Origin of the sequence: Mycobacterium asiaticum DSM 44297 (assembly GCF_000613245.1) — a bacterium.
Classification (GTDB): Bacteria; Actinomycetota; Actinomycetes; order Mycobacteriales; family Mycobacteriaceae; genus Mycobacterium; species Mycobacterium asiaticum.
This window is the reverse complement of record NZ_HG964937.1, coordinates 1,477,973-1,524,354: the sequence shown is the minus strand read 5'-3', so window position 1 is coordinate 1,524,354 and position 46,382 is coordinate 1,477,973. Positions and strand designations below refer to the sequence as shown.

The 46,382-nt window shown below is 66.2% G+C and carries 51 protein-coding genes and 2 pseudogenes; 23 read left to right on the top strand and 30 right to left on the bottom strand.

All coding sequences use genetic code 11. The annotated features are described in order from the left end of the window. Positions 1-974, top strand: a pseudogene (locus tag BN972_RS17530) (hypothetical protein); the annotation flags it as partial. Positions 975-982: 8 nt separating this feature from the next. Here the strand turns inward: BN972_RS17530 and BN972_RS17525 are convergent. From BN972_RS17525 to BN972_RS17500, 6 genes are all read right to left on the bottom strand, one after another. Further along, complete coding sequence (locus BN972_RS17525) at positions 983-1,708, bottom strand: DUF72 domain-containing protein (RefSeq protein WP_036360215.1); 726 nt, start codon at positions 1,706-1,708, stop codon at positions 983-985. A gap of 7 nt (positions 1,709-1,715) precedes the next feature. Further along, positions 1,716-2,351 (bottom strand): HhH-GDP family DNA glycosylase, encoded by a 636-nt coding sequence (locus BN972_RS17520; RefSeq protein WP_036360213.1) that lies wholly within the window; start codon positions 2,349-2,351, stop codon positions 1,716-1,718. A gap of 39 nt (positions 2,352-2,390) precedes the next feature. Beyond that, positions 2,391-2,717, bottom strand: coding sequence for a TfoX/Sxy family protein (locus tag BN972_RS17515; RefSeq protein WP_036361176.1), 327 nt, complete (start codon positions 2,715-2,717; stop codon positions 2,391-2,393). A gap of 4 nt (positions 2,718-2,721) precedes the next feature. After that, on the bottom strand, positions 2,722-3,210 hold the full coding sequence (locus BN972_RS17510) for a hypothetical protein (RefSeq protein WP_036360211.1): 489 nt from the start codon (positions 3,208-3,210) through the stop codon (positions 2,722-2,724). A gap of 18 nt (positions 3,211-3,228) precedes the next feature. After that, complete coding sequence (lon, locus tag BN972_RS17505; RefSeq protein ID WP_200869737.1) at positions 3,229-5,547, bottom strand: endopeptidase La; 2,319 nt, start codon at positions 5,545-5,547, stop codon at positions 3,229-3,231. 121 nt (positions 5,548-5,668) lie between these two features. Beyond that, positions 5,669-6,910 carry an alpha-hydroxy acid oxidase gene (locus BN972_RS17500; RefSeq protein WP_036360207.1) on the bottom strand — a complete coding sequence of 414 codons (1,242 nt, stop codon included), beginning with the start codon at positions 6,908-6,910 and terminating at the stop codon, positions 5,669-5,671. A gap of 33 nt (positions 6,911-6,943) precedes the next feature. On the opposite strand from BN972_RS17500, the gene BN972_RS17495 reads away from it, so the two are divergent. Further along, entirely contained in the window at positions 6,944-7,369 is a 426-nt protein-coding gene (locus BN972_RS17495; protein WP_036360205.1) for a DUF1810 domain-containing protein, read from the top strand. Here the strand turns inward: BN972_RS17495 and BN972_RS17490 are convergent. The 3 genes from BN972_RS17490 to BN972_RS17480 are packed head-to-tail and all read right to left on the bottom strand — an operon-like array spanning position 7,362 to position 9,805. Continuing rightward, on the bottom strand, positions 7,362-8,642 hold the full coding sequence (locus BN972_RS17490; protein ID WP_036360203.1) for an alpha-amylase family glycosyl hydrolase: 1,281 nt from the start codon (positions 8,640-8,642) through the stop codon (positions 7,362-7,364). The genes BN972_RS17495 and BN972_RS17490 overlap by 8 nt on opposite strands. Positions 8,643-8,652: 10 nt before the next feature. Beyond that, positions 8,653-9,189, bottom strand: a complete 537-nt coding sequence (locus tag BN972_RS17485) for an alkyl hydroperoxide reductase (RefSeq protein WP_036360201.1) — start codon at positions 9,187-9,189, stop codon at positions 8,653-8,655. A 28-nt stretch (positions 9,190-9,217) separates the two neighbouring features. Next, complete coding sequence (locus tag BN972_RS17480; protein ID WP_036360199.1) at positions 9,218-9,805, bottom strand: peroxiredoxin; 588 nt, start codon at positions 9,803-9,805, stop codon at positions 9,218-9,220. Positions 9,806-9,908: 103 nt separating this feature from the next. Between BN972_RS17480 and BN972_RS17475 the strand changes: the two genes are divergently transcribed. The 4 genes from BN972_RS17475 to BN972_RS17460 are packed head-to-tail and all read left to right on the top strand — an operon-like array spanning position 9,909 to position 12,782. After that, the gene (locus BN972_RS17475; RefSeq protein WP_036360197.1) at positions 9,909-10,853 is read left to right on the top strand and encodes a hydrogen peroxide-inducible genes activator; all 945 of its coding nucleotides are present in this window, start codon (positions 9,909-9,911) and stop codon (positions 10,851-10,853) included. Positions 10,854-10,863: 10 nt separating this feature from the next. Beyond that, complete coding sequence (locus tag BN972_RS17470; protein ID WP_036360195.1) at positions 10,864-11,565, top strand: EthD domain-containing protein; 702 nt, start codon at positions 10,864-10,866, stop codon at positions 11,563-11,565. A gap of 8 nt (positions 11,566-11,573) precedes the next feature. Further along, positions 11,574-12,017: a TIGR03618 family F420-dependent PPOX class oxidoreductase gene (locus BN972_RS17465; RefSeq protein WP_036360193.1), complete on the top strand. Its 444-nt coding sequence runs from the start codon at positions 11,574-11,576 to the stop codon at positions 12,015-12,017. A 9-nt stretch (positions 12,018-12,026) separates the two neighbouring features. Then, the gene (locus BN972_RS17460) at positions 12,027-12,782 is read left to right on the top strand and encodes an enoyl-CoA hydratase/isomerase family protein (protein WP_036360191.1); all 756 of its coding nucleotides are present in this window, start codon (positions 12,027-12,029) and stop codon (positions 12,780-12,782) included. 6 nt (positions 12,783-12,788) lie between these two features. Here the strand turns inward: BN972_RS17460 and BN972_RS28370 are convergent, their stop codons facing one another. After that, positions 12,789-12,980: a (2Fe-2S)-binding protein gene (locus BN972_RS28370; protein ID WP_080696887.1), complete on the bottom strand. Its 192-nt coding sequence runs from the start codon at positions 12,978-12,980 to the stop codon at positions 12,789-12,791. A gap of 261 nt (positions 12,981-13,241) precedes the next feature. On the opposite strand from BN972_RS28370, the gene bfr reads away from it, so the two are divergent. Both bfr and BN972_RS17450 read left to right on the top strand, forming a co-directional pair. Continuing rightward, positions 13,242-13,721, top strand: coding sequence for a bacterioferritin (bfr, locus tag BN972_RS17455; protein WP_036361175.1), 480 nt, complete (start codon positions 13,242-13,244; stop codon positions 13,719-13,721). Between the two features lie 94 nt (positions 13,722-13,815). Next, on the top strand, positions 13,816-15,870 hold the full coding sequence (locus BN972_RS17450) for an MDR family MFS transporter (protein WP_036360189.1): 2,055 nt from the start codon (positions 13,816-13,818) through the stop codon (positions 15,868-15,870). Here BN972_RS17450 and BN972_RS17445 read toward each other — a convergent pair. Next, positions 15,854-17,530: a PPE family protein gene (locus BN972_RS17445; RefSeq protein ID WP_036361174.1), complete on the bottom strand. Its 1,677-nt coding sequence runs from the start codon at positions 17,528-17,530 to the stop codon at positions 15,854-15,856. The genes BN972_RS17450 and BN972_RS17445 overlap by 17 nt on opposite strands. 173 nt (positions 17,531-17,703) lie before the next feature. Between BN972_RS17445 and BN972_RS17440 the strand changes: the two genes are divergently transcribed. The 5 genes from BN972_RS17440 to BN972_RS17420 are packed head-to-tail and all read left to right on the top strand — an operon-like array spanning position 17,704 to position 21,969. Continuing rightward, a complete protein-coding gene (locus BN972_RS17440) occupies positions 17,704-18,198 on the top strand; it encodes a carboxymuconolactone decarboxylase family protein (RefSeq protein ID WP_036360187.1) in 495 nt (164 codons plus the stop codon). Next, on the top strand, positions 18,195-19,553 hold the full coding sequence (locus BN972_RS17435; protein ID WP_036361172.1) for a type I glutamate--ammonia ligase: 1,359 nt from the start codon (positions 18,195-18,197) through the stop codon (positions 19,551-19,553). The genes BN972_RS17440 and BN972_RS17435 overlap by 4 nt, the downstream gene beginning before the upstream one ends. Further along, entirely contained in the window at positions 19,550-20,686 is a 1,137-nt protein-coding gene (locus tag BN972_RS17430) for an amidohydrolase family protein (RefSeq protein WP_036360185.1), read from the top strand. The genes BN972_RS17435 and BN972_RS17430 overlap by 4 nt, the downstream gene beginning before the upstream one ends. 15 nt (positions 20,687-20,701) lie before the next feature. Further along, positions 20,702-21,535: a lysophospholipid acyltransferase family protein gene (locus BN972_RS17425; RefSeq protein ID WP_036360183.1), complete on the top strand. Its 834-nt coding sequence runs from the start codon at positions 20,702-20,704 to the stop codon at positions 21,533-21,535. Beyond that, a complete protein-coding gene (locus BN972_RS17420) occupies positions 21,535-21,969 on the top strand; it encodes an SRPBCC family protein (RefSeq protein WP_036360181.1) in 435 nt (144 codons plus the stop codon). Before BN972_RS17425 ends, BN972_RS17420 begins: the two co-directional genes overlap by 1 nt. On the opposite strand, the gene BN972_RS17415 is transcribed toward BN972_RS17420, so the two are convergent. Then, entirely contained in the window at positions 21,966-22,529 is a 564-nt protein-coding gene (locus BN972_RS17415; RefSeq protein ID WP_036360179.1) for a dihydrofolate reductase family protein, read from the bottom strand. The two genes, BN972_RS17420 and BN972_RS17415, sit on opposite strands and share 4 nt — an antisense overlap. A gap of 29 nt (positions 22,530-22,558) precedes the next feature. Further along, complete coding sequence (locus tag BN972_RS17410; protein WP_036360177.1) at positions 22,559-23,017, bottom strand: nuclear transport factor 2 family protein; 459 nt, start codon at positions 23,015-23,017, stop codon at positions 22,559-22,561. Positions 23,018-23,264: 247 nt separating this feature from the next. On the opposite strand from BN972_RS17410, the gene BN972_RS17405 reads away from it, so the two are divergent. Then, entirely contained in the window at positions 23,265-25,163 is a 1,899-nt protein-coding gene (locus BN972_RS17405) for a potassium transporter Kup (protein ID WP_051545553.1), read from the top strand. Here the strand turns inward: BN972_RS17405 and BN972_RS17400 are convergent. The 7 genes from BN972_RS17400 to BN972_RS17370 form a co-directional block, all read right to left on the bottom strand. Then, entirely contained in the window at positions 25,138-26,487 is a 1,350-nt protein-coding gene (locus BN972_RS17400) for a cytochrome P450 (protein WP_036361170.1), read from the bottom strand. The genes BN972_RS17405 and BN972_RS17400 overlap by 26 nt on opposite strands. A 2-nt stretch (positions 26,488-26,489) precedes the next feature. After that, the gene (locus BN972_RS17395; RefSeq protein ID WP_036360175.1) at positions 26,490-26,912 is read right to left on the bottom strand and encodes a lipoprotein LpqH; all 423 of its coding nucleotides are present in this window, start codon (positions 26,910-26,912) and stop codon (positions 26,490-26,492) included. 43 nt (positions 26,913-26,955) lie between these two features. Next, positions 26,956-27,798: an SDR family oxidoreductase gene (locus BN972_RS17390; protein ID WP_036360173.1), complete on the bottom strand. Its 843-nt coding sequence runs from the start codon at positions 27,796-27,798 to the stop codon at positions 26,956-26,958. A gap of 21 nt (positions 27,799-27,819) precedes the next feature. Continuing rightward, positions 27,820-28,284 (bottom strand): SRPBCC family protein, encoded by a 465-nt coding sequence (locus BN972_RS17385; protein WP_036360171.1) that lies wholly within the window; start codon positions 28,282-28,284, stop codon positions 27,820-27,822. Between the two features lie 51 nt (positions 28,285-28,335). Beyond that, positions 28,336-28,752: a transglycosylase family protein gene (locus tag BN972_RS17380; protein WP_036361169.1), complete on the bottom strand. Its 417-nt coding sequence runs from the start codon at positions 28,750-28,752 to the stop codon at positions 28,336-28,338. Between the two features lie 107 nt (positions 28,753-28,859). Continuing rightward, positions 28,860-29,438: a chorismate mutase gene (locus tag BN972_RS17375; RefSeq protein WP_051545551.1), complete on the bottom strand. Its 579-nt coding sequence runs from the start codon at positions 29,436-29,438 to the stop codon at positions 28,860-28,862. Continuing rightward, positions 29,431-30,276, bottom strand: a complete 846-nt coding sequence (locus BN972_RS17370; protein WP_036360169.1) for an alpha/beta fold hydrolase — start codon at positions 30,274-30,276, stop codon at positions 29,431-29,433. Before BN972_RS17370 ends, BN972_RS17375 begins: the two co-directional genes overlap by 8 nt. A gap of 76 nt (positions 30,277-30,352) precedes the next feature. On the opposite strand from BN972_RS17370, the gene BN972_RS17365 reads away from it, so the two are divergent. After that, on the top strand, positions 30,353-30,955 hold the full coding sequence (locus BN972_RS17365; RefSeq protein ID WP_235192483.1) for a hypothetical protein: 603 nt from the start codon (positions 30,353-30,355) through the stop codon (positions 30,953-30,955). Positions 30,956-31,033: 78 nt separating this feature from the next. Here the strand turns inward: BN972_RS17365 and ag85B are convergent, their stop codons facing one another. Further along, the gene (gene ag85B / locus BN972_RS17360) at positions 31,034-32,011 is read right to left on the bottom strand and encodes a diacylglycerol acyltransferase/mycolyltransferase Ag85B (protein WP_036360167.1); all 978 of its coding nucleotides are present in this window, start codon (positions 32,009-32,011) and stop codon (positions 31,034-31,036) included. A 572-nt stretch (positions 32,012-32,583) separates the two neighbouring features. Between ag85B and BN972_RS17355 the strand changes: the two genes are divergently transcribed. Then, positions 32,584-33,735: a DUF7159 family protein gene (locus BN972_RS17355; RefSeq protein WP_036361163.1), complete on the top strand. Its 1,152-nt coding sequence runs from the start codon at positions 32,584-32,586 to the stop codon at positions 33,733-33,735. 3 nt (positions 33,736-33,738) lie between these two features. Here BN972_RS17355 and BN972_RS17350 read toward each other — a convergent pair whose 3' ends face one another. From BN972_RS17350 to BN972_RS17340, 3 genes are read right to left on the bottom strand one after another with little or no spacing between them, the layout of a single operon-like run. Next, a complete protein-coding gene (locus BN972_RS17350; protein WP_036360164.1) occupies positions 33,739-34,287 on the bottom strand; it encodes a YceI family protein in 549 nt (182 codons plus the stop codon). Further along, entirely contained in the window at positions 34,284-35,297 is a 1,014-nt protein-coding gene (locus BN972_RS17345; protein ID WP_036360162.1) for an alcohol dehydrogenase, read from the bottom strand. The genes BN972_RS17350 and BN972_RS17345 overlap by 4 nt, the downstream gene beginning before the upstream one ends. 24 nt (positions 35,298-35,321) lie before the next feature. Beyond that, positions 35,322-36,608, bottom strand: a complete 1,287-nt coding sequence (locus BN972_RS17340; protein WP_036361161.1) for a cytochrome P450 — start codon at positions 36,606-36,608, stop codon at positions 35,322-35,324. Positions 36,609-36,843: 235 nt separating this feature from the next. On the opposite strand from BN972_RS17340, the gene BN972_RS17335 reads away from it, so the two are divergent. The 3 genes from BN972_RS17335 to BN972_RS17325 are packed head-to-tail and all read left to right on the top strand — an operon-like array spanning position 36,844 to position 37,800. Next, complete coding sequence (locus BN972_RS17335; protein ID WP_036360159.1) at positions 36,844-37,251, top strand: hypothetical protein; 408 nt, start codon at positions 36,844-36,846, stop codon at positions 37,249-37,251. Then, positions 37,248-37,523, top strand: a complete 276-nt coding sequence (locus tag BN972_RS17330; RefSeq protein WP_036360157.1) for a hypothetical protein — start codon at positions 37,248-37,250, stop codon at positions 37,521-37,523. The genes BN972_RS17335 and BN972_RS17330 overlap by 4 nt, the downstream gene beginning before the upstream one ends. Before the next feature lie 58 nt (positions 37,524-37,581). Beyond that, entirely contained in the window at positions 37,582-37,800 is a 219-nt protein-coding gene (locus BN972_RS17325) for an Rv1893 family protein (protein WP_036360155.1), read from the top strand. Positions 37,801-37,803: 3 nt separating this feature from the next. Here BN972_RS17325 and BN972_RS17320 read toward each other — a convergent pair whose 3' ends face one another. From BN972_RS17320 to BN972_RS17310, 3 genes are all read right to left on the bottom strand, one after another. Further along, positions 37,804-38,934, bottom strand: coding sequence for a nitronate monooxygenase (locus BN972_RS17320; protein ID WP_036360153.1), 1,131 nt, complete (start codon positions 38,932-38,934; stop codon positions 37,804-37,806). Positions 38,935-39,024: 90 nt separating this feature from the next. Continuing rightward, entirely contained in the window at positions 39,025-39,510 is a 486-nt protein-coding gene (locus BN972_RS17315; protein ID WP_036361159.1) for a hypothetical protein, read from the bottom strand. A gap of 118 nt (positions 39,511-39,628) precedes the next feature. Further along, entirely contained in the window at positions 39,629-40,171 is a 543-nt protein-coding gene (locus tag BN972_RS17310; protein WP_142277139.1) for a hypothetical protein, read from the bottom strand. Positions 40,172-40,245: 74 nt separating this feature from the next. Between BN972_RS17310 and BN972_RS17305 the strand changes: the two genes are divergently transcribed. Genes BN972_RS17305 through BN972_RS17295 form a run of 3 tightly spaced genes read left to right on the top strand, consistent with a single transcriptional unit; the run spans position 40,246 to position 44,148 of the window. Further along, positions 40,246-42,171: a flavin-containing monooxygenase gene (locus tag BN972_RS17305; RefSeq protein ID WP_036360149.1), complete on the top strand. Its 1,926-nt coding sequence runs from the start codon at positions 40,246-40,248 to the stop codon at positions 42,169-42,171. A 5-nt stretch (positions 42,172-42,176) separates the two neighbouring features. Then, a complete protein-coding gene (locus BN972_RS17300) occupies positions 42,177-43,202 on the top strand; it encodes an alcohol dehydrogenase catalytic domain-containing protein (RefSeq protein ID WP_036361158.1) in 1,026 nt (341 codons plus the stop codon). Between the two features lie 25 nt (positions 43,203-43,227). Continuing rightward, on the top strand, positions 43,228-44,148 hold the full coding sequence (locus BN972_RS17295) for a carbon-nitrogen hydrolase family protein (RefSeq protein ID WP_036360147.1): 921 nt from the start codon (positions 43,228-43,230) through the stop codon (positions 44,146-44,148). Here the strand turns inward: BN972_RS17295 and BN972_RS17290 are convergent. Next, entirely contained in the window at positions 44,132-45,034 is a 903-nt protein-coding gene (locus BN972_RS17290) for a class I SAM-dependent methyltransferase (RefSeq protein WP_036360145.1), read from the bottom strand. The genes BN972_RS17295 and BN972_RS17290 overlap by 17 nt on opposite strands. A gap of 17 nt (positions 45,035-45,051) precedes the next feature. Then, positions 45,052-45,483: a D-aminoacyl-tRNA deacylase gene (gene dtd / locus BN972_RS17285; RefSeq protein ID WP_036360142.1), complete on the bottom strand. Its 432-nt coding sequence runs from the start codon at positions 45,481-45,483 to the stop codon at positions 45,052-45,054. 32 nt (positions 45,484-45,515) lie between these two features. Between dtd and BN972_RS17280 the strand changes: the two are divergent. Beyond that, positions 45,516-45,820, top strand: a pseudogene (locus BN972_RS17280) (MTH1187 family thiamine-binding protein). Here the strand turns inward: BN972_RS17280 and BN972_RS17275 are convergent. Next, a complete protein-coding gene (locus BN972_RS17275; RefSeq protein ID WP_036361156.1) occupies positions 45,817-46,311 on the bottom strand; it encodes a macro domain-containing protein in 495 nt (164 codons plus the stop codon). The pseudogene BN972_RS17280 and the gene BN972_RS17275 overlap by 4 nt on opposite strands. Between the last annotated feature and the right edge of the window lie 71 nt (positions 46,312-46,382).

Genomic DNA, 46,382 nt, shown 5'->3' with positions numbered 1-46,382 from the left:
CTGCCGCTCAGCTTCCCGGCTGGGACAAGCATGCCGTCGCCGAGCGGGAACTGGGCACCGAACCGCCGGTGGACGAATTGCTGCCGCTGTGGCGACCACCCGGTGGCCAGCTGGGTTCGGTGGCCAAGGTGGTGGTGACCGCGCGCTCGCTGGCCCTGTTACGGCACCTCAGGACCGACACCCAGGCCTACGTCGAGGCCGCCACCGCCGAGCACCTGGACGCCGGCGCCCTCGCCGCGCTGCCCGATGCCGCCCTGGAAGTTCGGTTGCGATTGCTTCGGGACCGCATCCACCAGGGCTGGATCCTCACCGCGTTGTGGGTGATCGACAGCGGCGTCACCGCCGCGACGCTGAAACACACCAGTGCCGGGGCCAGTGTGTCCGGCGTCGGGGTGATCATGGAAAGCGACCGCATCGCCACCCAGACCGAAGCGCTGACCGGCATGCTGCGCTCCGACTCGACGTTGCGCGCGCTGGCAAGCGAGGGCAACGTCGGCAGCATTCGCGCCCTGTCTCCGGCCGCTGCCGCCGCCCTTGATGCGGCCGTTGCCCAGCTCGGGCACCGCGGCCCCGGCGAGGCCGAGCTGGCCAGCCCGGTCTTCGCCGACGACCCGGCGTTGCTGCTGACGCTGGCCGCCGAGAACGCCCAGGGCCCGACGGCGGTGCCGCCCGGGCCGGGTTCGTTGTCGCACCGGCTGGCCGGAAGTGCGCGCAACTCCCGGGAATTGGCCCACGACACGACCATCCGCTTCACCCACGAGCTGCGGATGACGCTGCGCGAGTTGGGCTCTCGGCGAGTGGCGGCGGATGTGATCGACAGTGTTGACGACGTGTACTACCTGGTCTGTGACGAGCTCGTCACCATGCCTGTCGACGCCCGGCTACGCATCAAACGCCGCCGCGCCGAGCGGGAGCGGCTGCAGGGTCGGCACCCACCAGACATCATCGACCACACATGGAAGCCGGGGGAGTAGCCCAAGCGCTATCCCAGGAGTTCCCGCAGCGACAACGCGTTGCGGACCGCGTGACCGCCGAGATCGTTGTTGAAGTAGACCCACACATCGCGACTCTCGTTCTCCCAGTCCGCGATCCGGTCGGCCCACCAGCGCAGGTCGGCGGCGGTGTAGGAACCGGTGTACATGCTGGCCGGCTCCGGCCCGTGCATCCGCACATAAACCAGATCGGTCGTGGCGCGCGGTACACACGCCAAATTCGCGCCGCTCATCACGACATAGGCGGCACGGTGTTTTTCCAGCAGCGCATAGACATCCGGGGCGTTCCAGGACGGGTGGCGCAACTCCACGGCGATCCGAATATGCGCGGGCATCATGCCCAAGAAGGCATCGAGCCGAGCATCGTCGCGCTGCTGCTCTGGATGCAGTTGCACCAGCAGCACGCCGCGGCGATCGCCGAGCGCCTGCCAGCAGCGTTCGAACCGTTCGATCCATGGTTCCGGCGAGCTCAGCCGACGGTAGTGGGTGAGCCCGCGATGCGCTTTCACCGACATGGTGAAGCCATCCGGCAGCCGGTCACGCCATCCGGCGAACGTCGAATCCTTGGGCCACCGGTAGAAACTCGCATTGAGTTCGACCGTGTCGAATACCTCGACGTAGCGTGCCAAGCGCTGCGCGGCGGGCAGTCCCGGCCGGTACAGCACGTCGGCCCAGTGGTCATACGACCATCCTGAAGTGCCGATTCGCACGGTCATCGGTGGATCAGCCGGCTAGTCGCCGGCGCAGATCGTCGTCAAGCGACGCCCGCACCAGGGCCGCCGCCAACCGGGCACTGGTGCGCGGCGCCAACGCGACGAGCTCGTCTGGATCGGTGGGCAGGTGCAGCGCCTTGGCAGCCGCGGTGGCCCGCTCGTCGAAATGGGGCCGCGCCCACGTCCACACGTCCTGCACCTCACGCAGAAAGATGTCGGCACCGGTGTCGCCGATGCCCTTGAATTGCTTCAGGATTCGCGTCGCCTTCGCCGGGTCCTGGTCACTGCGGCGGGCGATCTCGCGCAGGTCGCCGCCGAACTCATCGCGCACCTTGGTGGCAATGTCGGTGAGCCTGGTGGCCGAGCTTTCGTCATAGCGAACATAATGCGCTCGGCCGAACGCCGCGATCATGGTCTGCCGGTTGGCCCCCAACACCGCTTTCGGTGTCCGCAGGCCCGCCTTGAACAGCTCCCGTGCAGCACTCATGGCGATGGCGGCGTCGATGGGTTTGCTGGCCAGCATGCACAGCACGAGTAACTGAAACAGCGGCATGGGTTTGTCTTTGATCTGGATCCCGGCCTCGGCCGCATAGGTGGTGCCGGCGGCTTCCAGCAGCCGCCGCGCCCGTTGCTTGGACGTATCCATACGCGCGGCGTACCCGCAACCCCGCCGCACAAACCCCCGCTACTTGTGCGGCAGGCTGCCGGCGTAGTCGACGCCACGCTCGACCCAATTTTGCAGCTGGCGTTTGGTTTTCACGCCGTCCGGGGCTACCCGCAGCCAGCCACGGATTTCCCGGCCGGCCATGATCATCGGGCTGACGTGCGCGCGGCCGAGGAACTTCTCGGTGTCCTCTTTCCGGACCCGGACCAGCAGGCCGCCCTGACCGCTGACCGCGACGGCCATGTGCCCGCCGATCAGGAAGGCCAAGCCACCGAACATCCGCTTCTCGTCGAACTTCGGCCCAAGCAACTCGCGAACCCGCTCGGCGAGGTCGGCGTCGTATGCCACGACGCTAAGCGGGCCGTGCGGCGGGGACGCCGACAGCACGCAACACCCATTCCGGCGGCACCGAAAACGCGACCGAACGCCGCGGCAGGGTGGTCAGCACCGGTTCGGGCAGCGTGGTCTTGTAGTTCAGTGACAGCCCGCCCGAGAAGGCGGGGTCGACCTGGCCGATGTCGACTTCGAGCAGCAGACCGTGGGCGGAGAACTCGCCGCGCACCGGTCCGTCGTCGGCCGCATCCCAGCGCAGGTCAATGGCGCGTCCGGCGACCCTGGGCACCGTCGACAGGGTGCCCACGACCCGCTGCGGCGTGATCACCAGGGCACCTACATAACTGCGGACATTGCCCATCGAGGCCTTGCCCGGCACCTTCCCGGCAAACCGGAAGGTGACCGGAACGAACTCCGCGAGGTGCAGGATGCTCTCGGTTTCGACTGCTGCCCGCACGTCGGCGGGCAGCTTGCCGATTCCGAGCAATCTGCGCAACAACACAGCCATCCGTGCACCCTAGCGCCGCTACGCGGCCGCCGTCACCGTCTCGGCGGATTCCAGTGCCTGCGCGACGATCTCGGCCACGTCGGTCATCGGTTTGACGGTCAGCGTCTCGAGCACTTCGGCCGGCACGTCGTCCAGGTCGGGCTCGTTGCGCGCCGGGATGAAAACCGTTGACAGCCCTGCCCGTTGGGCGGCAAGCAGCTTCTGCTTGACGCCGCCGATCGGCAGCACCCGGCCGTTCAGCGTGACCTCACCGGTCATGCCGACATCCGAGCGCACCTGGCGTCCGGTAGCCATCGAGACCAATGCGGTCACCATCGTCACGCCGGCCGACGGGCCGTCTTTGGGCACCGCACCGGCCGGCACGTGCACGTGGATGCGCCGGTCCAGCTTGACCGGGTCGACGCCGAGTTCGGCTGCGTGCGAACGCACATAGGACAGCGCGATCTGTGCCGACTCCTTCATCACCTCACCCAGTTGTCCGGTCAGCTGCAAGCCGGGCTCACCTTCGGTAGAGCCCGCTTCGATGTAGAGGACGTCGCCGCCCAGGCCCGTGACAGCCAGGCCGGTGGCCACACCGGGCACCGCGGTGCGTTCGGCGGACTCAGGCGTAAACCGCGGCCGGCCAAGGTAACTCACCAAGTCGGGCTCGTCGACGGTGACCGGCTGACTGTTCTCGGCGAGCTTGGTGGTCACCTTGCGCAGGGCCTTGGCCAGCAGCCGCTCAAACTGCCGGACGCCCGGTTCGCGGGTGTAGTCGGCGGCGATCTTGCGCAGCGCGGCGTCGGTGACCGTGACCTCGTCCTCGGTCAGTGCCGCCCGTTCCTGCTGCCGGGGCAGCAGGTAATCGCGCGCGATCGCGACCTTGTCGTCCTCGGTGTAGCCGTCGATCTGCACCAGCTCCATCCGGTCCAGCAGCGCCGATGGGATGTTCTCAATCACGTTGGCGGTGGCCAGGAATACCACGTCGGACAGGTCCAGGTCCAGGTCCAGGTAGTGGTCGCGGAAGGTGTGGTTCTGCGCCGGGTCCAGCACCTCCAGCAGCGCCGCGCTTGGGTCGCCGCGGTAGTCGGAGCCCACCTTGTCGATTTCGTCCAGCAGTACAACGGGATTCATCGACTCGGCCTCGCCGATGGCCCGCACGATTCGGCCCGGCAACGCGCCGACGTAGGTACGCCGGTGTCCGCGGATCTCGGCCTCGTCGCGCACGCCGCCCAGGGCGACCCGCACGAACTTGCGGCCCAGCGCCCGGGCCACGCTCTCGCCCAGCGAGGTCTTGCCGACCCCGGGGGGACCGGCCAGCACCATCACCGCACCGGAACCCCGGCCGCCGACCACCTGCATGCCACGCTGAGCACGCCGGGTGCGCACCGCGAGGTATTCCACGATGCGGTCCTTGACGTCATCCAGCCCGTGGTGGTCGGCGTCCAGGATGGCCCGAGCCGCCACCAGGTCGGTCGAGTCCTCGGTCCGCACATTCCACGGCAGGTCCAGCACAGTGTCCAGCCAGGTGCGGATCCAGCCGCTTTCCGGGCTCTGGTCGCTGGCCCGTTCCAGCTTGCCGACCTCGCGCAGCGCCGCCTCGCGCACCTTCTCGGGCAGATTGGCGGCTTCGACCCGCGCCCGATAATCTTCGGAACCCTCGGGCTCGCCCTCGCCCAATTCCTTGCGGATGGCGGCCAGTTGCTGGCGCAGCAGGAATTCCTTCTGCGTCTTCTCCATGCCCTCGCGGACGTCTTCGGCGATCTTGTCGTTCACCTCGACCTCGGCCAGGTGTTCACTGGTCCAGTCGATCAGCAGGCGCAGCCGACGGCCGACGTCGATGGTCTCGAGCATCTCGCGCTTCTGCACGTCGGACAGGTAAGACGCGTAGCCCGAGGTGTCCGCCAGCGCCGACGGGTCGGTGAGGCTGTTGACGTAGTCGATGATCTGCCAGGCATCCCGGCGTTGCAGCACCGCCAGCAGCAGCTTCTTGTATTCGGCGGCCAGCGCCTTGATCTCGTCCGTCGTCTCGGCGTCGGGGACCTCGGTCACCTCGACCCACAACGCCGCACCCGGTCCGCTGGCACCCGCGCCGATGTGTGCACGCCGTTCACCCCGCACGACGGCGGCGGTACCCCCGCCGGCGATCCTGCCGACCTGCAGAATCTTGGCCACCACACCGTGGGTCGGGTAGCGGTCCTCCAACCGGGGCGCGACCAGCAACTCGCGTGAGTCGCTGGCCTGGGCGGCGTCGACCGCCGCGCGGGCGGCGTCGTCGAGCGCAATCGGCACCACCATCCCGGGCAACACGATCGTGTCGGTAGCGAACAGGACCGGCAGTGATTTGGCTTCAGCCATCAGATCCTCCAAAAGTTAAGTCTGACTGGCTCAACCCTGGCGGCGGGCGGTTTGTTCCCTGGACTGTTTCGCTACGAGCGTCACGCCAGCCCAACGTTGGGCGCCGAGCGTCACGCTGGCGTTACGCCGGTGGCACCGGCACCAGCCGCCGGAGCTGGGTCACATGTTTGGGGGAGAGCTCTTCGAGGCAGGTAACACCCAGTAGAGCCATGGTCCGCAGCACGCCGCTTTCCAGGATGTCGATCGCTCGCCGGACGCCCGCCTCGCCACCGGCCATCAGGCCGTAGAGATAAGCCCGTCCCACCAACGTGCACCTGGCGCCCAGCGCGATCGCCGCGACGATATCGGCGCCCGACATAATGCCGGTGTCCAGCAGGATCTCGGTGTCGTTGCCCAGTTCGCGGGCCACCGACGGCAGCAGGTGGAACGGCACCGGGGCGCGATCCAGTTGACGGCCACCGTGATTGGACAACACGATGCCGTCGACGCCGCGGTCGACGACCGCCCGGGCGTCGTCGAGCGTCTGAATCCCTTTGACCACGAGCTTGCCGGGCCAGTGCGATTTGATCCAGGCCAGATCGTCGAACGTGACGCTGGGGTCGAACATGGAATTCAGGTATTCCCCGACAGTGCCCGACCAGCGATCCAGCGACGCAAAGGACAAGGGTTCGGTGGTCAACAGGTCAAACCACCAGTGCGGGTGCGGAACCGCGTCCAGCACGGTCCGCAGCGTCAACGCCGGCGGGATCGACATTCCGTTGCGGACATCACGCAGCCGCGCACCGGCCACGGGGACGTCGACGGTGACCAGCATGGTGTCGAAACCCGCATCGGCGGCCCGCCGTACCAGGGCCATGGACCGTTCGCGGTCCTTCCACATATACAGCTGAAACCATTTGCGCCCCTGCGGCACTGCGGTGGCGATGTCTTCGATGGAGCTGGTGCCCAGGGTGGACAGCGAGAAGGGGATGCCCGCCGCGGCCGCAGCCCGCGCACCGGCGACCTCACCCTCGGTGTGCATCAAGCGGGTGAATCCGGTGGGCGCGATGGCGAACGGCAACACCACGGGTTGACCGAGGACATTCCATCCGGCGGTCACGTTGGTGACATCACGCAGGATCGTCGGGTGAAATTCGATGTCCCGGAACGCTTGTCGGGCCCGTCGGATGGACAGCTCGTCCTCGGCGGCACCGTCGGTGTAGTCGAAGGCGGCCTTGGGCGTCCGGCGCTTGGCGATCCGGCGCAAATCTTCGATGGTGAGCGCCGCGTCCAACCGCCGGTGGACGCGGTTGAACTGCGGCCTTTTGAACTGCATCAGCGGCGCCAGGTCGCGGATTCTCGGGATCTGCCGCTTGACCGCCATCAGTTCATCTAACCAGTGTGCGAGTCTGGAGGTATGGCCCGCGATTCGTTCGATCTGCAGCGCTTCGTCGAGGCGCAAAACCGCGTCTACGACGACGTCGTGCAGGAGTTGCGGGCCGGCCGGAAGCGGAGCCACTGGATGTGGTTCGTCTTCCCGCAGCTGCGCGGACTGGGCAGCAGCCCAACGGCAGACCATTACGGCATCTCCTCCCTCGAGGAGGCCCGCGCCTACCTGGAGCACGACCTGCTGGGGCCGCGGCTGCGGGAGTGTGTGCGGCTGGTCAACGACATTCCGGGGCGCTCGGCCGGGCAGATCTTCGGCTCACCGGACGACCTGAAACTGCGGTCTTCGGTGACGTTGTTCGCCCGGGCCACCGATGACAACCAGGATTTCGTCGCGCTGCTGGACAAGTACTACGGCGGCGAAGAGGACCCGCGCACCGTGGCGCGACTCAGTTAGGACGCAGAATCCGCCAGCCGTGCGGCTCGAGGGTCACGTGGTCGACGACCTCTTCCGGTGGCGCCGCCGAACCGGCCAGCACTTGTGCCCGCGGCGTGCCCAGCTCCGGCAACGACAGCCGCAGCGGTTCATCGTCAATGTTGAGGGCGACCAGCAGCGCGTCATCGCCGCGCTGCGCCCGGTAGACGTAGTGCTTGTTCTCCAACAGCAGGGGCCGGGTCGTCGCCGCGTGCAACCACGGGTGCCGTCGCCGCAAGCCGACCAGGAACTGGTGCAGCGCCCACACGCGCTGGCCTGACACGTCGAGTTGCACTGGGGGAGTAGCGAATTCCGGGCGGACCGCGTCATCGCCGCCGAAGCGTTCTTCCTTCACTCCGCGCCAGCCGAATTCGTCGCCGGCATACACGCTGGGGACGCCGCCCACCGTCAGCAACAGCACCAGCGCGTGCGCCTGGTGATCGGCGCGGTCGAGCCGGCTGGCGATCCGGGTGACGTCGTGATTGCCAATGAATGTCAGCGGTGCGAATTCGTCGAGAAATGCGTTGTGCCGCTGCAATGCCCAGTCCAGCTCGAAGAAGTTCCCGTCGTTGAGGCTGCTCCAGATCGCCTTCCACAGTTCGTATTGGGTGGCCGAATCGAACCGGGCCGCCCGGACCTGCGCCGCGTAGTCGCCGTGAATGAGTTCTCCGACGAACCAGACGTCGGGATGGCGATCGCGCACGCGGGGTAGCACCTCGACCCAGAACTGGTGCGGCACAACATAGGCCGCATCGAGGCGCCAGCCGTCGGCACCACGCTCCAGCCAGTGCGACATGACGTCGACGACATAATCGGCGACCTCGGGATTGTCGTGGTTGAGGCCGATCAGCTCGTCGTGACCTTCGAAATTGCTGCCGCTGAACCAGTCCGCCGATGCGGGGTCACGGTGGCGCGCAAAATCCGCGCCCACATGGTTGAACACGCCGTCGAGCAGAATACGCAGGCCTCGGCGGTGCGCCTCGGCCACCAGATAGTCGAAGTCGTCGTCGTCACCTAACCGGGGATCGATCAGGTAGTGGTCCGTGGTGTCGTATCCGTGGGTACGGGAAGCGAAGATCGGTCCCAGCGCGACCCCGGATGCGCCCAGTGCGATCGCGTGGTCGAACCACTCGACGAGTCGGCGCAGGCGGTGTTCCCCCGGGCCCGGCGGACGTTCAGCGGGGAACGCTCCGACGAAGCCTAGGGGATAGACCTGCCACCAGATCGTGTGTTGCACCCAGGCGGGTCCGGTCATGACGCGCCGATCAGCCTACCGCCGCCAATGTATCGGCGGTGCTGATCGCTTGCGCCACACCGGAAACGATCGCTGCGACCTTCAACGCCTCGAACACGGCCTCGCGCTCGACGCCCGACTCGCGCAGCGTGTGCTCGTGCGCCACCATGCAGTGCGAGCATCCGTTGATCGACGAGACCGCGAAGCTCCACAGCTCGAAATTGGCCTTGTCCACACCGGGATTGCCGATGATGTTCATCCGCAGGCCGGGACGCAGGTCGTCGTACTTACCCTCCAGGAAGCCACGGCCACGGTAGAACACATTGTTCATCCCCATGATCGACGCGGCACCCAGCGCCGCGTTGTAGGCCTCGGCCGACAGGTTGTCGGCCGCCTCGGCGCCGATTTCGCTGAGCACCCGGGCGTTTCGGGTCGCCGCGGCGCTGGCCAGCAGGGTGCCCCACAGCTGCTCCTCGTTCAGCACGGTGGTGCGGGAAATCGAGCCCAGGTTGAGCTTGAGATCCTTTGCGTACTCAGGCAGCGCGTCCTTGAGATTCTCGATACTCATTGTTTCCTCCTGTCCCGCCCTGTACCCGCTATGCCGAAGCCTTGAGCAGCTCGCCGGCGTCGATGGTCGGGTCGCCCTTGCGCCAGTTGCAGGCACATAGCTCGTCGGATTGCAGGGCGTCCAGCACCCTCAGCACCTCATCGACGTTACGCCCAACCGAACCGGCGGTCGCCGAGACGAACTGGATCTCGTTGTTGGGGTCGACGATGAACGTCACCCGGTCGGCCACACCGTCGGCGTTGAGCACGCCGGTTGCCTGGGCGAGCTCGCGCTTGATGTCGGACAGCATCGGGAACGGCAGCTTCTTGAGATCCTCGTGCTGGGCGCGCCACTGGAAGTGGACGAACTCGCTGTCGATCGAAGCGCCGAGGACCTGGGCGTCCCGGTCCTCGAACTCGTCGTTGAGCTTGCCGAATGCCGCGATCTCGGTGGGGCATACGAAGGTGAAGTCCTTGGGCCAGAAGAAGATCACGCGCCACTTGCCGGGGTGGTCGTCGCTGGAGATGGTGGTGAAGTAATCACCGGGCTGCTGGGCATCGACCTTGGACAGGTCGCCGCCGATCAGCGCGGTCAGCCGGTATGCGGGAAACTGGTCGCCAATGGTCAGCAGAGACATGGCACTCCTTTTTCTGTACTGATTCAAATTTGACGGGTATGTCACCATATTGCCGCGGTACCGGTGTGAAGTAAAGGTGATATATAGCACTGTATTATTAGGTATGACCGATAAGAGTTTTCAGCCCACCCTGGCCGGCTTGCGGGCGTTCGTCGCGGTGGCAGAGAAGCGGCATTTCGGAAGTGCGGCAACAACTCTCGGGGTAAGTCAATCGACCCTGTCGCAGGCCCTGGCCGGCCTGGAGGCCGGGTTGGGCGCCCGTCTGGTCGAGCGGTCCACCCGCCAGGTCCGAGTGACCGCTGAAGGAGTGCGGCTGCTGCCGATGGCACGAGCGACGATCGAGGCCGCGGACACGTTCACCAACGCGGCGGCTCGCGTGTCCGATCCGCTGCAGGGCAGCATCCGGCTGGGACTGATCCCGACGGTCGCGCCGTATGTGCTGCCGACCGTCCTGGCGGGGCTGAGCCGCCGGCTACCCGATCTGGCGGTGCGGGTCGTCGAGGACCAGACCGATCGGCTGCTGCAGGTTCTGCGCGAGGGCGCGCTGGACGCCGCCCTGATCGCCTTGCCCGCCGATACCACCGGAGTAAGCGAGATTCCCATCTACGCGGAGGATTTCGTGCTGGCCCTGCCGCCCGGGCACGCGTTGACGGGCAAGCCGCGGGTACCCGCGGCGGCCCTGGCGGAGTTGCCGTTGCTGCTCCTCGACGAAGGCCACTGCCTGCGCGATCAGGCTCTCGATGTCTGCCAGAACGCGGGCGTGCAGGCCGAACTCGCCGACACCCGCGCAGCCTCCCTGACCACCGCGGTGCAGTGTGTGGCGGGCGGGCTCGGCGTGACGCTGATTCCCGAGAGTGCGGTGGCGGTGGAGACGGCGCGCGGCGGTGTCGGGCTTGCCCACTTCGGCGCGCCGCGACCCGGGCGGCGGATCGGGCTGGTCTTTCGCACCTCCAGCGGGCGCGACGAGGCCTATCGGCGCCTTGCCCGGGTCATCGGAGAACTGGTCACCGAGGAACTGCCGGTACGCCTCGCGACCGGACGGACGTAAGGTTCCGCCCATGGAGAAGGTCATCGCCGTGCTCCGGCGCGCCGCAGCCGACGAGGACTGGTGCACCCGCCAACGCGGCCCGGTCGCCGCGCAACTACTGCAGCTGGGCGTCCCGGGGTTGTCGGTCAACGTCCGCGACGACGCCGTGCGCGAGTCGCTGATGACGCTCACGACACTGGACCCGCCGGTGGTCGCAGTGGTGAGCCTGTGGACCCAGCAATGCTATGGCCACCAAGTTGCGGCGGCGCTTGATCTGCTCGCCGCCGAGTGCGAGCAGCTGGCCGCCTACCTGGTCACCGAATCGGTTCCGCTGGCCGCACCAGTCGCCGAACCGGGTTTGCGCACAACGGGTTTGGCCAACATTGCGCTGCTGCGCCGGCCCGCGGAGCTGGACCAGGCGACCTGGCTGAACCGGTGGCAACTCGACCACACCCCGGTGGCCATCGAAACTCAGTCCACCTTCGGCTACACCCAGAACTGGGTGGTGCGAGCGCTCACTCCGGACGCCCCGGGAATCGCCGCCATCGTCGAAGAGTTGTTCCCCATCGAAGCGGTGTCCGATCTGAAAGCGTTCTTCGGAGCCGCCGACGACGCCGACTTGCAGCACCGGGTAGGCCGGATGGTTGCCAGTACGTCCGCCTTCGGCGCGAACGAGAACATCGACACCGTGCCCACCAGCCGGTACGTCATCAAGACGCCCTTCTCGAACTGAGGAACGCCATGACAACACTCGTCGACGCGGTGGCACTGGCATCGTCGGAAAGCGGATTGGCGGTCGTCTCGACCGTCCGCGCCGACGGCACCGTGCAGGCTTCGCTGGTCAATGTGGGCCTGCTGCCGCACCCGGCCGGGGGAGTGCCGGTCCTGGGCTTCACTACCTACGGCAAGGTCAAGCTGGCCAACCTGCGAGCGCGACCCCAGCTGGCCGTCACCTTCCGCAACGGCTGGCGGTGGGCCACCGTCGAGGGTCGCGCGGAGCTGGCCGGGCCCGACGACCAGCAACCCTGGTTGAGCGGGCCGGATCAATTGCGACAGTTGCTGCGCGATGTATTCACCGCAGCGGGCGGCTCCCACGACGACTGGGACGAGTACGACCGGGTGATGGCGCAGGAGCGGCGCGCGGTGGTGCTGATCGAGCCGACCCGCGTCTACAGCAACAGATAGGATCCAGCGGTGACGCTGCTGATCGACGACGACAACCGGGTCCGCACGCTGACGCTGAACCGGCCCGAAGCGCTCAACGCCTTCAACGAAGCCCTCTACGACGCCACCGCCCAAGCCTTACTGGACGCCGCCGAGGATCCGGGGGTTGCCGTCGTCCTGCTGACCGGCGCCGGGCGCGGCTTTAGCGCCGGTACCGATCTGGCCGAGATGCAGGCGCGCATCACCGACCCCGATTTTCAAGAAGGCAAGTACGGCTTCCGCGGGCTGATCGAGGCGCTGACCGCGTTCCCCAAACCGCTGATCTGTGCCGTAAACGGTGTCGGCCTTGGCATCGGCACCACCATCCTTGGCTACGCCGACCTGGCCTTCATGTCCTCGACCGCGCGGTTGAAATGCCCGTTCACCAGTTTGGGCGTGGCGCCCGAGGCGGCGTCGTCCTACCTACTGCCGCGTCTGATGGGGCGGCAGAACGCCGCCTGGCTGTTGCTGTCATCGGAATGGGTCGACGCCACCGAAGCGCTCCGAATGGGTCTGGTCTGGCGGGTCTGCGAACCCGACGAACTGCTGCCCGAAGCCCGGCGGCATGCCGAAACCCTCGCCGGCCGACCGATCGCGAGCCTGATGGCGGTCAAGCACACCATGCTTGAACCGCTTCGGCCGGAAATAGCCGCGGCGACGGCGCGCGAAAACGCCCACTTCGCGGAGTTGATGGGGGGCGTCGCCAACGCCGCCGCACTGGCGGATTTCAGCAACCGCCCGCGTTAAGCGGTGTCAAGCAGAGGGGCTCAGTTCGACCTGCTCCACGCGGGATGCCGCCAGGATTGCCCGCAGGGTCCGGCGGCAACGACCGCAGTCAGCCCCTGCCCCGCACGCCGCAGCAATCTCTTTGGAGGACGACGCACCGCGCGCCACAACGTCGCAGACAGTCTGATTGGTGACTCCGACGCACAGGCAGACGTACATCAGCAAACACCCACCGAGTGGTCACCGAGGACTCCGCGTACTGGCCGCATATTAGTGGAGTCTAACCTAAGTGGGTTAGTAGAGTCTAACCTAACTAACAAACACGCTGCCGGTTCTTGCGGCGATCGGACGCGCCGACGGCGCAATTAACCCTGCGCCGACCACCACGCAAGGCATTACATTTAGATTGCTCCACCCCGCACGGCTCGCTCCAGCCCAGCAGCCGGCGGTACGTCATGACAGCCTTCCCTAGGAGTGATCATGCAAGGTGATCCAGATGTATTGCGCCTGCTCAATGAGCAGCTGACCAGCGAGCTCACGGCCATCAACCAGTATTTTCTGCATTCCAAGATGCAAGAGAACTGGGGCTTCACCGAGCTTGCCGGCCACACCCGCGCGGAATCGTTCGACGAGATGCGGCACGCCGAGGCCATCACCGACCGCATCCTGCTGTTGGATGGCCTGCCGAACTATCAGCGCATTTTCTCATTGCGCATCGGCCAGACACTGCGCGAGCAGTTCGAGGCGGACCTGGCGATCGAGTACGAGGTGCTGGACCGGCTCAAGCCCGGCATCATCATGTGCCGCGAGAAACAGGACAGCACCAGCGCCACGCTGCTGGAAGGGATTGTGGCGGATGAGGAAAGCCACATCGACTACCTGGAGACACAGCTGGAGCTGATGGACAAGCTGGGCGAGGAGCTGTACTCCGCCCAGTGTGTCTCTCGACCGCCGAGCTGACCACGCTTGGTCACACACCTACCTGATTGGGCGGCCCGGATCAGGGGCATTCTCATGGGCCCGATCTTGAAAGGTGGCAGTGACTACATCCAAGGTGCAGCCGACCGTCCCGGCCGAGCCAACGGAGGACCCAGCCTCAGGTAGCAAGCTGATCACCCCGCAGCGGCGCAACTTCATCTTCCTGGCAATCGTGCTCGGGATGCTGCTCGCGGCGCTGGACCAGACGATCGTGGCAACGGCATTGCCGACGATCGTCGCCGATCTCGGTGACGCCGGGCGCCAGTCGTGGGTGGTCACCAGCTACCTGCTGGCCTCGACGATCGCCACTGCGCTCGCCGGCAAATTCGGTGACCTGTTCGGCCGCAAGCGGGTGTTCCAGGTCGCCGTGCTGTTCTTCGTCGTGGGCTCCGTGTTCTGCGGGCTGGCGCAGTCGATGACCATGCTGGTGGCCGCCCGGGCCCTGCAGGGGATCGGCGGCGGAGCGATCACCGTCACGGCCAGCGCGCTGATCGGCGAGGTGGTCCCGCTGCGGGACCGAGGCCGCTACCAGGGCATGTTAGGTGCGGTATTCGGAGTCACCACCGTCGTGGGCCCGCTGCTCGGCGGCTATTTCACTGACTACCTCACCTGGCGGTGGGCGTTCTGGATCAACCTGCCGGTCTCGGTGGTGGTCATCCTGGTCGCCGCCGCGGCGATTCCGGCGCTGACGGCCAACACCAAGCCTCGGGTGGACTACGCCGGCATCCTGTTCATCGGGCTGGGCGCGGCCGGTTTGACGCTGGCCACCAGTTGGGGTGGCACCCTCTACCCGTGGGGATCGGCCACCATCATCGGCTTGTTCGTGAGTGCCGCCGCGGCACTTGGGGTGTTCGTGTGGGTGGAAACCCGTGTACCGCAGCCCATTCTGCCGATCCGGTTGTTCGGCAGCCCGGTCTTCACGGTGTGCTGCGTGCTCTCGTTCGTGGTCGGTTTCGCGATGCTGGGTGCAATGACCTTCCTGCCGACCTTCATGCAGTACGTCGATGGGGTATCGGCGACCACATCGGGTCTGCGCACGCTGCCGATGGTCGCCGGCATGCTGATCACCTCCACCGGCAGTGGCAGCTTGGTGGGCCGGACAGGTCGATACAAGGTCTTTCCGGTGGTCGGCACGGCGCTGATGACGCTGGCCTTCTTGTTGATGTCGGGCATGGACGGGTCGACGCCCGCGCTGGTGCAGTCGGTCTACCTGTTCATCCTCGGTGCCGGCATCGGCCTGTCCATGCAGGTGCTGGTGCTGATCGTGCAGAACACCTCGAACTTCACCGATCTCGGTGTCGCGACATCGGGCGTCAGCTTTTTTCGCACCATCGGTAGCTCGTTCGGCGCCGCCATCTTCGGCTCGCTGTTCGCCAACTTCCTCAATTCCAGACTGGCCGTGGCGCTGGCGGCCACCGGCGCCCCCCGCGACGCCGTGAGCTCTCCCGGCGCGTTGCACCGGCAACCGCCCGCCGTCGCCGAACCGATCGTGCGGGCTTATGCCGAATCACTGTCGCAGGTTTTCCTGTGGGCCGCGCCGGTCGCCGCGGTGGGATTCGTGTTGGCGTTGTTCCTGCGCGAGGTTCCGCTGCGCGACATCCACAACAGCGCCGTCGATCTCGGTGACGGGTTCGGCATGCCGAGCTCAGAGACACCGGAGCGATTGCTGGAGAATGCGATTGCGCGCATGCTGCGGGGCGAACCGGGAGTGCGACTGCGCAGTATCGCCCTTCGCCCGGATTGCCGGCTCGACGTCGCCGGACTGTGGGCAGTGCTGCGGGTGAACCGTTACGCCCAGTTCTTCGGCACCGCGCGCCTCACCGACATCGGCGACAACCTGCAAATTCCGTTCGAAGTCCTGGAACCCACGTTCAACCGGCTCGCCGCGGGCGGCTACGTCGTGCGCGACGGGGACCGGTTGTCGCTCACGCCGGCGGGCCGGGAGCAGGTCGACTATGTGTATTCGCTGTTGCTGAACTGGGTCATCGACAAGCTGTCCCGGTCGCCCGGTTTTGCGGGGCGTCCGGATCGTCGCGACGTCGAGGCCGCGCTCGGGCGCATCGCGTATCGCATCATCGCGCAGCGGGACTGGTTCGAAGACTCGCCGCCGAAGGCTATTGCGGCGGGGTGACCTCGTCTTGTTCGCCGTCCTGGTCGGTTATCCAACTGCCGGGCAGCATAGGGAGTTTCGGGCCGCCGCCGTAGTCGTCGACGGCTAGGGTAGCCAATCCGGTTGGGTCCCTAGCCTTGTCATTGGCCAGAGTGCCGGCGAGTCCCAACCGGCCGGCACCGCGTGCGGAGGATTGCGAACCCCAGTCGGGGTCGACGTCGACATTCATGTCCATGAATTCGTCCCCGCGATCGCGGGCCCGTGCGTGCCGGCGGCGCCGCGCGCGTGCCGCTTCTCGTGCGACCGCCGCAGCGGCCGCCGCAGCGCTATCGGGTTGCGCAGCCTGCCTTTTGGCACCGGCACTGGCTTTGGCGCCCATCCCGGAACCGAAGCCGCTGCTCGGCGGGGCCGCGGCATACGGGGGCGCGAAACCCGTCCCACCAGTAGCACCCGGTGCCGGCGGAGCCGAGGAAGGCGGCGGGCCCGCCGGGGGATTGGGGGTGGGCGCACCCGACACTGCGGGCGCCGCGGCCGGCGCGGTAACCGGCGCCAGGCTTGCCGCGGGTAACAGGGCCGGCGCTGCCAGGGGCGCCAATGCCGGCGGTGCCACGATCGGTGGTGGCAGAGCGGCCAACCCCGCCAATCCGGCCAGGCCACTGGCCGACGCGAGCGGGGCGGCCGCGACGGGCAGCGCGGCCGCCAGCGCGGCCGGCTGACTGGTCAAAGTGAAGACCTCGGCCAGATGGGTGGGCCAGTCGAACAATTCCAGGCTGACCAGGTACTGGACGGCTAGCACCGGGTTCGTTTGCAGGTAGACGAAGAATTGCTGGAAATCCTCGCTCAGCTCCAACGTCCGGGCCACCCAGAACGCCGCAACAGTCGGGTCGGTGTAGTCGTCGTAGTCCAGCCCGTTGAGGGTGCCCTCCAACGGGTTCCAGTTGTAGCCAAAGTTCCGCAGGATATTGGCGACGAAGTTGTCGAGCGCATTGTCGACCAGCGGATCGTGCGCGACGGTGTCGTTGCCGATACCGAACTGCTCGAGAAACGCGTCGAGTTGCGGGTTGTTGATCAGGTTCTCGAACTGGTCGAACGGATTCAGCTGCGGATTGCCGATGAGATTCTGGTAGGCCTGCACCAGGTTCTGCAAGGACTGGTCGATTTGCTGCAGGATGCGGGGCGGCGGGGGCAATTGGGGCGCGGCTGTCAGCGCCGCATCCGAAGCGGCCTGGTAACCGCTCATCGTGGTGGCCGCCTGGACCCACATTCGGGTGTAGTCGGCTTCGTTGACCGCAATCGGAATAGTGTTGATGCCAAAGAAGTTCGTGGCCAACAGCGCAGCGTGGGTGGCGTGGTTGGCGGCCAGCTCGGCCAGGGTCGGCATCGCCGCCAGCGCCGCCGCATAGGCACCGGCGACCACCTCGGCTCGGGCGGCGGTTTCCGAGCTCGTGGCACTTGCCTCCTTCAGCCATGCCAGGTACGGAAGGTGGGCGGCCGCATACGATTCGGCGCTGGTGCCTTGCCATGCCCCGCCCTGCACCGCGGCCAGCACCGCCAGCAGGTCGTCCGCCGCCGATTCGTAGTCGGTGCTCAAAGATGCCCACGCCGCCGCGGCCGCCAACATGGCCCCCGGGCCAGGGCCGCTGCTGAGCAGCATCGAGTGCACCTCCGGTGGCGACGCCATCCACACCGGATTCGCGCCGGCGAGCCAGCCCTGAGCCCCGGACGATTGCACGGCCACACCCCATCCCGATCGAAATATTTGAGCTTTCTATATATTGAACATGATTTTCATTTGCGGCAAGTTTGAGGTGCCACCGATACCGAATGCCCAGGCCGCGGGCGTACCATCTCGCCATGAGCCGAATCGGAACTTTCGCAGATGACGACGTTGCTGGCTGGGTCCTCAAGTCCCCTGAACTCGGCGGCGCAATGGCCAATTTCAGCCGCGCCGTGTACACCAGCAACCGGCTGCCACTGCGCACTCGCGAGATTGCGCGTGCCGTGATCGCCAACAACAACGAGTGCATCGTCTGCGCCAATACTCGCGACGCCGACGGGCCTGCGGCCGGAGTCGACGAGGAGCTCTACGAGCACGCCACCGAATGGCGCACCTGGCCGGGATACAGCGAACAGGAGCGGTTGGCAGCCGAATTCGCGCACCGGTTCTCCACCGAACACACCGTCCTGCGGGACGACGAAGACTTCTGGGCGCGGGCCGCGGAACACTTCACCGAGGAGTTGCTGGCCGACCTGGCCATCTCGTGTGCGCTGTGGGTGGGCATGGGCCGCGTGCTGCGGACCCTCGACATCGGCCAGGCGTGCAAGCTGACCCTGCCCAGCCGGGCCTGACGACGACGCGCCCGCCTACGCCGGCGGGCGCGATCGGCTGGCTCGAGGCCCAGGGCGTCGACACCGTCATCGGCACCGTCGTGAACCCCGCGGGTTTGACCCACGCCAAGACAGTGCCGGTCCGCCGGATCAATGCCTTCGCCGATCCTGGGCTCGGCGCCAGTCCGTCGTGGCACGCGTTCGCGATCGACCAGACCGGCATCGCGTTCACCGACAAGGTCGGCGTGGTCGGGGATCAGCGCCTGCGCATCGACCTGACCGCCCTCCGCGTCCTCGGCAGCGGCCTGGCCTGGGCGCCCGCGGAATTCTTTGAACAGGACGGTTCTCCCGTTGCGCTGTGTGCGCGAGGCACACTCAGGCGAGTCGAGAACGCGCTGGCCGAAGCCGGCATCGATGCGGCCGTCGGCCACGAGCTCGAATTCGTTCTCGTCGATGCACACGGCGACCGGCTGCCCTCCACATCGTGGGCCCAGTACGGTCTTGCCGGTGTTCTCGAGCACGAGGCCTTCGTCCGCGATGTGACCGTCGCGGCGACGTCGGCGGGCGTCGCGATGGAGCAGTTCCATCCCGAATACGGGGCGAACCAGTTCGAGATCTCGCTGGCCCCGCGCTCACCGGTGGCCGCAGCCGACCATCTGGTCCTGATGCGAATCATCGTCGCCCGCGCCGCCCGCCGATACGGTTTGCGGGTCAGCCTGTCACCGGCGCCGTTCACTGGCAGCGCCGGATCTGGTGCCCACCAGCATTTCTCGCTGCGCAGGCAAGAACGGCCGCTGTTCTCCGGCGGCACCGGCCCGGGCGGCATGACCGGGTCGGGCGAGGCCGCGGTCGCGGGGGTGCTGCACGGCCTGGCCGGCGCGCAGGGGATGCTGTGCGGTTCCATCATGTCCGGGTTGCGGATGCGGCCCGGGAACTGGGCCGGGGCGTATGCCTGCTGGGGCATCGAGAACCGTGAGGCGGCGCTGCGATTCATCGAGGCTGGCCCGGCGAATCCGCACGGCGGCAATGTCGAGGTCAAGATCGTCGACCCGTCGGCCAACCCTTACTACGCAACTGCGGCCATTCTCGGGCTCGCACTCGAGGGCATCAGGAACGAAGCGACGTTACCGTCGCAGACGACGAAAGATCCCGCCCTGCTCTCGGCGGCGGAGCGGGCCGCCGCAGGCATCTCCCTGCTACCCGATGTCCAAACGGAAGTGATTGCCGCGCTTGACGAGTCGGCTCTGATGCGGTCGATTCTGAGCGACGCGGTAGTCGACATGGTGGTCGCGGTGCGTTTGATGGAGCACGACCGCTACGGCGGGCTGGATTCCGACGCGCTGGCCGACCGGTTTCGGATGGCCTGGAGCTTATGACCGCGCCACTGCCGGATTCGCGGCTGGCCCAGCACGTCCAGCAGGTTGTGCTGATCGATCAGCACATGCACGGCTGCTGGTTGACGGCGGGGGACCGCCGCCGCTTCGAGAATGCTCTCAACGAAGCCAATACGCAGCCCCTCGCCGAGTTCGACTCGGGTTTCGACAGCCAACTCGGTTTCGCGCTGCGCAACCACTGCGCACCGCTGCTGGGCCTCCCCAGACACGTTGATGCGCAGGCATATTGGGCCCGCCGCTGCCAGTTGAGCGAGCCCGACCTGGCCCGTTTGTTCCTGCCGGCCGCCGGGGTCAGCACCTGGCTGGTGGATACCGGTCTCGGCGACGACATCGGCGGCGTCGCGCAGGTCACCGAGCTGAGCGGTGCTCACGCGGCGGAAATCGTCCGCCTCGAGCAGGTCGCTGAGGAAGCCGTGCAGGCTCCCGGCGACTACGCCGGCGCGTTTGCAGAGATCCTGCACCGGCGCGGCGCCGCGGCCGTGGGCACCAAATCGATCCTGGCCTACCGTGGCGGGTTCGAGGGCGATCTGAGCGAGCCGTCACCGGCGGAAGTCGAACGGGCGGCCGAGCGCTGGCGCGACGCGGGTGGCCGCCGCTGCACCGATCGGGTGTTGCTGCGCTTCGGCCTGCACCAGGGACTGCGGCTGGGCAAGCCGCTGCAATTCCATGTCGGCCTGGGCGATCGCGATTGCGACCTGCACAAGACCAATCCGCTTCTGCTGCTTGACTTTCTGCGTCAGTCCGGGGACACCCCGATCGTTTTGCTGCACTGCTATCCCTACGAGCGCGAAGCCGGCTACCTGGCCCAGGCGTTCAACCACGTCTACCTCGACGGCGGCCTGACGGTGAACTTTCTCGGGGCCCGGGCGCCGGCATTCGTGGCCAGGCTGCTCGAACTCGCGCCGTTCCGCAAGATCCTTTATTCGTCGGACGGTTTTGGCCCCGCCGAACTGCACTACCTCGGCGCCGTCTTGTGGCGCAGCGCCATTCACCGCGTCCTGCAGGGCTTCGTCGACAACGGGGACTGGTGTGAAAGCGACGCAATTCGGGTAGTCGATTTCATTGCACACGACAACTCCGCCCGCGTCTACCAGCTGGACGTCGGCTCACGCTAGGACAGGATCTCCGACATGGGCGTTCTCGGCGAAGCCACGGAGTGGGCCCGTAAGCAGGTCACGTCCCGGGTTCCCAAGGCCGACCTCGACCAGCGCGACCCCGACTACATCCGCGATCAGTTACCCGGCACGTGGCTGCTCGCCTCCCTCTACTTCCGGGCTGACGTACGCGGGTTGGACCGTATTCCGCCCGAGGGTCCGGTGCTGCTGGTCGGCAATCACAGCGGCGGTAACGTCCCACCCGACACCTTCGTCTTCACCCTCGCGTTCTGTTCCTACTTCGGCGTGGAGCGGCCCTTCTACCAGCTTGCCCACAACCTCGTCGTCTCCGCGCCGCCGCTGGGCTGGCTGCGCAAGTTCGGCACCGTCGCCGCGAATCACGAAAACGCCCGCCTGGCGCTGGAATCCGGCGCCGCTCTGCTGGTCTATCCCGGTGGGGACTACGAGGTATTCCGGCCGTCGTGGGAACGGCACAAGGTCGACTTCGGCGGCCGGATGGGTTATGTGCGATTGGCCCGGGAGGCCGGCGTGCCGATCGTTCCGGTGGCCAGTGTGGGCGGCCAGGAAAGTGCCTTATTCCTCAACCGCGGGCAGTGGCTGGCCAAACTTCTGATGGCGGATAAATTGTTGCGGCTCAAGAGCATTCCGATATCTCTGGCGCTGCCCTGGGGCCTGAACATCAGTGACCTGGCCGGTCACATACCGCTGCCGACCAAGATCGTGATCGAGGTGCAGGAGCCGATCGAGGTCGACGGCGATGACCAGGCGGTACACGACAAGGTGATGGAAAGTCTGCAGGGCGGCGTCGATCGGCTGGCCGCACAACGTCGATTCCCGGTGCTGGGCTGATGCGCGTCGAACGCCGGTGTGTGGTCAAGGCCGACCGCGATGCGGTCTGGAAGATCGTCAGCGACCCGGACACCTACCCGTCCTTCATGAGCAACCTGGAGCGCTGGGAGACGGCCAACGACCAGCCGTCTGGCGTCGGCGCCCGCTACATCGTGCACTGGAAGATCGGCTCGGTACCGGTCGGCGGGCTGATCGAAGTCGTGGAGTTCGACGACAACCGCGACCTGGCGTTCGTCGGTATCACCGGAATCACGTTGCGGGGCCGGATCCGGCTGCGGGACGGCGGTGACGGCGAGACCAAGGTGACGTTCCGGCTGTCCTATCAGGCACCGGGCGGAATACTCGGCTACCTCGCGGATCGCATCGCGGTGCGCCAGGTCGGGCGCACGCTTTCCGAGACGCTCAAACGCCTGAAGGCGCTCGCCGAGTCCTAGTGTTTCACCTCGTAGCGCAGCAGGACAGTGCCACCCGGGAAGGTGCGATTCTCCAACAGCCGCAGTGAGATCCACGACGGCAGGGGCGGGAAGAACGGGGTGCCGCCGCCCACGGCGGCGGGCACGAGGACGATCCGGTATTCGTCCACCAATCCGGCCCGCACGATCGGTGCGGCCAGAGTCGCGCCGGCCACCTCCAGCGTCCCGTCGGTTTCGGCTTTCAGCCTCGTCACCACCTCGACCGGGTCGCCGCGTTCCAAGCGGGAGTTCCACTCGACGGACTCCAAAGTGCGCGAGAACACCACCTTGGGCATGCCGCGCCAGATGCGGGCGAAATCAACGATCGTCGGGGTGGCGTCCGGGGCCTGGTCGGCGGTAGGCCAGTACGCGGACATCAGTTCGTACAGCCGCCGGCCGTAGAACGACAGGGCGGTCTCGCGCTCGAACTCGTTCCAGTACCGGTGCAGTTCTTCGCTGGGTTCGCTCCACTCGATGCTGCCTTGTGCGTCGGCGATGTAGCCGTCCACCGACACGTTGAAGGCATAGATGAGTTTGCCCATGCAGATCAGACTGCCTCGTCGGCGCGTCGCTAGACCAGGGCGCTCGCGTCGAAGATCCAGGAGGTATCCCCGCCGGCGAGGTTCTCGAAGTGGTTGGGCGGCGCGAACGCGACCAAACTATTGAAGTCCCAATAGTCTTTCCACACAGTGATTTTGCCGTCCACAACTTTGTGCACAGTGACGAACCGTAGGACGCCCTTTTCTCCGGTCTGGAACGTCCAGGTCTCCGAATGCTCGTAGATGACGTCGGAGTCGTTCGACACCAGGACACCGTCGTGGTTCTCGTACGCGGCCAGCGGCTCGAGCCCGAGCTTCAGCCGGGTCACGATGTCATCCGGACCGCGCGCGGCCAGTGCCGGGACCGGCATGTCGACGTAGAGACAGTCATCCGACAGGAATGACTTGACCGCATCCCAGTCCCGCCGCGAAAGTGCCTGCCACAAGCCGACGACCACGTCTGCCGGTGCGGACGTTGAAACCTCTGTCATGCCCGTCAATTAACCCTGCGCTCGCGCGGGTGTCAACCGGGCATACTCGCTGCGGCGGGTAGCGCGTCACGGGCGGCAGCACGGCGAGGGCCGTTCGATCGTTGCCGGTTCACGAGCTGATTTTAGAAAAGGACGGCGATCATGCTCCCTTCAACGACCCCGGCCCGCGCGGCGTCCGCCGACACCCGGCAATGGATCCTGGACTTGTTAGGCGGTTATGTGAGCTGATTACGCATAGGATCCTGCCGTGCGAGCAAATTCCACAACGACCGCGACGATTGGCGCTGTGGTTGGCGCGCTCGGCGTGGTCTTCGGCGACATCGGCACGAGCCCGATCTACACGATTCAGACGGTCTTCAACCCCGACGACCCACATCCCGTGCCGATCAGCACGGACAATGTGTACGGCGTGGTGTCGCTGATCTTCTGGTCGGTGATGATCATCGTGACCTTCACCTACGTCACCCTGGTGCTACGCGCCGACAACCACGGCGAGGGCGGCATCATGGCGCTGATCACGATGTTGGGCCGCGGCGTTGAGCGGCGCACGGTCGCCGCGCTGAGCCTACTGGGCATCTTCGGTGCCGCCCTGTTCTTCGGCGACAGCATGATCACCCCGGCGATATCCGTGCTCTCGGCCGTTGAAGGCGTCAAAGTCATACAGCCACAATTCGATTCGTGGGTCGTGCCGATCACGGCGGTGATCATCATTGCGCTGTTCTCGGTGCAGCGCCACGGCACCAGCGCTGTCGGCCGGTTCTTCGGACCGGTGATGATCGCCTGGTTCACCGCGATCGGCGCGTGCGGGGCACTCGGGATTGCCGACCACCCGGAAATCCTCAAGGCGTTGTCACCGGTTTATGCGATCAAGTTCATGGTCGGGCATTTCCACTTCGCCTTCTTCTCACTCGCCGCGATTGTGCTGGCGGTGACGGGCGCGGAGGCGCTCTATGCCGACATGGGTCACTTCGGCCGGCGCGCGATCACCTCGGGCTGGCTGCTGCTGGTGCTGCCTGGGTGCACCCTGAGCTACCTTGGGCAGGGAGCGTTGGTGCTTGGCGATCCCAAGACCGCGAGTGCGCCCTTCTTCCTGCTGATCCCCGACTGGGCCCGGCTGCCCATGGTCCTGCTGGCCACCGCCGCCACCGTGATCGCGTCGCAAGCCGTCATCACCGGGGCATTCTCCGTAGCGTCGCAGGCCGCGCAGCTCGGCTATTTGCCCCGGTTGCGGATCGCGCACACCTCGGAGTCGACGATAGGGCAGATCTACGTCCCATGGATCAACGGACTGTTGTTGGTTTCCGTGCTGACCCTCGTGTTCGCCTTCCGTAGCTCGGCCGCGCTGGCCTTCGCCTTCGGCATGGCGGTCACCGGCACCATCACCATCACCACGACGCTGTTTCTCTATATCGCGCACACCAGATGGAAGACCCCGCTGTGGCTGATCGTCGTCGGTGGCGGCGCCCTGCTGACGGTCGACCTGATGTTTCTGGCGGCCAACCTGACCAAGCTGGTTCATGGGGCGTGGCTCCCGCTGCTGATCGCGCTGGTGGCCTACACCGTGATGACCACCTGGCAGCGAGGTCGCGAAATCGTGACGCGTACAAGGGAAGAAGCCGAAGGACCGCTGCGTGAATTCGTGGACAGCCTGGCCGCCCACGAGCACCCGGTCACTAGGGTCGCGGGCACCGCGATATTCCTCAACCGCGGGAAGCATTCCGCGCCGCTGGCGTTACGGGCCAACGTGGAGCACAACCACGTGCTCCACGAACACGTGGTGGTTCTGGCGATCGTCACCCTGCCGGTGCCGCGGGTGCCCGAATCCGAACGGAACGAGGTCGACGCGCTCGGCTACGCCAAAGACGGAATCATCCATGTGACAGCGCAATTCGGGTATATGGAAACCCCGAAAGTTCGCGAGGCGTTGAGCCTGCTAGAGCCGAGCGAAACGGAGGGCCGGATCGACCTCGACGACGCCTCGTACTTCCTGTCCAAACTCGAGCTGGTCAGGGGGTCGGCACCAACCATGGCGGCCTGGCGCAAACGCCTGTTCATCGCGACGTCCTACGCCACAGCCGACGCTGCCGAATACTTCGGGCTGCCATCCGAGAGCACCGTGATCATGGGTTCACGGATAGAGGTTTGACGTCGGCCATCGAGGCGGCACCAGCCCGGGCCGGCCCCAGCGTCACCGGCAGCGTCGACCACCCGCGCAGCACCCGGGTGGTTCGTCGGGTCCCGCCGCCCTCGGCCCGGGCGTCCGGGAAGCGGTCGAAGAACGTGCGCAGTCCGACCTCGCCCTCGGCGCGGGCGAGCGCGGCGCCCAGGCAGAAGTGCCGGCCGGTCGAGAACGACAAATGCTTTCCGGCATTGGGGCGTTCGATGTCGAAGCGGTGTGGGTCATCGAACACCGCAGGGTCGCGGTTGGCGGCGGCCAGATAGACCACCACCACCTCGCCCCGCTTGATGGGTACCCCGGCCACCTCGACGTCGTTGCCGGCCACTCGGGCGGTGAGCTGGACCGGCGAGTCGAACCGCAGAATCTCCTCGACCGCGTTGGGCCACAATTCCGGCCGGGCCCGTAGTGTCTCGAGCTGTTCGGGATGGTCCAGCAACAGCCGGATTCCGTTGCCCAGCAAGTTGACTGTGGTCTCGAAGCCGGCGACCAACACCAGACCGGCGACCGCCTGCAGTTCGGTTTCGTCGAGGTAGCCCTCAGCGTCGCCACCCTCGGCCGTCTGGATCAGCTGGCTCATCAGGTCGTCGCCAGGGGCCCGCCGCAACTGTCCCAGATGCTCGACGAGCCAGGTGTTGAATCCCGCCACGCCGCGCTGCACCCGCTGGTACTGCTGCCAGGGCAGTCCGACATCCAGACTGGGGGCGGCCAGCTCCCCGAATTCCAGCACGCGGCGCCGGTCGTATTCCGGTACGCCGAGGATCTCGCTGATGACGGTGATCGGCAGTTGCGAGCAGTACCGCCCGACGATGTCGACGGCGCCGGGCCGCTCGGTGAGTTGGTCGAGCAGCCCGACAGCCGTCTGCTCGACCCGGTCGCGCAACGCGCTGACCGCCCGCGAGGTGAAGACCGCCGAAACCGTCTTACGGTAGCGGGTGTGATCGGGCGGCTCGACCGCCAGCAAGGACGGTGGCCGCATCGGATGGAGGCGATCGTCGCGGGTACGCCGCTCGAGCCAGCGCAGCGGCGCCGGCAGATTGTCGCCGAACGCGATGACATGAAAGTCGTCCGAGCGCAACAGATCATGCGCCAGGCGATGGTCGACGGCCATGTAGTTCGCCCGGTTGCGCACCAGCGGACCGTGCCGCTGGACCTCGTCGTAGAACGGCACCGGATTGTCACCCAGTGTCGAGTCGGCGATCAATCGGGCCTGCAGGTCACCCCGCCGGATCCCGACCGTGGCGATCCCGCGGATCACCCCGTGCATTGCGAACCAGTGCAGTCTTTCCTTCACCGTCAGCACTCGGCGCTGATCTTGAAGTCTGTCGTCACGACCTTGTTGGGGTTGTTGCTGGCGATGCCCTGCGCGCTGCCGGTAATGGTGTAGGCGTTCTTGGACAAGTCGACGCGGGCGTCCCCGACCCCGCCCTCGTAATAGCTGCCGGTGAATCCGCCGATGTTGCGGATCTTGACGAACTGCGGCAGCACGCGGTCTCCGCTCATCAGCACCACCGCCTGCACCTGGCCGTCCCGGTCACGGATGTCGATGGTGCGGTACGACTCGATTTGGCTGCACGACGGCGGGCGGGTGGTGAGCGCGTTCCCGTCGATGGTCACCTTTGCGGCATGGCGCGGCACGGTCTGGGTGCCGCCGCATCCCGAGACGGCGCCGGCGACGGCCACCGCGATTGCTGTCACTGCGACCAACCGGTTTTGCACCAGCCACCTCCCTCTCGGCCCCGCTGCGGTCTGCAGGAAAACATTATGGCTGTTTCGGGTTCATCCTGGGCAATGCCTTGATGATGCTTCTACGAACTAACTCAGGACTGACCCCTTTGAAGCGGTCGATCCAGCGGATGCTGCCGGGGACATACCAGTGCAGCCGGGTCGGATGATGGTAGGCGCGCCACGCCACCTCGGCCACGCTGGAAGCCGGCATCAGGCGGAACATGCCGCGCTTGGGCGCCGCCGCCCGCAACTCCTCGGGGGACATCGTGGCCGGCGCATCCGCTGAGCCCTCTGTCGAATGTTGCGGCGTGGAGGTAAGGATGGCGGTGTCGATCAGACCGGGCAGCACGTCGGCGACCCGCACACCGTGCCGCTCCCACTCCACGCTCAACGCCTCGGTCAGCCCTTTGACCGCGTGCTTGGTCGCCGAATAGATGGCGATGCGGGGCATCCCGTAGGTGCCCGACGACGACGACGTGGAGAACATCAGGCTGCCCGGTGACTTCTTGAGGTAGGGCAGCGAACCGTAGGCGCCGGCCACGACCGCTTTGAAGTTGACGTCGATTACCCGCATGGCTGCCTCGTAGGGCACGTCCTCGAACCAGCCCCCCTCACCGATGCCGGCGTTGTTCCACATCATGTCCAGGCCGCCGCCGGCGTTGCCGGCGCAGAAGTCCGCCAGCGCCGCATCAAGGGCCGCCTTGTCCGTCACGTCGACGACCCGGGTCCACAGTCCCGCCCCCAATTCCACGCACAGCGCGGCCAGTCCGTCGTCGTTGCGGTCCACGGCACCGACTCGCCAGCCATTGCTGTGGAACAGCTTCACGCCCTCGCGGCCCATACCGCTTCCGGCGCCGGTGATGAATATGGTCTTCATCGATCTGTTTTCAGCCGCCCCTCAACCCGCTTCGACCACGTCTTTGATGCGATTCAGTGTCTTGGTCATGTCTCTGATGTTGCGCCGCCTCCGCAGGAACCCGCCGAACACCAGATAGACGTTATTCAACGGGGAGGGAGCGAGCCGAAAGGACTCGGTCACGTCGGTGGACTGCCCATCCGGTCCCGCCGGCGTCAACCGGTAGTGCCAGTTGTTCACCACCCGGTCGCCGAGCAGCACAGCAAACCCGAACTCACGGCCTGGCTCGCACGCCGTCACCTCGCAGGTGGTCCAGTACACCGGGCCGATCTCGTTGCGCCGGACGTGCCCACGGAAGCGGGCGCCCAACTCCGGCCCGGTCGCGCCGTTCAGCCACTCGGCCTCAAATGTCTCCGGCGAGAAGCGGCCAGTATTTCGAATATCGGCGATCAATTCCCAGATTTTCTCCGCCGGTGCCGCCATATGAACAGTCGCTGAACCCTCCATAGGAGAATCCAAACACGCCTGCTGTAACGAAACCACCCCGGCTGCCGATATTTACTGTTTGGGCATGAAGATCCCGATGATCTGGGTGAGGGTCTGCTGCAGTTGCTGACCGGGGTGCGGCACCTGCGCAGTGCCGGGCGCCATGCCGCCCACCTTGGAGCACTTCGGCCAGGCGCCGGGTCCCTGGCCGGCCAGGACACGGTTGGCCACCGCGATTTGTTGCTGCTTAGAGGCCTTTGCCGGGCTTCCGACGCCGCCGTATTCCTCCCACGTAGCCTGCTTGAACTGCAGCCCGCCGTAGGCGCCGTTGCCGGTGTTTGCGGCCCAGTTGCCGCCAGACTCGCACTGCGCAACGGCTTCCCAATTCATGGAGTCCGCTTCGGCGACGCCGGTGGAAAATGACATACCCACCGCCACGAAACCGGCGGTCATGACCGACTTGATGAGGGGCTTTGTGATGTGTGTCATGACCGGCATTTCGCCGGCTGTAGTCAAAGCGTTACCGACTAGAAGAAATTATGAGACCGGTTATCTATCACTTTGAGATTGGCGCAAACCCTGCTCAGCGGGGCTTTTCAACCGGCCGATTGAGGCAGACAGTAGGACCGGGTGGCCGTGTCGAGCGCGCGTTGATAGAGGTCGTCGAACCTGCGGGCACGGATGACCTCGGCTCGAGCCTCGTCCACACCACGCTCGCAGGACGGGGAGCGCAGCAAACCCCAATTAAGCGATATCTGAGACAAAATCTTAGTGTTGAGGGCGTCGATCTGCGCCCGCGACGCCGAAAGGTCCTGCGATGGCGGGGGTGCGGCGGCGCCGTCGAGTTTCCACTGCGCGAATTTGCTGTACTCGATGGCTTCGGTGGCACGGACCTGGTCGCCGAAGATTGTGACTATGTAGTCGGGGTAGTCGGGGTAGTTCGGATCGATTTGATGCGCTTCGGCTTCGGCTCGCAGTGTGGCGAGTTCCTGCTCGACGCGGGCCGGATCCTCGATGGCGGTGTGCGTATTCCACTTGTGGGCCGCTACCGGCTCGGCAATCTGCAGTCGCTCGGCGGCGGCGTCGATCAGAACGGTCAGCGAGTTGTCGGCTCGCGCCGGCGGCGCGAGGAGCAGCGCGGTGATCAGCCCAGCAACGAAGCAGGCCTTAACCACTGTGTGCGGGGACCGTCGCGATTGCGTTGATCACGGCAGCCGGATTATCGAGCGACACGAAGGTTCTCGCCCCAGGCACCTCGATCATCGTCGAATTGACGAAAAGGGTGGCCATTTGCCGGCCCAGCGCCGGCTTGAAGCACCGGTCACGCAGGCCCCATACCAGCGTGACGGGCTTGGTGAAGCGCGAGAACCGGGTGGATACGTCGACTAGATCCGTGGCCGCGACGTGGCGCAGCAACTCGGCGAGGTTGCCCGCGATGCGCGGGTCGTCGCGAGCGGGCGCAAGCCACGATTTGGTCAATTCGGCATCGGGATTGCTGAGCAACAGGCCGAACCCGAGCGGAGAGTGGCGCAGCTTGGACCAACTCATCGTGGCGAACAGCGTCTTGATGGATTTCGGTCCGCGCAGGACCGCAAAAACGACATTGAACGGGAATGGCGGAAACTTGTCGAAGGCGTCGCAGTTGGTAAGTACCAGTCGGCCGATCCGGTCGGGATATTCGTCGATGACGAACTGGCACAAGGCCCCGCCCGTGTCATTACCTACCAGCGTCACCTCGGAAAGGTCGAGGGACACCGCAAATTCGTTGATCATTGCGGCGATCCCGCGGGGGGAGAGGTCTGCTCCATCATTGGCCGCAATCGTGTGTGCCCCCAGCGGCCACGTCGGCAGGAAACACCGGTAGCCCAGCCCGGCCAGGCCGTCCGCGACGCGGTCCCAGAGTCGTTCGTCGGCCAGAATGCCGTGCACGAACAGCACCGGTGGATGTGGCGATTTCTCCGGGCCCACCACTCGGTAGGCGATGGTTGCTTGTGTGAGTGTGGCCTGCGGCATCGCGACTATCCTTCGAAAGTAACTTACAAACTCTCAGTACGTAAGTTACGTACAGCGTGCATGAAAGTCAATGTCAATGGAGGACAGGGCCATCCGCCGTTACGCTCCGCGCGACCCGGACTGGCTGCGTTCGAACGCGGCCCGGGCATTGTTGGCTGCCGCCCTGGCGATAGCCCTGGTCGCAGGTGGTGTTTTCGTATCGGTGGATCGGCTCCATGACACGCCGGACGATACCCTCTTGCGCGCCGACGCCGTCTCGGACGAGCAGAGTCGGGCCCAGGCGGTCGGTTATGCCAGACGGGCCGTCGATGCCGCGGGCCTGCGCCCCACCACGGCCGGCTACCTGTTGATGTCCTGCGGGGGCCACCAGGAGCCGCCTTATCAAGGGGCGATTCATCTGACCTTCGCGCTGCCCGCCGAGCAGCGCGCCGACACCTACTTCCAGACGGTCGCCACAGCTCTGCGTTTCGACGGCTGGATCGAGGGATTAGCGCCGGGCGGCCATGCGTACGGCTCCACCATGTCCAAAGACGGTGTCACGGCGGTTCTGTACCGGCACGATGACAATCCGAGTCTGGGCGTACTGCGCCTCTACGGCGAGTGCCGGAACATGGCCGACCATCGCAACGACGTGGCGGGGTGGGTCGATGTCACTAGTCAGGTCGACTCGGCGCGGTGAGGCTCCGCGAAAGCACTACTGCGCTTGACGGTCGGTTGCCGTCAAGCGCAGTAGTAGTGGTGCTGGTGCGGGCCGGCCTCAGCGAGCGCCCAGTGCGCCCTGCAGGTCACCCTTCATGGCGACCAGCTGTGCGCCCCAGTACTCCCAGCTGTGCGTGCCGTCGTTCTGGAAGTTGAACACCGCGTTGTGGCCACCGGCCGCGTTGTAGGCGTCCTGGAACTTGATGTTGCTGCTGCGGACGAAGTTCTCCAGGAACTCGGCCGGCATGTTGGCCCCGCCGAGTTCGGTCGGCTTGCCGTTACCGCAGTAGACCCACAGGCGGGTGTTGTTGGCGACCAGCGTCGGGATCTGCTGCGTCGGGTCGTTGCGCTGCCAAGCCGGGTCGCTCGACGGGCCCCACATGTCGGAGGCCTTGTAGCCACCCGCGTCACCCATGGCCAGGCCGATCAGCGACGGGCCCATGCCCTGGGAGGGGTCCAGCAGCGCCGACAGCGAACCGGCGTAGATGAACTGGGCGGGGTGGTATGCGGCCAGGATCATCGCCGACGAACCGGCCATCGAGATGCCCACGGCCGCGCTGCCGGTCGGCTTGACGCTCTTGTTGGCCTGCAGGTAGGAGGGCAGCTCGCTGGTCAGGAAGGTCTCCCACTTGTAAGTGGAGCAACCGGCCTTACCACAGGCGGGGTTGTACCAGTCGCTGTAGAAGCTGGACTGACCGCCCACCGGCATCACGACCGACAGGCCGGACTGGTAGTACCACTCGAAAGCCGGAGTGTTGATGTCCCAGCCGTTGTAGTCGTCCTGAGCACGCAGGCCGTCGAGCAGGTACACCGCAGGAGAGTTGTCGCCACCGCTCTGGAACTGCACCTTGATGCTGCGCCCCATCGCCGCGGACGGCACCTGCAGGTACTCGACTGGCAGACCCGGCCGGGAGAATGCTCCCGCAGTCGGCGCGCCCCCGGCGAGTCCGATCAGACCTGGCAGGGCCGCAGCCGCAGCTGCACCGACCAGGAGTCGGCGACCCCAGGCCCGTATCTTCCCGCTCACCACTGTCATAACCTGTGCCCCTTTTTCCTTATGTCTCTTGCTCCGGCCAGAACTTACCGTGTGAATAGGCCAAATGTCGATTCGGGCGCAAACACATTTCAGTTCGATATCGGTTAACTTCGCGGGGCCAGCAACTGCGTTACTGCGTCCCGGCCGGTTGACCGCATCCGTTATAGCCCGGGCCTGACACGCACAAACGCGACACACGCCGCGGCGTTATCCACGCGTTATGCAGTTGGAATGAGGCGGAGTCAGTGCTGGGAGCAAAAACCCATTCAGTTTCGCTAACCAATTCGACCGGGGTACTCCGGTGGCCGTAGGCTCGGCGAGCAACGCAGCCCGAAATTTCCGCCCGCGTCAGATTTATCTTTGGCCACATCGCGGTTACTTGAGAGTCACCTGGCGGTTTCCAGACCGGCGCAGCCGAACGTCCGGCGACCGCGTAGGCTCGCTCGAAGCAAGCCGACTTACGACACGCTATCCCCGAGCCGTTTCGGCACTCACGCGTCCCGTACCTGCCCCTTGGTGCGACCGGCATCGCTGAGAGTGCGCGGGCTTGGGAGACGATTGAGGTGCGGGATTTGGATACGGTACTTGGGCTGTCGGTGACACCGACCGCCGTCGGGTGGATCCTCGCTGAGGGACACAGTGCCGAGGGCGCGATCCTCGACCACCACGAGTTGCAGCTGCAGGACAACGTCGAGGGCGGCCGTCACGTCGGACAGGGTGTGCGTGCCGTCCACACCGCCGAGCAGGTGGCAGCCGAAGTGCTGCGGGCGCGGGATGTGGCGCTCGCCGGGGACCGCCGGCTGCGTGTGGTCGGCGTGACGTGGAGCGACGAGGCGTCCGCCCAGGCCGCACTGCTGCTAGAGGCGCTGACCGACGCCGGCTTCGACAATGTAGTACCCGTACGTCTGCTCGACGCGGTCGAGACGCTCGCAGAGGCCGTCGCACCGGTGATCGGCTATCAGCAGACAGCGGTGTGCATCCTCGAGCGCGAATGGGCGACGGTGGTCATGGTCGATACCCACGACGGCGAGACGCAGACGGCGGTCAAGCACGTTCGCGGCGGGTACGACGGGCTGACCTCCTGGCTCACCGGGATGTTCGACCGCAGCTCCTGGCGACCGGGCGGGGTGGTCGTGGTCGGCTCCGAAGCAGATGTCAATGACTTCTCTTGGCAACTGGAAAAGGTCCTGCCCGTTCCGGTGTTCGCCCAGACGATGGCGCAGGTGACCGTGGCGCGCGGAGCGGCGCTGGCGGCGGCCAGCCGCACCGAGTTCACCGATGCCGAACTGATCGCCGATCACGTTGCGCCGGTCGCGGCCGCACCCACGCGGTCCCGCCAGTACGCCGGAGCGGCGACGACGCTGGCGGCGGCGGCGGTGACCTTCGTGGCGTCGGTATCGCTGGCGGTAGGCATGCAACTGGCCCCGGGCAAGGATTCGCACCCTTCCCACCCCGTCGTGCACAAGTCGACGCCGCCGGTCGCCGAGGCGGAGGCGCCGCGACCGGTTCCGCCGGCCGCGGTTCCGGCAGCGCCGGCCCCGGTACCGCCGCAACAGGAACCCGTCCGGCTGACCGCCGGTGAACAGGTCGATGAATCCGGGGCCGTCGGGCAGCCCGGCGGCGCGGTGCCCGAGCCGGCGGCCGGCGACGGTCCGCTGCGCTTGAGCAGAGTGCTCGAGCACATTCCCGGCAGTTACGCCGAGCCGGGGCGCCCGCCCGAGTAACCGTCAGGTGTTCTTGCTCCGCCTGGCCGAAAAGGCCACGGTCACCTCGTCGGCGACCTGTAGCGACCCAAGCAGCATCGAGTAGGGTTTGACGCCGTAGTCGGTCTGTCGAACCGTCGATTCGGTTGCCAGCAGCCAAGTGTCGCCCTCCTCGTCGACGCGTAGGTCGACGACGTGGGCGCGGGTCTTGTTTCTGATCTCAAGCGTGCCGTCCAGTCGGTATCCGTCCGCGGTCTTCTCAATGCCGTCGGCAATGAAGCGAATCTCAGGAAATCGGTTGGCGGACAGTGACTTCAGTGCGTTCGACCGTGCCAGCGCCTGCTCCGGGCCGGACAGGCCCTTGACGCCACCGTCGCCGCGCAACACCTGCAGCGAATCCACCTCGACGACCAGCTCCGCCGAATCGGGTTGTTCAGCATCCCATTCGACGGTCGCTTGCCATCGCGTCATGGCCAGGGTGAGCCGATGGCCCATTCGCGCGGCGGGACCGGCCACCCCGGTGCGGACGCTCAATTCACCGTCGTCGACGCCCAGGGTCCACGACTTGGTCACACCGTCAGAACGGTGCGGTAATGGGCGCGCCCCTGCTCCAACGCGGCATAGCCTTCGGCGGCCCGCTCCAGGGGCAATTCCTCGATCCATGCCCGCACACCCGACAGCAGCGCGAAATGCATTGTCTCTTCGACGTCTTTGGCGGTCCCCGAGGGATGGCCGATCACGCTCAGCCCGGGAGTGATCAGCTGCACCGGACTGATCGGCAGCGGCTCCGGCGTGACCCCGATGGTGACCAATTCACCCTGGGGGAGCAACCCACCCACGGTGTCGGCCATGGCCTTTGAGTTCCCAGCCGTGGCAAGCACGACGGTCGCACCGCCCAGGGTACGTAGCGCTTCGGAGACATCAACACTTGTGGAGTCGATGTAATGATGAGCGCCCAATTTCTTGGCATCCTCGGCCTTGCCGGTGCCGCGCGCGATCGCGATTGTCTCGAAACCCATTGCGCGGGCCCATTGCACCCCAAGGTGTCCCAGACCACCGACACCAAGGATCGCAACCCGGTCACCCGGCAGTGCCTTGGTGTGGCGCAACGCGTTGTACGTGGTGACACCGGCACATCCCATCGGGGCGGCTTCCGCGTCGGAGAGCCCCGCGGGGATTCGGGCCAGCGCCGTGGCGGGCACCGTGACCGACTCCGCATACCCGCCCGGATACTGCCAACTCGGCACCTTGCCGTTGGCACAGTGGATGAAAATGCCCTTGCGGCACGGGTCGCAGTGGTTACAGTTGCCCCCGAACCATCCGACGGCAACGCGGTCTCCAACGGAGAACTCTTCGACGTTGTCGCCGAGTTCGGCTATGGTTCCGGCGATTTCGTGCCCAGGAGTCAGCGGCCAGGTCATGCCCGGGAAACCGCCGTTGACGAAGTGCGCGTCGGTGCCGCATATGCCGCACGCGGTGACCTTGATGCGTACCTCGCCCGGACCTGGTGTCAGGGTTTCGACTTCGGTTAGTTCCAAGGGTGCGCCCACCGACGCCACCTGCACAGCCTTATGGGTAGCCATGTGTTTCCTTTTGAATTGTGAGCGTCAGTGAGACACAGGGCATTTATCGCCCTGAGCAGTACCGTTGGTGTGGTAATCGACCTGCCAGTGCTTGATGCCGTTGAGCCAACCGGACCGCAGCCGCTCGGGCTTGCCCACCGACTCCAGATCGGGCATCGCGTCGGCGATCGCGTTGAACATCAGGTCGATGGTCATCCGGGCCAGGTTGGCACCGATACAGTAGTGCGCGCCGGTCCCGCCAAATCCGACGTGTGGATTGGGGTCGCGCTTGATGTTGAAGGTGAACGGGTCGTCGAACACGTCCTCATCGAAATTGGCTGAGCGATAGACCATTACCACTCGCTGGCCCTTCTTGATCTGCACGCCGGACAGCTCGTAATCCTCCAGCGCGGTGCGCTGGAACGAGGTGACGGGGGTGGCCCACCGGACGATCTCGTCGGCGGTGGTGACCGGCCGCTCCCGCTTGTACAACTCCCACTGGTCGGGGAAATCGGTGAAGGCCATCATGCCCTGGGTGATCGAGTTGCGGGTCGTCTCGTTGCCGGCGACCGCCAGCAGGATCACGAAGAACCCGAACTCGTCGTCGGACAGCTTATGACCGTCGACGTCGGCTTCGATCAGCTTGGTGACGATGTCCTCACCCGGGTTCTGTGCCCGGTCGGCCGCCATCTGCATGGCGTACATGATCAATTCGACCGAGGCCGCGATGGCGTCGTTGGAAGCGAACTCGGGGTCCTGGTCGCCGACCATCTGATTCGACCAGTGGAACAACTTCATCCGGTCCTCTTGCGGCACACCCAGCAGCCCGGCGATCGCCTGCAACGGCAGCTCGCAGGAAACCTGCTCGACGAAGTCGCCGGAGCCCTGCGCGGCCGCGTTTGCGACTATCCGCTTCGCGCGCTCATTGAGGTCGTCGCGCAACCGCTCGACGGCGCGGGGAGTGAAACCCCGGGAGATGATCTTGCGCAGCCGGGTGTGGTGCGGGGCGTCCTGGTTCAGCAGGACGAATTTGCCGCGCTCGATCTGCTCGCCGACGGTGCCGTCCTTGTACCGTGGCAAAGCCGTCTTGGCCAGACTGGAGAAGACATCGCTGCGCCGGGAGATCTCCTTGACGTCCTTGTGTTTGGTCACCACCCAGAAGCCGCCGTCGTCGAACCCGCCGACCCCGACCGGTTGCTCGTTCCACCAGATCGGCGCTGTACGGCGCAGTTCGGCCAGCTCTTCAACGGGCAACCGCTCGGCATGCACGTCCGGATCGGTGAAATCGAACCCCGGCGGCAGGTTCGGCTTGGCTTGCGGTTCGGCTGGCATCGTTGACAAGGCCCACTCCTCGTACACCGTGGTCTAGTTGTTGTCCCGTGCCAATAATCCATTGCTACAGCACGGTTGGGAAGCTCTGAGTGAAAAGAGGCCGACGGTCAACTAGAACACGTTCCACGCTCACGGGGACGGGAACCGATCCGGGTCCGCCGATCTGCCCTTGTGACGCCTGCAGCAATCGTTATGCTTCTCATCAACCGTCGTCGGTGCCACGAAGGAGTACCACATGATTCGCGAATTGCTCACCACCGCTGCGATCGCGGGCACGGTGGTAGTTCTGGCGCCCGTGGCGAGTGCCGACAACGGCCGCTGGGAAGGCGATGTGCCCGGGATGAACTATGACGCCTCGCTGGGCGCCCCATGCGACAACTACGAGCGCTTCATCTTCGGGCGCGGCCCCAGCGGCCAGGCCGAGGCTTGCCACTTCCCGCCGCCGAACCAGTTCCCGCCCGCCGAGACCGGGTACTGGGTGATCTCCTACCCGTTGCGTGGCGTGCAGCAGATCGGCGCGCCGTGCCCCGGCCCGAGAGTCGCAGCGCAGTCGCCGGCTGGGCTGCCGATGCTGTGCCTGGGAGCGCAAGGGTGGCAGGAAGGTTGGTTCACTGGAGCAGGGTTCTTCCCACCCGAGCCGTGACCGATTACCCGGTTCCGCGCTGGCTTCGATTCGTCCTTGCGTCCGATCGGGCCGGCTCGGCGTGGTACATCGGCGCCGGCTTCTTCTTCGCGCCGGCGCTGGCCGTGCTCTCGCCCTGGCCGGCGGTCACCACCGCGCTGTGGTGGCTGATCGGGCTTGCCGGCCTCTGGCTCGGCCTGCTGGGAATCGCCATGGCCGTGGGGCTAGCGCGAGTCCTGTTGTCCGGCAAAGAAATTTCCGAAGAGTACTGGCGCACCCTGGTCGACTACTGACGACGACCGACCCGGTCTAGAGTCATTACAACCGTCCGTCAACGAATAGGAGATACCCGTGGGCTTCGATCCCAAAGATGCCGTGGACGCCGTTCGCGACATCGCGACCAATGCCGTGGAGAAGGCCTCCGACATCGTCGAGCACGCCAGCGACATCATCCGTGGTGACATCGCCGGCGGCGCCAGCGGCATCGTTGCGAATTCCATCGACATCGGTACCCACGCGGTGGACCGGGTCAAGGAAGTCTTCACCGGCAAAGACGACGATCTCGACTGATCGTCAGACCGCGGCGGCCTCGTTGAGCTCGTCGAGCCTGTTGGTCGCCTCCAGGTACTCCTGGACCCAGCGTTCGATCACGGTCGAGGTCTTCTCCACCTTCTGGAATTGACCGACCACCTGCCCGACCGGGTTGAACGCCACGTCGACGGACTCGTTGGGATACCTGTTGGTGGCGCGCACCGCCATGCCGGACACCATGTACTGCAACGGCATGCCGAGCGGCTTGGGATTGTCCGGCTGCTCCCAGGCTTCGGTCCAGTCGTTGCGCAGCATCCGGGCCGGCTTGCCGGTGAACGAGCGGCTGCGGACGGTGTCTCGGCTGCCGGCCTTGATGTAGGCGGCCTGCTGAACCGGGGTGTTCGAGGATTCCTCGACCATCAGCCACTGCGAACCGGTCCACGCGCCCTGACAGCCGAGCGCCAGTGCCGCGGCGATCTGCTGGCCGCTGCCGATGCCGCCGGCGCCGAGCACCGGTAGCGGGGCGACCTCCTTGACAACCTGCGGCCATAGCACGATCGAACCCACCTCGCCGCAGTGTCCGCCGGCCTCGCCGCCCTGGGCGATGATGATGTCGACGCCGGCATCGGCGTGCTTGCGCGCCTGTGACGGCGACCCGCACAGTGCCGCGACCTTGAGACCGGCATCGTGGATGTGCTTGATCATGTCCGCGGGCGGAGTGCCGAGCGCATTCGCGATCATCTTGACCTTCGGGTGCTTCAGCGCCACCTCGACCTGCGGGGTGGCCGTAGCTTCGGTCCAGCCGAGCAACTGCAAGGTGTCGCCGTCGCTGTCCTCGACCGGTACCCCGTGGTCAGCCAGGATCTTCTTGCCGAAGTCCAGGTGTTCCTGCGGCACCATCTTGCGCAGGGTATCGGCCAGTTCCTCGGCGGACAGGTGCGAATCCATCCCCTCGTACTTGTTCGGGATGACGATGTCCACGCCATAGGGGTGGTCACCGATGTTCTCGTCGATCCACTTCAGCTCGATCTCGAGCTGCTCGGGGGTGAAGCCCACGGCACCCAGCACGCCGAAGCCGCCGGCCTTACTGACGGCCACGACGACATCGCGGCAGTGGGTGAAAGCAAAGATTGGAAACTCGATACCGAGTTCGTCGCATAGGGCGGTGTGCATGCCAGCTCCTCGGGCGCTCGCCGAATTGAAACGTGTTCTAGTTTAGTACGGACGGCGACCGCGTTGCCAGTGAGGTCGGATGTGTCGCGACTAATGGCCCTCAGAGAGGCCGTCCGGAAGCAGGCCATGCACGGACCACAGCACCGTAAACACAAGCAAACACCCGAAGCAGATCAGGTGGTCGCGGCAGACGGCGCGAGCCAGGCGAGTCTGGCCGACGGGAGTGTCCACCCGCTTGCCGAGCCGGACCGCGCTCGGGACGGTGTGGGTCGCGGCCAGCGCCACCGGCAGGCCGGCCAGCACGGCCGAGACCAGCAGCAGCCAGCCTGACTCGCCACCGCGCAGCGCATGAAACGCCAACGCGCTCAGGAGAATCACCATGACCAGCGCAATGAGCCGGCTCATCGGGCGCGAGGTGGTGGTGGCCCGGTGATAGTAGGCCGCGATGGACGCCAGTACGGGTTCGGGCAGTTCGTCGCCGGCCGGCCCGGACCGGAACACCTGGACGTCGAAAATCAGGTCCATCCACAGCACGGCCAACAGGAAACCGCCGCAGGCCGCTAGTAGCGGTGCCATGGCCGCACTCCTCAGGTCTGCGCTGTCACTCAAGTTCGCCACCCCGGCGGGACCGCGGCTTTTAGAACAGGTTCTATCAATGCTCACGAGCTGGGACCGGCCCCCGCTCATGCCTTCTTCACGTCTTCTTTCGCTTCAATCTCGCATTGCAGTTGGGACACACGAACGACGTCTGGTCCACCGGCACACTGTGCACATGCTGGCAGGCGCGGCATCGGACCTTGGTCTTCTTCTCGACGGGCACCTCGGCGGGAGTCTCGTCGGACACATCGGCAGGCACGTCGGCGGGGTCCGGTTCCGCGGCGGTCTGCTCGGCCGGTTCCGGCGCCGTCACCCGGTCCTCCCGGGTCTCGTCGCGCCGGAACAGATAGATGCCCACCACCTCGCCGGTGGCGACCCAGTCGGCGTGCTCGAGGCGCCATCCGGCCTGCTCGATGAGACCGAGCGTTGCCCCGACGTCCGCGCCCTGCGGCAGCTGGATTTCGAAGAACTCCTCGCCGCGTTCGAAAGCCCGGATCGCACGCCGCTGCGGGGATTCGCGCGGCGTTTGTGTCGCCGGGCCGGCCGCGCCGCTGCGCGGGCCGGTTGCCTTCTGGCCGAACAGACCCATGGACCGGAACTTACGCCGAGGGGCCGCGCGGTCTTGATCGGGGTGCGACACGGCGGGTAGCGTAAGGCTGCCAATTACGAAACTTGCCGTAGCGTAATTGCCGCTACCTGAAAGGACTGCACTTGATGCGCAGCCGGTACGCCGGGCAACCCTTCACCACACCGACATCGGAGATCGCCGCCGCGCTGGAGGAGGTCAGCATCCCGACGTTGCTGCTGTCGTTGGTGCACATCACCGGTGACCCGCGGTTCATCCGCGACTACAAGCAGATGGGTGTGTTCCTGAACGAGGTGCAGGGGTTCATGTCCGAGGAGGACAAGGCCCGGGCCCGCGCCGAAGCGCTCACCGTGCTCACCGACTACCGCGACCGCGGGTGCCCCGAGCCGGCACCGCTGAGCGCCGAGCTGATCAGGGAGATGCTGGATTGGACGGCCTGCGAGCGCGTGCCCGACGACTACCTGCCGCTGGCGCTGGAGGAGATGGACCTCGAGGGTGTCGACCCGCGGCGCCCGGTGGCGCTGCCGCCCGAGAGCACGAGGGACCTCTCCGTCCTCGTCATCGGTTGCGGTGAATCCGGCATCCTGGCCGGTCTGCGTCTCAAGCAAGCCAACATCCCGTTCACCATCGTCGAGAAGAATGCGGGACCCGGCGGAACCTGGTGGGAGAACAGGTATCCCGGCGCCCGCGTGGATGTCGCGAACCACTTCTACTGCTACAGCTTCGAACCGAACAATGACTGGACGCACTTCTTCGCCGAACAACCCGAGCTACAGCGGTACTTCGCCGCGGTGCTGGCCAACCATGAGCTGACCGAGCACGTCCGGTGGAACACCGAGGTCCTCTCGGCGCAATGGCAGGAGGGCTACTGGGCGGTCGCACTGCGCGGACCCGATGGTCACACCAGCACGGTGCGGGCCACGGCGGTCATCACCGCGGTCGGCCAACTGAACCGGCCGTATCTGCCCGACTTCGACGGCGCCGACACCTTCGAAGGGCCGTCGTTCCACTCCGCTGCGTGGGACCACTCCGTCGACCTGGCCGGCAAGCGGGTCGCGCTGGTCGGCGCCGGTGCCAGCGGGTTTCAGATCGCACCCGCGATCGCCGCGGACGTCGAGCACCTGACGGTGTTCCAGCGCACCGCGCAGTGGATGTTCCCGAACCCGATGTATCACGACGAGGTCGGCGACGGCGTGCGCTGGGCGATGCGGCATCTGCCGTTCTACGGGCGGTGGTACCGATTCCTGTTGTTGTGGCCGGGCGCCGACAAGGGACTCGACGCCGCTCGAAGCGATCCCGACTACGCCGACCAGGACTATGCGGTCAGCGACATCAACGCTGCCGCCCGGATGATGTTCAGCCACTGGATCACCAGCCAGGTCGGCGCGGACGACGGGTTGCTGAACAAGGTCATGCCCGACTATCCGGCCACCGGCAAACGCACGCTGCAGGACAACGGAAGCTGGCTGCAGACACTGCAACGCGACAACGTCGAACTGGATCGCACTCCGATCCGGTGCATCACACCGCGTGGCATCGTCACCGAGGACGGCGTGCAACACGAGGCCGACGTGATTGTCTACGCCACCGGTTTTCGCCACACCGACGTGTTGTGGCCGTTGAAAATCCTCGGCCGCAACGGAATTGATCTGCACGAGGTGTGGGGCAGCCGACCGCACGCCCATCTGGGCATTACCGTTCCGGGGTTTCCCAACCTGTTCATCATCTACGGGCCGGGCACGCACCTGGCCCATGGCGGCAGCCTGATCTTCCAATCCGAACTGCAGATGCGTTACGTCAACCTGTGCCTGCAGCGGATGGCCGAGGAGCGGATCGCTGAGCTGGAGCCCACCCCGGAGGCCACCACCGCATGGCACCGGCGCACGCAGGCTGAGATCAAGAAGATGGTCTGGTCGCATCCCGCGGTCAAGCACTCCTATTTCAAGAACGCCGACGGCGAGATCCACACCGTCAGCCCATGGCGCCTCAACGAGTACTGGGCCGCGGTGCGTACGCCGGACTGGTCCGATTTTATTGCGCGACAGGAGAAGTGACCAATATGCGGACAGTTGTCGTGGACGGACCCAGCAGCATCCGGGTGGACAAGCGTCCCGATCCCGGCCTGACCGGTCCGGACGGTGTGATCGTCTCGGTCCGCGCCGCCGGCATCTGCGGATCCGATCTGCACTTCTACGAGGGTGACTACCCGATGGCCGAGCCGGTGGCGCTGGGTCATGAGGCGATCGGAACCGTGGTCGAGGCCGGGCCCGAGGTGCGCACCGTCAAGGTCGGCGACGAGGTGCTGGTGTCGTCGGTGGCCGGCTGCGGCGCGTGTCCCGGGTGTGCCACCAACGACCCGGTGATGTGCCATTCCGGCTTGTCCATTTTCGGTGGCGGGGTGCTGCCCGGCGCCCAGACCGACCTGCTCGCGGTGCACGCCGCCGACTTCCAGGTGCGCAGGATTCCGGAGGGCATCAGCACCGAGCAGGCGCTGCTGCTCACCGACAACCTGGCCACCGGCTGGGCGGCGGCCCAGCGCGCCGATATCCCGTACGGCGGCACGGTCGCGGTGATCGGCCTGGGGGCGGTGGGACTGTGCGTGCTGCGTAGCGCGTTCCTGCAAGGCGCCGCAACGGTTTTCGCCGTGGATCGCGTCGAGGGGCGGTTGCGGCGCGCGGCTGACTGGGGTGGGACGCCCGTTGACTCGCCCGCCACCGAGGCGGTGCTGGCCGCAACCGGCGGCCGGGGTGCGGACGCGGTGATCGACGCCGTCGGCACCGACGCCTCGATGACCGACGCGCTCTCGGCGGTGCGTCCCGGTGGCACCGTATCCGTCGTCGGCGTGCACGATCTGCAACCGTTCCCGTTTCCCGCCCTGATGACCCTGATCCGCAGCATCACGCTGCGCATGACCACGGCACCCGTGCAGCGCACCTGGCCGGAATTGATACCGCTGCTGCAGTCGGGACGATTGGACGTCGACGGCATCTTCACCACTACGCTGCCGCTCGACGACGCGGCCAAGGCCTATGCGACCGCCGCGGCCCGCTCCGGCGACGACGTGAAAATCCTGCTCACGCCGTAGCGATCGGCTGTGGCAGCATGGCCCCATGCGCTGCGCAGCAATACAGCTTGAGGCGGTGCCGGCCGATGTCGACGCGAACCTGGCCACCGTTGAGCGTCTCGTAGGGGAGGCGGTTGCGGCGGGCGCGGAAACGATCGCGTTGCCGGAGTTCTTCACCACCGGAATCGGTTTCTGGCCGGAACTCGCCGACGCCGCCCAGCCGGCCGACGGGAAGGCCGCCGAACTGCTGCTCGGGCTCGCGCGGCGCCACGGCGTGATGATCGGCGGCTCGTTGCTGATCCGGGATACCGACGGAGACGTCCGCAACGCGTATCTGCTCGTTACGCCGGAGGGGCTGGCCGGCCGCCACGACAAGGACCTGCCGACGATGTGGGAGAACGCCTTCTACATCGGCGGTCATGACGACGGGGTGATCCAGACGGGTGCAATCGCGGTGGGCGCGGCGGTGTGCTGGGAGCTGATGCGCAGCCAGACCGCCCGCCGGCTGCGTGGCCGCGTGGACTTGGCGATGACCGGGTCCGGGTGGTGGTCGATTCCGGACTGGTGGCCGCAAGGTGGCTTTCGCCGCTTGGAGGCGCGCAACGCGGCGACCGCGCACAAGGCCGCCGCCTCGTTCGCCGGCTACATCGGGGCGCCGGTCCTGCACGCTGCGCACGCGGGCTCGTTACAGTGCCGGATGCCTTGGCTGCCAATGAGTTATGCGGGCCGCTTCGAAGGCGGCACGCTGATCGTCGCGGCTGACGGCACCGTGCTGGCCTGCCGCGACGGAGGCGACGGCGAGGGCATCGTCGTCGCCGAGGTCGAGGTCGGGCGGCGCACTCCGCGGGCCGAGGTGCCCGCCGGCTTCTGGCTGCATCGACGCGGTGCGCTGCCCGCCGCGGTGTGGCACTACCAGCGGCTACACGGCCGCCGGTACTACCGTCGCCACATCAGCGCGTCGCGATGATATACTGCGAGTGCATGAAGCTGTCGATTTTGATGTCCACCTCGGGTGGCGTCAGCCCGTAGCCTGCCTGCAGGTCGAGCGTGTTGCGGACCGACTCGATCGCCCATTTGTCCGTGACCAGCCAGTCGGTGGGGTCGGTCGGGTTTTCATAGGTCAATGATGAGAAGTCGATATCGCCGGCCACGTTGACACCAGGGTGCGATTCCTCCAGCTGCGCCAGCTGATCGTGGTCGAGGCGGGAGCCCAGGGCGCCGATGGCAAGCCGGCTGCCCGGTGCGCTCAACTCGCCGATGCCGGCGAACAGCGCCTGGTGAGCTTTGCTGGTCAGGTAGGGCAGCAGACCCTCCAACGACCACGCGCTCGGGCTGTTCGGGTCGAAACCGGCCGCCACCAACGCCGCGGGCCAGTCGGTGCGCAGGTCGGCTGCCGCCTCCCGGCGCTCTGCTTTTGGCCGCGCACCGTGCTCACCGAGCACCTGGGACTTGAATTCCAGCACCTTGGGCAGATCGATCTCGAAAACCGTTGTCCCGGTTGGCCAGTCGAGCCGGTATGCCCGGGAGTCCAGCCCGGCCGCGACAATCACCGCCTGCCGGATGCCGGCCCCGCACGCGGTGGTGAAGAACTCGTCGAAGAACCGCGTTTGCACGCCGTAGAGCCGCGGAAAGGCGCTCTCGTGTTCCGAGGTCCCCGGGTCGGCCAGCAGACCGTTGAGGTACGGGTCCGCCGACGCCTCGATGAACAGCTTCGCGTAGTCGTCGCGCACCAACGGTTGCTCGCCGACGGCGTGTAGCGCACGCCAGGCGGCCACGATGAGTGCGGTGTATCCAACGCCGCTGACGATGTCCCACTGGTCGTCGTCGGAGCGAAGGGAACCGTATTCCGTCATAGTGCTGAAAGTACCCGTCAGAGCTCCAATAGGACCGTTACTGGGCCGTCATTGACCAGCTCGACCTGCATGTGCGCGCCGAAGAGCCCCGTTTCGACCTGCGCTCCGAGCTGGCGCAGCGCGTCGGCGAGGGCGGCCACCAGGGGCTCGGCGACCGCTGCCGGTGCCGCGGCGTTCCACGAGGGCCGCCGGCCCTTGGCCGTGTCGGCGTACAGGGTGAACTGGCTGACCACCAGAATCGGCGCCCCGACGTCGGAGGCAGACTTTTCGTCGTCGAGAATCCTTAGCTTCCAGAGCTTTTCGGCCAGCCGACGGGCGTGGTCCGGTTCGTCGCTGTGCGTCACGCCGACGAATGCCAGCAGGCCCTGACCGGTCGGGTGGATGGCGCCGACCACTTCACCGGCGACCGAGACCGACGCCGACGAGACCCGCTGCACCAGAAGCCGCATGGCTCTCGATGCTGCCATGCGACAGTAGACGGGTGTCGGTACTGGTCGCATTTTCGGTGACCCCACTGGGCGTGGGGGAGGGCGTCGGCGAGATGGTCGCCGAAGCGGTTCGGGTGGTGCGCGATTCGGGGTTGCCCAACAAAACCGATTCGATGTTCACCGTCATCGAAGGGGACAGCTGGAAGAGGTGATGGCCGTCGTGCAGCGGGCGGTCGCGGCGGTGGCCGCGCGCGCCCCCCGGGTCAGCACGGTGATCAAGGTGGACTGGCGGACCGGGGTCACCGACGCGATGACGCAGAAGGTGGCATCCGTCGAGCGCTATCTGTCGGCCGACTAAGTCTGCACCGCGGCGGTGAACGCGCGCTCGGCTTCGTCGCCGTGGACGGCGAAGACGACGCGTTGCAGCGAATCCGGCCGATGCCGCCGGACGGCGTCGACCATGAGCCGCGCCGCGTCCGCCAGCGGAAAGCCGCCGACGCCGGTGCCGAATGCCACCAGAGCCAGCGACCGGCAGCCTAGCTCTTCCGCCTTTCGCAACGTTGAAGTTGTTGCGCGCGTGATGATCTCGGCGGATGTCGGGCCGCCCAGCTCCATCGTCGCGGCGTGAATCACATAGCGGGCCGGCATGGCGCCCGCGGTCGTCTCGACCGCGTCGCCCAACCCGATCGGCGCCTTCTCATGCGACTCGCGCTGCACGCTCGGACCGCCGGCGCGCGAGATCGCGGCCGCCACGCCGCCTCCGTGGCGGAGCTGAGTGTTGGCCGCGTTGGCGATCGCGTCGACCTCGAGTTTGGTGACGTCGGCCTGCAAAACCGCTAGCTCGATCATGGGGACATTCATGAAGACAGTGTCTCGCTACGCGTAGCGTGAGGCCGAACACTTTGCGGCTGACGAGGAGA

Coding starts and splice junctions, on each gene's coding strand:
- BN972_RS17525 (WP_036360215.1), bottom strand. CDS start 1,708: ATGACCGTGCGAATCGGCACTTCAGGATGGTCGTATGACCACTGGGCC.
- BN972_RS17520 (WP_036360213.1), bottom strand. CDS start 2,351: ATGGATACGTCCAAGCAACGGGCGCGGCGGCTGCTGGAAGCCGCCGGC.
- BN972_RS17510 (WP_036360211.1), bottom strand. CDS start 3,210: ATGGCTGTGTTGTTGCGCAGATTGCTCGGAATCGGCAAGCTGCCCGCC.
- lon (WP_200869737.1), bottom strand. CDS start 5,547: ATGGCTGAAGCCAAATCACTGCCGGTCCTGTTCGCTACCGACACGATC.
- BN972_RS17500 (WP_036360207.1), bottom strand. CDS start 6,910: ATGGCGGTCAAGCGGCAGATCCCGAGAATCCGCGACCTGGCGCCGCTG.
- BN972_RS17495 (WP_036360205.1), top strand. CDS start 6,944: ATGGCCCGCGATTCGTTCGATCTGCAGCGCTTCGTCGAGGCGCAAAAC.
- BN972_RS17490 (WP_036360203.1), bottom strand. CDS start 8,642: ATGACCGGACCCGCCTGGGTGCAACACACGATCTGGTGGCAGGTCTAT.
- BN972_RS17485 (WP_036360201.1), bottom strand. CDS start 9,189: ATGAGTATCGAGAATCTCAAGGACGCGCTGCCTGAGTACGCAAAGGAT.
- BN972_RS17480 (WP_036360199.1), bottom strand. CDS start 9,805: ATGTCTCTGCTGACCATTGGCGACCAGTTTCCCGCATACCGGCTGACC.
- BN972_RS17475 (WP_036360197.1), top strand. CDS start 9,909: ATGACCGATAAGAGTTTTCAGCCCACCCTGGCCGGCTTGCGGGCGTTC.
- BN972_RS17470 (WP_036360195.1), top strand. CDS start 10,864: ATGGAGAAGGTCATCGCCGTGCTCCGGCGCGCCGCAGCCGACGAGGAC.
- BN972_RS17465 (WP_036360193.1), top strand. CDS start 11,574: ATGACAACACTCGTCGACGCGGTGGCACTGGCATCGTCGGAAAGCGGA.
- BN972_RS28370 (WP_080696887.1), bottom strand. CDS start 12,980: ATGTACGTCTGCCTGTGCGTCGGAGTCACCAATCAGACTGTCTGCGAC.
- bfr (WP_036361175.1), top strand. CDS start 13,242: ATGCAAGGTGATCCAGATGTATTGCGCCTGCTCAATGAGCAGCTGACC.
- BN972_RS17445 (WP_036361174.1), bottom strand. CDS start 17,530: ATGGCGTCGCCACCGGAGGTGCACTCGATGCTGCTCAGCAGCGGCCCT.
- BN972_RS17440 (WP_036360187.1), top strand. CDS start 17,704: ATGAGCCGAATCGGAACTTTCGCAGATGACGACGTTGCTGGCTGGGTC.
- BN972_RS17430 (WP_036360185.1), top strand. CDS start 19,550: ATGACCGCGCCACTGCCGGATTCGCGGCTGGCCCAGCACGTCCAGCAG.
- BN972_RS17425 (WP_036360183.1), top strand. CDS start 20,702: ATGGGCGTTCTCGGCGAAGCCACGGAGTGGGCCCGTAAGCAGGTCACG.
- BN972_RS17420 (WP_036360181.1), top strand. CDS start 21,535: ATGCGCGTCGAACGCCGGTGTGTGGTCAAGGCCGACCGCGATGCGGTC.
- BN972_RS17415 (WP_036360179.1), bottom strand. CDS start 22,529: ATGGGCAAACTCATCTATGCCTTCAACGTGTCGGTGGACGGCTACATC.
- BN972_RS17410 (WP_036360177.1), bottom strand. CDS start 23,017: ATGACAGAGGTTTCAACGTCCGCACCGGCAGACGTGGTCGTCGGCTTG.
- BN972_RS17390 (WP_036360173.1), bottom strand. CDS start 27,798: ATGAAGACCATATTCATCACCGGCGCCGGAAGCGGTATGGGCCGCGAG.
- BN972_RS17385 (WP_036360171.1), bottom strand. CDS start 28,284: ATGGAGGGTTCAGCGACTGTTCATATGGCGGCACCGGCGGAGAAAATC.
- BN972_RS17380 (WP_036361169.1), bottom strand. CDS start 28,752: ATGACACACATCACAAAGCCCCTCATCAAGTCGGTCATGACCGCCGGT.
- BN972_RS17370 (WP_036360169.1), bottom strand. CDS start 30,276: ATGCCGCAGGCCACACTCACACAAGCAACCATCGCCTACCGAGTGGTG.
- BN972_RS17365 (WP_235192483.1), top strand. CDS start 30,353: ATGGAGGACAGGGCCATCCGCCGTTACGCTCCGCGCGACCCGGACTGG.
- ag85B (WP_036360167.1), bottom strand. CDS start 32,011: ATGACAGTGGTGAGCGGGAAGATACGGGCCTGGGGTCGCCGACTCCTG.
- BN972_RS17345 (WP_036360162.1), bottom strand. CDS start 35,297: ATGGCTACCCATAAGGCTGTGCAGGTGGCGTCGGTGGGCGCACCCTTG.
- BN972_RS17340 (WP_036361161.1), bottom strand. CDS start 36,608: ATGCCAGCCGAACCGCAAGCCAAGCCGAACCTGCCGCCGGGGTTCGAT.
- BN972_RS17335 (WP_036360159.1), top strand. CDS start 36,844: ATGATTCGCGAATTGCTCACCACCGCTGCGATCGCGGGCACGGTGGTA.
- BN972_RS17320 (WP_036360153.1), bottom strand. CDS start 38,934: ATGCACACCGCCCTATGCGACGAACTCGGTATCGAGTTTCCAATCTTT.
- BN972_RS17315 (WP_036361159.1), bottom strand. CDS start 39,510: ATGGCACCGCTACTAGCGGCCTGCGGCGGTTTCCTGTTGGCCGTGCTG.
- BN972_RS17305 (WP_036360149.1), top strand. CDS start 40,246: ATGCGCAGCCGGTACGCCGGGCAACCCTTCACCACACCGACATCGGAG.
- BN972_RS17300 (WP_036361158.1), top strand. CDS start 42,177: ATGCGGACAGTTGTCGTGGACGGACCCAGCAGCATCCGGGTGGACAAG.
- BN972_RS17295 (WP_036360147.1), top strand. CDS start 43,228: ATGCGCTGCGCAGCAATACAGCTTGAGGCGGTGCCGGCCGATGTCGAC.
- BN972_RS17290 (WP_036360145.1), bottom strand. CDS start 45,034: ATGACGGAATACGGTTCCCTTCGCTCCGACGACGACCAGTGGGACATC.
- dtd (WP_036360142.1), bottom strand. CDS start 45,483: ATGCGGCTTCTGGTGCAGCGGGTCTCGTCGGCGTCGGTCTCGGTCGCC.
- BN972_RS17275 (WP_036361156.1), bottom strand. CDS start 46,311: ATGATCGAGCTAGCGGTTTTGCAGGCCGACGTCACCAAACTCGAGGTC.